This window comes from Mesorhizobium sp. B2-5-4, from assembly GCF_006441095.1.
In the GTDB taxonomy this organism is placed as follows: domain Bacteria; phylum Pseudomonadota; class Alphaproteobacteria; order Rhizobiales; family Rhizobiaceae; genus Mesorhizobium; species Mesorhizobium salmacidum.
In genome coordinates this window covers 1-57,671 of sequence record NZ_VFUR01000012.1, presented here as the reverse complement: position 1 = coordinate 57,671, position 57,671 = coordinate 1, and the positions used below count along the sequence as shown (strand labels likewise).

Here is a 57,671-nt window from a genome sequence, read left to right as displayed (position 1 = left end):
CGAAGGCCACCGAGAAGAAGGCGACCGTAAAGGACTGGCCGATGCCCGCCATCAGGCGGCTGGCGACGTCGCGGCCGAACAGGTCGGTGCCCATCCAGTAGGCGGCGCCGGGCGCGTGCAGCCGGTCGATACGGTATTGCGTGATCGGATTGTGCGGCGTCAGCCCCAGCAGGCCGAGGATGGCGAGCAGCAGATAGACGCACACGATGACGCCGCCGATGCGGCCGCTGCCATGGCCGAAGATGGCACGCAGGATCCGCATCACTGTTCCCCCAGCCGGATGCGCGGATCGAGCGCGACATAGGCGAGGTCGACCAGGAGATTGACGATCATGAAGTTGAAGGCGATGAACAGAACGCTGCCCTGCACCAGCGCGTAGTCGCGCTGCAGGATGGCATCGAGCACCATGCGTCCGAGGCCGGGCAGGGCATAGATTTGCTCGACGATGACGGCGCCGCCCAGGAGGTAGCCGAACTCTATGCCGCTCAGCGTCACCACCGGGATCAGCGCATTGGGCAAAGCGTGCCGCCAGATGACACTGCGCGCCGAAGCGCCCTTGCTGCGGGCCGTGCGGACATAATCGTCGCTCAACACGTCCAGCATCGCCGAGCGCGCGATGCGGGTGACGGACGCCGCGAAGGCGAAGCCGAGCGTGATGGCGGGGAGGATCAGCTGGCTGAGATTGCGCAAGGGATCCTGCCAGAGCGGCGCGAATTCGCCCATCGCCGGCAGCACGCCGAAGCCGGCCGACAGCGTGTAGATGATCAAGAGGCCAAGCACGAAACTCGGCGTCGATTGGCCGATCATGGCGACGATGCGCACCCCAAGGTCGGACGGTTTTTCGTTGTGCGTGGCGGCGTAGATGCCGGCCGGCATGCCGACGAGAAGCGCGATGATCATTGACAGCACTGCCAATTCCAGCGTCAGCGGAAAACGCTCGAGGATGACGTCGAGAACCGGCCTGCCATAGGTGACGGAAATGCCGAAATTGCCGTGCAGGATGCCGCCGATCCAGCGCCAGTATTGAACGAACCAGGGTTGGTCGATGCCGAAGTAGGCGGCGAGCGAATCTCGTTGTGCCGGCGTCAGCAGGCCGGCCTCGGTGCCCAGCATCGCCGTGATCGAATCGCCAGGCACCATCCGGATCGCGACGAAGACCAGGATGGATACGCCAAGCAGGACGAGAGGAAACGTCGCCAGCCGTCGCAAGAGATAGTTCACGCCAGGAAGACCTCTCGTCCCGTTGCCGAATCCGGCGCTATTGGATGGTCACCTTGCTCAGGCTGAACAGCGTGCCGGTCGGCGTCGGCACGAAGCCGGCGATGTTTTTCTGCTGGGCCGTGTAGCTGTAGGAGGTGTAGAGCCAGATCCACGGCGATACCTCGGCGAGGTGCTTCTCGAACGCGGCGAAGATCGCCTTGCGTTTGGCCGGATCGGTCTCGGCGCGGCCCTGCTGCATCAGGCTGTCGAGTGTATCGTCGATATAGTTCGCCACCTTCTGCAGATTGCCAGCCTTGGTCCAGTAGCGGTTGTACATCGTATAGGGGTCGGCCCGGCCGCCATTGAGCGCGATCGCCATGTCGAAATCGCCCTTCAGCCAGGCGTCGACATAGACGTTGAGCTCCATCATCTTGATGTCGAGCTTGACGCCGATCTCGGCGAGCTGCGACTGGATGACCTGGGCTTCCGCCGCCGCCGTCGGCGGCTCGCCGGTGGCGCCGATCACGGTCGCCGAAAAGCCGTCGGCAAAGCCGGCCTCGGCCATCAGCTTCTTGGCTTTTTCGACATCGCGCTTGTAGCAGAACAACTGGCTCGGATCGGTCGCCAGCGCCGGGATGGTCAGCGGCCCGGTGACCTTGCCTTCGCCCAGCGCGGCGGTGTCCAGCACCTCCTGCCGGTCGATGGCGCAGGAGATCGCCTGGCGCACCTTGAGCTCGGTCATCGGCTTGCGCGATGGGTTGAGCTGCAGCACGTTATAGGCAAGCACCGGTACACGGTTCAATTGCAGGTTGGCTTCTTTCGGCACCAGCGTGGCGACGAGCGGGTCGTTGAGCAGGGCGAAATCGATCTGCTTGGTGCGCATGGCGGCGAGGATCGCCGCCTCGTCGGGCAGCACGCTGATCTCGATGCCGTCGACGCCGGTCGCGCCGCCGGCCCAGTCCTTGTTGGCGCTCAGGACTTCCTTGGCGTTTGGGTCCCATTTGTCGAGCTTGAACGGGCCGGAACCGACCGTCTTCGTGCCGATCGATCCGGCCTTGATTTCAGCCGCCGGAACGATGGCCGCGTTGACGTCGCTCATCGCCGTCAGGATTGGCGCGTCGGGCTGCGAGAGGTGGAACACGACGGTCGCCGCATCAGGCGTGTCAATGCTGGCGATCGACAGGAAGTTGGCGCGGGCGGCGGCACCCGTCTTCTCGTCGAGGATGCGCTCGAACGACGCCTTGACGTCGGCGGAGGTTACCGCCGTGCCGTCCTGGAATTTCGCCTTGGGATCGAGCTTGAAGGTCAGCTCCTTGCCGTCTTTCGAGAATTCCCAGGAGGTGGCGATAGCGGGGATGATCTGCAGGCTGGCGTCGAGCCGCACCAGCGGCTCGTAGATGAGCTCCAAAAGCCGCAGCGACGAGAACGCCGTCTGCTTGTGGGGGTCAAGCCCGGTGGCGTCCTGCGACCAGGCCATGTGCAATGTCGCCGCCTGCGCCGAAACCGTGGCGATGCCGAGCATCGCGGCAAGGGTGATGCCCGAAAGCAGCCTTCCTGTAAGATGAACCATTCTCGTCTCCCATTATTGAACTCGATGCCTTGCAGTTTCCGCGGGCCGCTTCCAAGGCACACATGCTTTGGAGTATCGGCCCAGTCTATGCGGCTTGACGCCGTCTTGTCTAAAGCGGCTTCAGCCGTCTTGTCTAAAGCGGCTTTAGCCGTCTTGTCTAAAGCGGCCTCAGGCCGCTTCGTCGCTGATCGCCTTTCGCAGGAACCCTCCGGCCTTGGCCAAAGCGGCCCGCGCCGCTTCGACGTCGAGGCCGGTGATGGTGACCAGGATCGCCAGCTTGACGTCATTGCCGGTCCGGTCGAGCGCCTGCCGCGCCTGCGGCGCGGTGCAGCCGGTCGCCTGCATGACGATCCTGATCGCCCGGACGACCAGCTTCCTGTTCGACGGGTTCAGGTCGACCATCAGGTTCTGGTAGCTCTTGCCGATGCGGATCATCGAAGCCGTGGTCAGCATGTTGAGCACCAGCTTCTGTGCTGTTCCCGATTTCAGCCGCGTCGAGCCGGTGAGCACCTCCGGACCGACGACCGGCGAGATGGCGATCTCGGCGATGCCGGCAATGGCCGAGGCCGGATTGCAGGACAGCGCGACGGTCGTCGCGCCGATCTTCTTGGCATAGGTCAGCCCGCCGATCACATAGGGCGTGCGCCCGCTGACCGCGATGCCGACCACCACGTCGTCAGGTGTGAGCGTGATGTCCTGCAAGGCCTTGGCGCCCATCTTCGGGTCATCCTCGGCGCCTTCCGTTGAGCGCACCAGGGCGTCGGACCCACCGGCGATCAGGCCGACCACCATGCCTTCGGGCACGCCGAATGTGGGCGGGCACTCCGAAGCGTCGAGCACGCCAAGCCTGCCGCTGGTGCCGGCGCCGATATAGACAAGCCGCGCGCCTTTCTGGAAGGCGAGCACGATCCGATCCACCGCGGTGGCGATTTCCGGCAGCACCTTTTCGACGGCCGCCGGGACAAGCCTGTCCTCGTGATTGATCCTGCGCAGCACGTCGATGGTCGGCAGCAAGTCGATGTCGACGGTCCCTGGATTCCGGCCTTCGGAAACCAGCCGGCCCAGCTCAGACATCAACCGTTGCTCGGTCATCCCAATGCTTTCAAAAAATCTGCTGCGCGGTCCGGCATGGCTCGACCGGCAAACGGTGCAACAGACCGTGGTCCGTCACCGCAGGTTCTCCTGTTAACTTTTTAGAATTTGATATTCACATCGTCAATAGAAATTTGGAATATTTTATTCCTACTCTTGCCACCTATCCCTTGCATGCCGATTTCTTGGCAAGAATGATCGCTCCGGACACGGCGTCGCCGTCCGCGGGTTTCAGGCGGCGCCGGACGTCGGGGGAAAGCCAGGGCTCGAGCGGGCTGGCAAGGCCGCCCAGCAGGGTCACGCGCGGCGCACCTTTTTCGAACAGCACCCGCACCAGCGTGTCGATCTGCTCGGCGGCGCTTTGCACGATGCGGCGTCCGGCGGGGTCGCCTTGGTCGGCATGCCGCATCACCATGGGTGCAAGTGCGGCATAGTCCGTGGCGCTGGCGCGGTCCATCCAGGCGACGGCCTCCATCGGGTCGCCGGCGAAGCGCTGCATGAGTTCCGCCAGCAGCGCCGTCCGTTCGTGGCGGCCGTCATGGGCGCGCAGCGCCAGTTGCACGGCTTTCAGTCCGAGGTCGGCGCCGCTGCCCTCGTCGGAGATCGGAAATCCATAGCCGCCGGCGCGCAGGTCGCGGCCCTCGACAAAGCCAAGGCCGATCGAGCCGGTCCCGGCGATGACGATGGCGCCGTCCTGGCCCGAATGCGCGCCAAGGCAGGCGCCGACACCGTCGCTGACGAAGTCGATGCTGGCAAAGGGATGCGCGATTGCCCGCAGCGCCTCCAGCGCGCCTTTGCGGCCGATGCCGGCAAGGCCGATGCCGGCATGGATGCGGACGGTCTCGGCGGGCGCGAAACCTGCTTCATCGATCGCCGCGCCGTAGGCTTTGGCAATGGAGCCCAATGCTGCCTCGATGCCGAGCCGCGTCGTCGCCGGGCCGGACAGGCCTTGTCCCAGCACCATGCCTTGCGCGTCCTCGAGACGGGCGCGGCAACCGGTGCCGCCGCCATCGACGCCGAGAAAATAATCCGTGTCGGTATTCATGCGCCCAGCCGCTCGATGTCGGCGCCGCACAGGCGCAGCTTGCGGTCCAGTTGCTCGTAGCCGCGGTCGAGGTGATAGACCCGGTTGATGATGGTCTCGCCTTCGCTGACCAGCGCCGCCAGCACCAGCGACACCGAAGCGCGCAGGTCGGTGGCCATCACTTGCGCCCCGTGCAGTTTCTCGCCGCCGCGCACCAGCGCCATGGTGCCTTGCAGCTTGATGTTGGCGCCGAGCCGCATCAGTTCGGGTACATGCATGAAGCGGTTCTCGAAGATGGTTTCGCGCAGCAGCGAGGCGCCCTGCGCGCAGCACATCAGCGCCATGAACTGCGCCTGCAGGTCGGTCGGGAACCCCGGATAGGGTTCCGTGGTGAGGTCGGCTGCCTTGAGCGGCCGGTCGCGCGAGACGATCAGTCCCCGGTCGCCCGGCCAGACGCTGACGCCGGTCGCCTCCAGCAATTGCACCACCGAGGCCATGTGTTCGAGCCGGGCATGCGTCAGCTCAAGCTGGCCGCTGGTGATGGCGGCGGCGATGGCATAGGTGCCCGCCTCGATGCGGTCCGGGATGATGTCGTGGCTGGCGGCGCGCCAGTTGGTGTCGCCCGCGATCAGGATGCGGTGCGTGCCTGCGCCCTCGATGCGCGCGCCCATGGCGCTGAGGCAAGCGGCGAGGTCAGCCACTTCCGGTTCGCGCGCCGCGTTCAGGATTTCGGTTTCGCCCTTGGCCGTGGTCGCCGCCATCATGGCGGTTTCCGTCGCCCCGACCGATGGCGACGGGAGCACGATGCGGGTGCCGGTCAATCCGTTCGGCGCCGAGGCGACGATCAGGCCGTTCTCTATGGCGATCCTGGCGCCCAGCGCGGCGAGTGCGGTGACATGCATGTCGACCGGCCGCGCGCCGATCGCGCAGCCGCCTGGCAGCGAAACCCGGGCATGGCCGAACCGCGCCAGCAACGGCGCCAGGACGAGCACCGTCGCCCGCATCTTCCGAACCGTGTCGTAGGACGTCTCCTTGGAAACGGCGGCACTGGTATTAATGATCGCGGCATGGGCGGACCGGGTGATTTCGGCGCCGTGAAGCCGCACCACGCCGAGCATGTTTTGGACCTCGGTCACATCGGGCAGGTTGGTCAGTTCGAGTGGGTAGGGGCTGAGCAGCGCAGCCGCGATCTGCGGCAAAGCGGCATTCTTGGCGCCTGATATGGTGACCGCGCCTTGCAGTCTCTGTCCGCCGACGATCCGCAATCTATCCATGGCTGAAACCTTGAGGGTCACCCCGGCGACCTGCCTGGGAATCCCGGGCGGTGGCCCGGGTCGAGCTGAGAATTAATTCTGCGTTCTTGGCTGTCAATCAAAATTGGAATAATTTATTCCTCGTCTTGCAAGTCTCAAGAGCGAGGGGATTTCCGTGTCTATCTTAAGCAGGATCAATGCCAAGCTCGACGGCATGGCGCCCGGCGATCGCGAGATCGGCCGTTACATCGTCGACAACCCCAACCAGATGCTGCGGCTGTCGACGGCCGCACTTGCGGCCGAGATCGGCCGCAGCCAGTCGAGCGTGGTCAAGTTCAGCCAGAAGCTCGGCTATGCCAGTTATCAGGAACTCAAGCTCGCCGTCAGCGAGGCCAAGGCGCAGGATTGGCAGGTGCCGGCCGGCGTCATCCACGGTTCGATCGAGGTCGGCGATGGCTTTCCGGTCATCTTGAAGAAGCTGATCGGCAGCAAGCTGCTGTCGATGCAGCAGACCGTCGCCGCCAACAGCGAGCGCATCATCTCCAGGACGCTGGAACTGCTGGATGGCGCGCGGCGCATCCATCTGGTTGGCGTCGGCGCTTCCTCGCTGGTGGCGCGCGATTTCTCCTACAAGCTGATGAAGCTCGGCCGCAATGTGCTGCATGACAGCGACAGCCACATCCAGATGGCCAACGCCTCGACGCTCGGGCCTGACGATGTGCTGTTCGCGCTCTCCTATTCCGGCGCCAGCATCGAAACCTTGCGCATCGCCGAGCTTGCAGCCAAGCGCGGCACGACGGTGATCGCCGTCACCGGCCTGCATGAAAATCCGCTGAGCCGGGTCGCCGACATTCGCCTCTACACCATCGCCGACGAGGAGCGCGCGCGCTCCTCCTCCATCACGGCGCGCGACGCGCAACTGACGCTGACCGACCTTTTGTTCATCCTGCTGGTACAGAAGCAGCCGGATGCCAACGACTATGTCCACAACAGCGAGGCGGCGGTCACTGTACTGAAGGCTGAGCGGTCGACGTAAAGGGCCTCAGACGCTTTCGAGATAGGTCTCGATCTCGAAATCGCTGACATTCAGGGCAAACGTATTCAATTCCTGGCGTTTGCAGGCGATGAAGGAGTCGCGCAGGATCGCCGGGAAGATCTCCGCCACATGCGTCCCGCCTTCAAAGGTCGCGATCGCCGACGCCCAGTCCGGTGGCAGCTTGGCCGGGGCAACGCCTTGCCCGTCCTTCCCCGCCGGCTCGCCCGGTGACATGTGCTTCTCGATGCCGATCAGTGCCGCGCCCAGGATGGCGGCAAGCACCAGGTATGGGTTGGCGTCGGCTCCCGAGACGCGATGTTCGATGCGGCGCGCGCCGGTCGGGCCGCCGGGGATGCGGATCGCGACCATGCGGTTCTCGTACCCCCAGGCGACCGCGGTCGGCGCGTAGGATCGTGGGCGCAGCCTCCGGTAGGAATTGAAGTGCGGCGCGAACACCAGCGTGCTTTCGGCCATCGCCGCCAGCAGCCCGCCGACCGCATGACGCACGATGTCGGAGCCCTGGTCGGTGCCGTCGTCGAACACGTTGCGCCCTTCGCCGTCGACCAGGCTGAAATGGACATGGAAGCCGTTGCCGGCGCGGTCGCCATAGGGCTTGGCCATGAAGCAGGCGGCAAAGCCGTGCTTGCGGGCAATGCCCTTTACCGTGCGCTTGAACAACACCGCATCGTCGGCCGCCCGCAAAGCGTCGGCGACATGGTTCAGGTTGATCTCGAACTGGCCGACGCCGTTTTCGGCGATGGCCGTGTCGACGGGAATGCCTTGTGCGCGGCAGGCTTCGTAGATGTCATGGATGAAGGCTTCGAAATCGTCGATCTCGTCGATCGACAGCGCCGCGTCGGAATCGAGACGCCGCCCGGTGACCGGTGAGACTGGTCCGACAGGCCGCTGCGATTGCGGATCGACCAGGTAGAATTCGAGTTCGGTCGCCGCGACCGGAGTGAGGCCGAGCGCCTTGTAGCGATCGAGGATGCGGGCCAGTGCCCGCCGGGGGTCGCCGAGATAGGGTGCACCGCTTTCGTCGGCGAGCCAAAGCGGGACGAGCGCCGTCGGATGCGCCGTCCATTCCACCGGCAGAATGCCGCGTCCCGTCCATTGGCAAAGCCCATCGGCATCGCCGGTCGAGAAGACCAGGCTGTTGCCTTCGATGTCCTCGCCCCAGACATCGAGCCCGATCAGCGAATAGGGCATGCGCAGCTTGCCTTCCAGCGCCTTGCGGGCCTGCTCGACCGGTATGCGCTTTCCCCGCATGATGCCGTTGAGGTCGCACACCGCGGCCCTCAGGCTCTGGATGTCGCTTCGGCTTTCAAGCCAATTCAAAACGTCCGCAATTGCATCGCTCAATTTCCGTTACCTCTGGTTCCCTGCGGGGCCGCGCCTGAGGCGGCCACCCTATTTCACGACAAGACAGCTGATGAGTTCATGAAGGCATCTCCGACATCAGTCGGAAGAGTTTTCTTCATTTTTTCAAATCATTAGCCGGGATGTCGGGAGGCATTTCAGGAACCAATTGCGCGATTTGCGATCGCAACATAGCGACAAGGCAGGGCAAAGCCAAGGGGCATCTGGTGACGGATCCAGGAACGTCGGCCTAGCTCCTCGCTTCCGGGAACATACCCTGCCGCAGGATGTGCGCGGCGCCCTCGTCGATATCGCGAACGATGGCCGCCCGCGCTCGCGCGCAGTCCTGTGCCTCGATCGCCGCGACCGCTTCCTCGTGATAGTCGATGTCCAGAATGGAGGAGAGGTCGTCCTCGAACCCCGTGGCGAGGTTTCTAAGAAACGGGCCGACCTGCATCCATACCGTCTCGATCAGGAAGATCATCTGCTCGTTGCCGCAATGGCGATAGATCGAGAATTTGAAGTCGTGGTTCTTCCTGAGATAGTCGCCGATATCGCCCTTGCGGGCCGCCAGGGTCAATTCGGTGCAATGGCGTCGGATCGCCCGCAGATTGTTGCCGTTGATGAGTTTCGTCGCGAGCTCGGTCGCCGGGCCTTCGAGGAGCGTACGCACGGCGGTCAACTGCGAGAACCGCTCGGCCGAGATCACCGGCACCTCGACGCTGCCGTTCGGCATCGGGCTCAGCGCCCGCAATGCCTGCAGCCGCATGAAGGCACTGCGCACCGGCATGTCGCTGGTGCCGAGTTCCCTGGCGAGCTTGCGCGAGGTCAGCTTCTGGCCGGGCAGGAATTGGCCCGACATCAGGGCCCGCACGAGCTCCAGATAGACCTTCTCATGCAGAGGAACGGTATCGAGGGCGGTCAAACCGAAATGTGTTCTGTCGGCCATTGGCGAGGGCGCTGCTTCATCCGTTCTGAAAATGACCTGACGACACGCGCCGCGGACAAACTTTGGGCTAGGCACGGCGGAAACACCCAGGCCGCCGATTGATCAGGCATGATAGACGCTTCGATCGTTGCGCGGCAAGCCAACTGCTGGAGCCGTCGCGGTGCCGCGGGCGCCTGCCTTTCCGGGGCTATCGATCCGGGGTCTACCGGCTCGTTTTCGCTGCCAGATGCGCCAGCAAATTCTTGGTGATCCGGCCGACGTCGTTCATGGCATCGCCCGCCGGCAAGGCGCCGCACCAGGCGACGGAACTCGCGCAGAAGATCAGGCCGCCCGAAGGCAGATGGCGCAGCGTCATCTCCGCGCAGCGGCGCCCGTCGCGCTCGCTGTCACCTCCTTCATACCAGCGGGTGGCGTCATGGACGAAGCTGTCCGGGAAACCGGTCGCGCGCGCAATGACCATGGTCTCGGGGGATGTGCCCAGATGCGGATCCGTGGCATCGACCTCGTAGCCGGCGGCGCCTCCGAGCACGATGCCATCGTCGCCGAAGGTCTCGCTGGTGACGCCGTCGAACAACCACGCGGCCGAGGGTTGACGGCTTTCCGGCGTGCGCGTGAAAGGCCGCGCGCCGTCGAACCCCATCAGCGAGATGGCGACGCCGGTCAGCGAGAACTCGCCGCGCCCGCTGGCGCGCAGATAGCCGCCCGGCTGGTTGGTGATCGACAGTGACTGTTCGGCGATGGCGCCGTCCCAGGTCCGGCCCGCCTCGAGCGGCGAGCGGCGCAGTTCCATCAGATCGTCGTGGAACGCGACCTTGCTGGCAAAGCCGTTGCCACCGAGATAGGCGATGCTGCCGCCCGCCGCCGCGAACTGGCGCAGCGCATGCTCCATCTCGACCGACATGTATTCGGGATGGCTGCCGGTGATGACCGCCCGGTAGTCTCTGAGGCCGGCAAGGCCCCGCTCATGCAGGTCGCGGTCGGTGATGAGGTCGAAGGCAATGCCATTGCTGTGGCAGAAGCGCAGAAAATGCAGGTCGACCGGCAGATTGTGCGGACAGCCGCACAGCGGATAATTGTAGTCGTCGCGCAGCGTCGCCTTCGGCTTCCTGGTGGAACAGATCGACACGCCGCTGAGGTCGTTGTGGTAGTCGTAGAGCGACTTCAGGTTATTATCGATCGCGAAGCTGTGGCCGCGATCCTCGCACCTCCATTCGTAGAGATGCGCCGGCAGGAATTCATCCGCGTAGGCGAGGTAGGTGGCCGTCGGCACTAGGAACACCAGTGGCGCGCGGCGTGCCGACGAAGTGATGAAGAAGACGATATGCTCCGATCCTTGGTCGTGACCGACCTCGAAGGCATAGACCCCGGGCGGCGCCGCGGCGGGAATCTGCAATTGGCAGGAGGCGGGCCACTGCAACGCGCCCATGTCGTCGTCGTGGCAATGCACGGCGTCATAATGCGACGGCACCAGGCGGGGGTCGAAACTCGACCCATCCCAGCGCCGCGAGGTCATGCAGAAGGCGGGCTGGTTGATCGTTTCCAGGAAGAGGACGCGACCGGTGCCTGTCGAGGCGAGCGGACCGCTCGGCAGCAGGGTCGGAAACGTCCAGGCGACACGACCAGCCGCGGTTTGCAGCGAGATCGCAGAGAACTTCGCGTTGAGCGACCTGACATCATTTGCCATGCTGGTGCCGAAGACCATGTCACCAGGCAGGGGCCGCCACGGCAGGTCGAATCCGTGATCCAGGTGAAACGGCGACAGGAGATCGTCCGAGTCGATCCGCAGCACGGTCGCGCCGTCGTTCGACGAAATCTCGACCTTGAGCCAGGTGTTTGCCGGCAAGGCTACGCCGCTATCGAGCGACTTGCCGTCGAGGCCAGATGTCAGCCGCCCGTCCTGCAAGCCGAGGCGCAGGTTGCCGCTCTCGAACAGCACGCGGGCGCCATCATTGCGGGTCAAGTACACTTCGAAGGCGACGCCTCCGATCTCGGTGGCCTTGGCCAGTTCGGTCGCCGCAACCCGGAGGAAGGATCCATGATCGAAGTCACGATGCGATACGGCACTTCCTGTCGGCTCGACGCGCCAGTTCATCGGCTCGGCCCCGGGTGTGTCGAGCCGCACGATCCTGATGTCGCGTACCTGCCGCGACGACGAGACATGAAGGCCGACCGATGTTCCGGCCGCCGTATGCCAGGGAACGGTATAGCCAGAGACGGCCATGGCGCCGTGATCGACGGGGCGTTTCATCGCCGCAAAAGTCCGTGCCGCGATCCCGGCGGCCGCAATCTCATGGATGGCAAACTGGACAATTCTTTCATACCTTTTTGGTTCTGGAGGGGGTATATACACCATCGGCTTTGATTGGTGGCGAAGTCCGCAGAGATCTCGCCCTGGCGATCGAAGCATCGGCAAAGGCGGGTTCTGCCCAGCCGTCTCCAGGCATCTGTCGTGGTGTCTGATCTGCGACGACACTATCGCGATCACCCAGGACCGGACAGTCGGTCGCGTGGGGTTCGGCCTCTTCATCACAAATCTTGACCTTCCCGCACTTGCACGTCCGGCCGCTCTCTGGCTTTTTGGGGTATCCATCCGAACGGACTGATTCGCGTCATGCCGCTCGATTGCAATGTCTACGGGCAGTCTGCTTGTGGGCCGTGAAGCGCACGCAGTTGGCGAAGGAGAAGCAGGCATGGCCGAGTTCAAGAAGCCGGAAATCTCCGAGATGAGACCCAAGATCACCGTGATCGGCGTCGGCGGCGGTGGCGGCAACGCGATCAACAACATGATCGTCGAACAGCTTCAGGGAACCGAGTTCATTGCCGCCAACACCGATGCCCAGGCGCTGACCATGTCGAAGGCGACGCGGCTGATCCAGCTTGGCGCGCACGTCACGGAAGGACTTGGCGCCGGCTCGTTGCCCGAGATCGGCCGTGCCGCTGCCGAAGAATCGCTCGACGAGATCATGGATCATCTGGCCGGCACCCACATGTGCTTCGTCACTGCCGGCATGGGCGGCGGCACCGGAACCGGTGCGGCCCCGATCATCGCCCAGGCGGCGCGTAAGGCCGGCATCCTGACGGTCGGCGTCGTCACCAAACCGTTCACCTTCGAGGGCCGGCGCCGCATGCAGATGGCCGAAGAGGGCATCGAGCGGCTGCGCGAGGCCGCCGACACCGTGATCGTGATCCCCAACCAGAACCTGTTCCGCATCGCCGACGCCAAGACCACCTTCGCCGATGCCTTCGTCATCGCCGACCGGGTGCTCTATTCCGGCGTCAGCTGCATCACCGACCTCATCGTCAAGGAAGGCCTGATCAATCTTGACTTCGCCGACGTCAAATCGGTGATGCGTGGCATGGGCCGCGCCATGATGGGAACCGGCGAGGCGTCCGGCGACGGCCGGGCGATGAAGGCGGCGGAAGCGGCGATCGCCAACCCGCTGCTCGACGAAATGTCCATGAAGGGTGCCAAGGGCGTGCTGGTCTCGATCTCGGGCGGCAGGGACATGACACTGTTCGAGGTCGACGAGGCGGCCACGCGCATCCGCGAGGAAGTCTACGAGGATGCCGACATCATCGTCGGCGCCATCTTCGACAAGAGCATGGAAGGCCGCTTCAGGGTCTCAGTGGTGGCGACGGGGCTCGATCGTTCGCTCGGCGAGGGTGATGCCGATCCCGGCATCGCGCGCGACCACGCCGGCCAACCGCCACAGCGGACGCTGCAGTAGGGCTTGCTTGATCAGGATTGATTGGGCCCGGGACCAATTTAAGTCGGTCCGGCTGCTTTGCGCGGCCATTCTCAGGCTTGCCGCATGGCGACCGCCTGTAGCTTCGTCTCGACCGTGTCTTGGCTGAAGCCGCGCCATGCAGATGGCGGGTTCGTTCGAATCCGTTTCTAGAGCACGTCCGTCTAATCAGGATCACATTCGCTATGCGTCTGGCAGGCCTCTCATGGCGACGACAACCGGTTGGTTGCCATCAGAATTCGCGTCTGTTTACCTGAGCCAGCTACCGAGGTCCGATATTGTAGGCGATTCGCGGAGGGGAACATCAGTACCGGCAAAAATTCAACATCGACCGGCCATGAAGCGAGTGACGCAAGCTGGCTCGATCTTCATTTCGAGTCATCACGGCCGGAATACGAAGACGCACTTACCCAAGTTGGAATGCAACGTGGCTGGGACGTGCTCGATGCGGGATGCGGGGGCGGAAGCTTCCTTCCGCTCATCTGCGAGCTGATTGGCTCCAACGGGTCCGTGACAGCTCTTGATCTTGCGCCTGAGAATATTCAACGCGCCGAGGACTTGACTAAGGATGTCCCGGACCGGCCGAAGGTGCGCACCCGCGTCGGCAGCATTCTGTCGCTTCCTTTCAACCATGCTTCCTTCGATTGCGTGTGGTCAGCCAATGTTATGCAATATCTCACGCCGGCGGAATTTCAGCAGGCCACGGATGAGGTAAGACGCGTATTGAAGCCCGGCGGCATCCTCGCCGTAAAGGACTTCGATTCGACGCTTCTGCAGATGCTGCCTATGGATCACGGGGTATTTACCCGCTTCATGACGGCGCGATTGCAGACGTTCCGCGACAAGGGAGTGCTTGGCACCGATTGTGGTTCCTCGCTTCCCGGACTTTTGCGGGATGCAGGGATGGAGATCGTCTGGCGCAAAGGCTGGCTCGTTGAACGGTGGGCCCCTGCTGGCGAGCACACGCGCGATTATGTACGCGACTTAATCTCCTATTTCACGACTGCAGCGCCGGATTACGGCCTCCCTGAGAGCGATCAGCATTATTGGAAGGAACTGGCAGCAAATCCAGGGAGTCTGCTTGATCAGCCTGATTTCTGCTATCGCGAATTCTTCGTTCTGACGGTTTGCAGGAACGCGGCAATCTAAGAGTACGTCCGTTTTTTAATCAGGGTCATCTCCTGCAGCTGAAATAGGGAATCCCAATCCCGATTCCGGTCGCCCGACCGCCACGTCGGGCATTACCCAGCCAGCCGTCGCAGGCTTTGCCGTGCGGCGCCTGTTCGACCGCGCCAAGGACAGAAAATTGGCCGCCGAGCGGGCCCGCGCGCTGCTGCCGAAGATCGATGCCTGGCATCGCTGGTTCTACCAAGACCGCGACCCCAAGAGTGAGGGGCTGGTCGCCATCATCCACCCCTGGGAATCCGGTCGCGACAATTCCATCGATTGGGACGATGCCTTCGAGCGCGTGCCGACCGAAGGCGTCGAGCCCTACACTCGTCGTGATACCTTGCATGCCGATCCGGCACATCGCCCGACCAAGGCGCAGTACGATCGTTATCTCTGGCTGGTGCAGCATTTTCGCGGGCTCGGTTGGGACAACGCGAGACTGCACGATGCCTCACCTTTCCAGATTGTCGATCCCGGCTTCAACGCCATCCTGATCCGCGCCGCCACCGACCTTGCCGATCTTGCCGAAGCGCTTGGCGAGACGGCGATCGCCAAGGCCAACCGCGCCCGCGCGCAAAAGGGCCTGGCGGCCATGGAGCGGCTGTGGAGCGACGCGCACGGCCAATACCTCTGTCTCGACCGTGTCGCCGGCACGCTGGTCGACAGCGCTTCGGTTTGTGGCATCCTGCCGGCCTTTGCCGCGATCCCGAAAGACCGCGCCGCTGCAGTCGCCGCGACCGTCGAACGCCTTGCCGGCACCGCGTTTTACGTCGTGCCGTCACATGATCCCGGTGATCCGCGCTTCGACGCCAAGCGTTACTGGCGCGGCCCGGTCTGGCTGGTGGTCAACTACATGATCGCCGACGGCCTTGCCGCCGCCGGCCACGGTCAGGTCGCACAGCGCATCACGCAATCCAGCCTCGACTTGATCCGGGAGAGCGGATTTGCCGAATACTACGACCCGCTGACCGGTGAGTCGCTCGGCGGCGGCCGTTTCACCTGGACGGCGGCGATGGTGATCGAGTTTTTGCGTGATGCGCAAGTGGGTGGTGCCTAAGCATGTCGGGGCGGGAACGCTTCGTCTCTTCAGGACGCCTTTTCGCCGACTAGATCAAATCGCTCGATCTCGCATTCGCGGCTGACCAGCGTCAGGATTTCCGTTGAAGGTTCGGTCGCATCGGACTGTCTCCATTCGAGATTGAACGAGTACACGAAGCGGTCGCGGCTGATGTCATGCTCCATCTTGGCAAGGCGTGCGCCATAGCCGAGCGGCCGCACCATCTCCTGCAGGTCGGGCGGTGAACTTTTTGGCCAGGAAACCGACAGGATCGCATGGTGGTCGCGCGGAACCTTGAGGTCCACCCATTTCAACACCTGAAGCGTCAGCAGCGTCAGCACGGTTGCAATTGCCGCAAGACCGAACTGCCCGCCGCCAAAGGCAAGCCCGATCATCGTCATGATCCACATGGTGGCCGCGGTGGTGACGCCGGTCACGAGGTCGCCGCGCCGCAGGATGGCGCCGCCGCCGATGAAGCCGACGCCGGTCAGCACGCCGAGCGGCAGACGCAGCACGTCCATGCGGGCGAAGAAATCCATTCCCTTGCCCGTCGTATCAAGCAGCAAGTTGGCCTGGATCATCGCAACAGCGGCCGCAAGGCCGACCAGGATGGTCGTCCGAAGCCCGGCGGTGTGGCCGCGCGCTTGCCGGTTGAGGCCAATGAGGAAACCAGCCAGCACCACAAGCAGCAGCCGTGCGACAAGATCGGGCCATGTCGGATGAAGCGGCATATCGCAGCAAAGCGGCTCGAACATCGTTCTGTCAGGCGGCGCCGGCGCTCCGCCTCTCCTGCTTCCCCGGGGGTTCTCGGCACCGCTCGGCGCCGATGTTCCTTGTGGCTCGCCGGCGCGCCGCGACTTCGGGCCGTCGATGTAAGAACCTCTTCACCCTCCCGAAGTTCCCGCTAGCCAACCGCCACGCGATTTGAAAGGTGGCGCTTGACTTCGGTTCCGGCATGTGAAAAATTTTGCAGCAACTGATAAAAATATCACCGGGACGGAAACGTGGTTGGTTTTGGAAACGGCCTTTCGCGGGACGATGATGCCAGCATGGCGGCGCGCGCCGCGTGGCTTCATTACGCCGGCGGCCTGACCCAGTCCGAGGTCGCCAAGCGGCTGGGGCTGACCAGCCTCAAGGCCCACCGCCTCATCACCAAGGCCAACCAGGAAGGGCTGGTGAAGGTCTATATCGACGGCGAAGTGTCGGAATGCGTCGAGCTCGAGGACGAGTTGTCCCGGCGCTACGGCCTCGATTATTGCGAGGTGGTCCCGGATTTCGATTCCGAGGATCTGCCGCTCAAGGCGCTCGGCATTGCCGGGGCGCAGTTCCTCAAGCGCGAGATCGAACGAGGCGAGCAGGCGCTGATCGGCGTCGGCCATGGCCGCACGCTCGCGGCTTGCGTGGAGTACCTGCCGCGCACCACCACCGACCGGATCCGTTTCGTCTCGCTGCTCGGCGGCCTGACACGGAAGTTCTCGGCCAACCCGCATGACGTCATTCACCGTCTCGCCGAGCGCACCGGAGCCGAAGCCTATGTGATGCCCGTGCCGATGTTCGCCAACACGGCGGAGGACCGCATCGTGCTGCTGGGCCAGAAGGGCATCAGCGAGGTCTTCGATCTCGCCAGATCCGCCGACCTGCTGTTGGCCGGCGTCGGTACCGCCGAGCGCGAGGCTTCGCTGGTTGCCACCGGCATGATCGAGAAAGGCGAGATGGAGGAGATCCGCCGCAATGGCGGCGTCGGCGAATTGCTCGGCCATTTCTTCGACGACGCCGGCAAGGCGGTCGCGACCACCGTTTCCAACCGGGCGCTGGCGTTGGCGCGCGAGGATATCGCCAGCCGCCGGATCGTCGCTGTCGCCGGTGGCAAGATCAAGGTTCGCGCCATCAAGTCGGTGCTGGAGGGGCGCTATTTGAAAGGCCTGATAACAGACGAGCGGACGGCGCGATCGCTCGTGGAAGAGACGCCGGTCGGGTAGCCGGCAACGGTTCAGTTGAAACTACCCTGTGGAGGAGAAGACCAAATGCATGAGAAAGAGAAAGACCTCATAGACGCCTTCCTGCGCGGACAAGTCGACCGTCGCGGATTGATCAAGGGCCTTGGGGCGATGGGCCTCGCCGCCGGCACCGCCGGCACGCTGCTCAACCTGGGCCAGACCCGCGCGCTTGCCGCGGACTTCGACTGGCAGGCGCATAAGGGCAAGACCATCAAGCTCTTGCTCAACAAGCATCCATATGCCGACGCCATGATCGCCAATCTTGAGAACTTCAAGAAACTGACCGGCATGAACGTCGTCTACGACGTATTCCCTGAAGACGTCTATTTCGACAAGGTGACGGCCGCATTGTCGGCGAGCTCGCCCGAATATGATGCCTTCATGACCGGCGCGTACATGACCTGGACCTATGGCCCAGCCGGCTGGATCACCGATCTCAACGAATGGATCAAGGATCCGGCCAAGACCAACCCGAACTATGCCTGGGACGACTTCCTGCCAGGCGTCAGGAATTCCTGCGCCTGGAACGGCAAGCCGGGCGGAGCTCTGGGATCGGAAGATGCCAAGCAATGGTGCATTCCGTGGGGGTTCGAGCAGAACAACATCACCTACAACAAGGCGATGTTCGACAAGGCGGGCGTCAAGGTCCCCGGCAATATGGACGAGATGGTGGCCGCTGCCGCCAAGCTCACCAAGGATGTCGGCGGCGGCGTCTACGGCATTGGTGTGCGCGGCTCGCGCTCCTGGGCGACCATCCATCCGGGATTCCTGTCGGCTTACGCCAATTTCGACCAGAAGGACCTGAATGTGTCGGCCGACGGCAAATTGTCGGCCGCCATGAACACCGCCCAGTCCAAGGCTTTCCACAAGCAGTGGGTGCAGATGATCCAGGAGAGCGGCCCGAAGGACTGGTCGACCTACACCTGGTACCAGGTGGGCACCGATCTGGGCGCCGGCGCCTCGGCGATGATCTTCGACGCCGATATCCTCGGCTACTTCATGAATGGCGGCGACAACAAGATGGCCGGCAAGCTTGCCTTCGCCGCCTTCAAGGCGAATCCGGAGGCCAAGGCACCAACGCCGAACATCTGGATCTGGTCGCTGTCGATGTCCAACTTCTCCAAGGACAAGGACGCCACATGGTACTTCATGCAATGGGCCTCCGGACCCGAGCATGCGCTGTTCGGCGCCACCAAGATGGATTTCGTCAACCCGGTCCGGCAGTCGGTCTGGAAGGATGAAGCTTTCCGCGAGAAGCTGAACAAGAGCTATCCGGGCTATGTCGAGATGTTCGACGCCTCGGCACCCGGCGCCTCGATCAAGTTCACGGCGCAGCCGCTTTTCTTCGATCTCACCACCGAATGGGCGGCGACGCTGCAGAAGATGGTGTCCAAGGAAGTGCCGGTCGACGAAGGCCTCGACAAGCTGGCCGAGAGCATCAATGGCCAGCTCAAGGAAGCCGGTCTCGGTTAAGTCGCAACGAGGGCCGGCCTGCTTGGCGGGTCGGCCCTCGTCATACCTTTTCATGTTTGCGATGCGGTGCCGAAAGGTGACCGCTATTTCGCCCGACCGGCCGCCTTGCTCCCTTGGGCGGCCGGCAGGGGCGAAGCGACAGCAATAACGGAGCAGCTCGATGACTGCGGTGGTATCGCAAAGGCTCAAGCCATCCGGCTTCAGGATCAACAAGCGGGTGCTGCCCTATGTGCTCAGCCTGCCGGCCCTGCTGGTCTGCATCGGCATCCTGATCCCGTTCCTGACCTCGGTCGTTTACTCGTTCCAGCGCTACCGGCTGAGCCAGCCCTGGGCGCGGCAGTTCAACTGGGGCGACAACTACATCTCCTTCTTCACCGATCCGAAATTCTGGAACACGCTGAAAGTCTCGCTGCTCTATGCCGGCACCACCGTCGTGCTGGAACTGCTTTTGGGCCTTGCCATCGCCTTGCTTCTGCAGAAGCGCTCGACGCTGAACAACTTCATCTCGATCATGCTCCTGATGCCGCTGATGACGGCGCCGGCGTTGGCAGCGCTGATGTGGAAGCTGATGACCAATCCCGGCTTCGGCGTGCTGAGCTATCTCGCCAGCCTCATCGGGCTGCAGGATTTCCGCTGGGCCTCATCGCCGTCGACGGCGCTGTTAACCGTCGTGCTGGTCGACATCTGGGTCTACACGCCTTTCATCATGATCCTGCTGCTTGCCGGCCTGCGCAGCCTGCCGACTCAGCCCTTCGAGGCGGCGGCACTCGACGGGGTGCCGCGGAGCTTCGTCTTCTTCCGCATCACCCTGCCGATGCTGACACCCTACATCCTGACCGCGACGCTGTTCCGCCTGCTCGATTCCATCCAGCAGTTCGATATCATCTACGCGATGACGCAAGGCGGCCCGGGCGACACGCTGACCGTCTTCCAGGTCGAGGCCTATCTCAACTTCTTCCAGTCGACCAATGTCGGCCGCTCGGCGGCGCTGATGATCATCCTGTGGGCGATCACCTATTTCCTCTCCAACATCTTCATCAAGAACTGGCTCAGGCTGCGCGAACGCGCCCGCGGCCAGGCATAGGAGGCAGGCGATGGAACATACCTCGCTTCTCGAACGCATCCTGCGCGGCGTGGCACTGACGCTGGTGGTGATCTTCTTCATGTTCCCGATCGTCTGGATTTTCATGATGTCGTTCCAGACCAACGAGACCATCCTGCGCATCCCGCCGCAGCTCATCTTCGAACCGACGCTCGCCAATTACACCGCGCTGATCACCGGCAAGCTGATGACCGCCGCCGGCACGCTCGACATCGCCTTCATGCGCAACCTCTGGAATTCGGTGTTCCTGTCGGTGACCTCGGTGGCGGTTTCGCTGCTGCTCGGCGTGCCGGCCGCCTACGCCTTCGCGCGCCACAAATTCCGCGGCTCGGAGGACATCGCCTTCACGCTGCTGTCGTTCAGGTTCGCGCCGGCACTTCTGGTGCTGCTGCCGCTGACCCTCTATTTCCAGAAGCTCGGCCTGGCCAACACCTATATCGGGCTGATCTGGGTCTACCAGTTGATCTGCCTGCCGCTGATCCTGTGGATCGTGCGCGGCTATTTCGAGGATATCCCGGCTGACATCGAATATGCCTACCGCATCGGCGGCCATTCCTGGTTCGCCACCTTCCGCAAGATCGCGCTGCCGCTCGCCGGCCCTGGCATTGCTGCGGCCGGCCTGCTCGCCTTCATCTTCGCCTGGAACAATTTCGTCTTCGCGCTGGTGCTGGCTTCGGCCGACAAGCAGCCGGTGACGGTCGGCGCGCTCGCCTTCATCACCTCATCCGGCATCCAGTACGGCCAGATTTCGGCGGCCATCGTCTTGTCGATCACGCCGACGCTGGCGCTCGCCCTTTACGCACAGCGCTATCTGGTCGAAGGCCTGTCGCTCGGCGCGGTGAAAGGATAGAAATGGCCAGCCTCGAACTCAGAAATCTCGTCAAGCGCTACAAGAGCCAGACCGTCCTCGACAATTTGTCGCTGACCGTCGCGGATGGCGAAACGCTGGTCCTGTTCGGACCCTCGGGCGCCGGCAAGACGGTGCTGCTGCGCCTGGTCGCCGGCGTCATCGATCCGGACGAAGGCAACATCCTTATCGGCGGCGAGGACATGACCGATGTCGACGCGGAATTCCGCGGCGTCGGCATGGCGTTCCAGAATTTCGCGCTGTTTCCGCATATGAGCGCGTTCGACAACATCGCGACGCCGCTCGAGGCCAAGCGCTCGTCGCAGAGCGCGATCAAGGCCGGCGTCGAGAGCGTCGCCAAACTGTTGAAGATCGGCCATGTGCTGAGCCACAAACCACGCGCTCTCTCCAATGGCCAAAAGCAGCGCACGGCCCTTGCCCGCGCTTTGGTCGGTTCACCGCCGCTGCTGCTGCTCGACGATCCCTTGCGCAATGTCGACGCCAAGCTGCGCTTCGAGATGCGGCTCGAACTGCCCAGGCTGCTCGCCGATCGCGGCGCCACCGTCGTCTACGTCACCCAGGATTACAAGGAAGCAATGGCGCTCGGCGACCGTATCGCTGTGATGTCGCAAGGCGTCATCAGGCAGCTCGGCACGCCCGAGCAGATCTATCGCGAGCCGGCCAACATCGAGATCGCGCGGCTGTTCGGCGACCCGACCATCAATCTGCTCGACGTCAAGCCCGCGCGCGATGGCAGGGGGGGCTATGTCGGCCTGTCCAATGTGCAGGTCCATCTCGCCGATGTTCCCGAGATCGCCATCGGTCGCGACTGCATCATCGGGCTGAGGCCGGAGGCACTGCATTTCGTTGGCGAAAACGAGCCCGGCGCCATTCCGGTGACGGTCGAGGCCGAGACGCCGCTCAACGAAAAGATCGTCACCCTGGTGCGCACCGTTCGCGGCCGTGAAATCCTGGTCTCGCGCCCGGCCGGAACGCCGGGCCGCAGCGAAGGCAAGGCCCATATCGTCGTCGACGGCAAGAGCGCCTTGCTGTTCGACAGGGCGAGCGGTGAGCGCATAGGCGCGAAGAACATTGTCAATCTGCGCAGCGGAGAAGCGGCATGAGCGCCAGCGCACTCACCATTTCCGGCGTCGACAAGTTTTATGGCCCGATCGACCGTGGCGTTCACGCCGTCAAGAACCTGACGATGGAAATCGGCAAGGGCGAGATCGTGGCGCTGCTCGGTTCGTCCGGCTGCGGCAAGACCTCGACGCTGCGCATGATCGCCGGTTTCGAGGAGGTCTCGCGCGGCACGATCGCGGTCGCCGGCCGCAAGGTACAGGCCTTGCCGCCGGTCAGGCGCAATGTGGCGATGGCCTTCGAGGGCTACTCGCTCTATCCGCCGCTGACCGTGCGCGAGAACATGGCCTTTGCCCTCAAGGCCGCCCGGCTGCCCAGGAGCGAGGTCGATGCCAAGGTCGCCAGCATCGCCAGACTGCTGGAGATCGAGGACATATTGGAGCGCTATCCCAGCTCCATTTCGGGTGGTCAGCAGCAGCGCGCCAGTCTTGGCCGGGCGTTGATCCGGGAAGCCGACCTGCATCTGCTCGACGAGCCGATGGGGCAACTCGAACCGCAGCTTCGCGCGGTGCTGCGCGGCCGCATCAAGCATTTCATCAAGGAGCGCGGCCTGACCGCGATCCTGGTCACCCACGATCAGACCGAGGCCAACGCGCTTGCCGACCGCATCGCGGTGATGGAAGGCGGCGTGCTGCAGCAGTTTGACACGCCGGACCGGCTCAAGGAGCGTCCGGCCAACCTGTTCACCGGAACCTTCGTCGGCGAACCGCCGATGAACGTCTTCGAGGCCTTTGTCGGGACGGTCGGCGGCCGCATCAATCTGCGGCTGCCCGACGGGCTGTCGCTCGACTATGACAAGGACGCCTTCAGCGCTCCGGTTCGCGACCAGTTGCTCAGCCGCGAGCGAGTCGTCATCGGCATCAGGCCTTACGCGGTCCGACGCTCGAAAGAGGGTGTTCCGGCCAGGGTCTCGGCCAACCAATGGCTCGGCGACCAGACCCACATCGCCGCCGATTTCGCCGGCGGTTCGCTGGTGCTGGTCGAGCATGACCGCACCCGGCTCGACCTTGGCGCGCCCATCAACGTCAGCATCGATCCGAAAAACCTGCACGTCTTCGACCAGGCGAGCGGCATGGCCATCTCGCACGGCATGGAGCTCGCGTGATGCGCGACATACTGATCGGCATCGATGCCGGCACCTCCGTCATCAAGTCCATCGCCTTCGACACGAAAGGCCGCCAGATCGCGGCCGCGGCGACGCCGAACCATTATCTGACGCTGCCGGGCGGCGGCGCCGAACAGGATCTGGCGCGCACCTGGTCCGATGCCGCCACGACCCTGCGCCAGCTCGCCGACAAGGTGCCCGATCTCGCCAGCCGGACCGTCGCCATCGCGGTGACCGGGCAGGGCGACGGCACCTGGCTGATCGATGGCAAGGGCGAGCCGGTGGCCAAGGGCTGGCTTTGGCTCGACGCGCGCGCCGCCGGCGTCGTTGAGGAAATCCGCGCGCGGCCCGACGACCGGCTGCGCTTCGAAAAGACCGGCAGCGGGCTTGCCGCCTGCCAGCAGGGCTCGCAGTTTGTCTTCATGAAGCGCACCATGCCCGAAATGCTCGGCAAGGCTGTCACCGCGTTCCACTGCAAGGACTGGCTCTATTTCAAGCTCACCGGCGAACGCGCCACCGATCCGTCCGAAGGGACCTTCACTTTCGGCGACTTCCGCACCCGCGACTATAGCGGCGACGTGCTCGACGTCCTCGGCGTCGCCGATCTCAGGCACCTGCTGCCGCCGATTGTCGACGGCACGAGGCACAGCACCGGACTGTCGCCGGCGGCTGCCGCCATCACCGGCATGCTTGCCGGGACACCCGTTGTGCTCGGTTATGTCGATGTCGTCTGCACCGCGCTCGGCGCCGGCCTCCTCGATCGCGAGCGCAAGCCCGGCTGCTCGATCATCGGCTCCACCGGCATGCACATGCGGCTGGCCGAGACGCCCGACGATGTGCAGCTGAACGAAGCGGCGACCGGTTATACGATGGCGATGCCGGCGCCGGGCGTCTTCGCGCAGATGCAGTCCAACATGGCGGCGACGCTCAACATCGACTGGGTGCTTGGCCTTGCCTCGGGCATTCTCGCCTCGCAAGGCATAACCCGCAGCAATGGCGAGATGATCGCGCTGGTCGATGCCTGGATCGCGGCCTCGCAGCCGGCCTCGCTGCTCTATCAGCCCTACGTGTCTGAAGCGGGTGAGCGCGGACCGTTCGTCGATGCCAATGCCAGGGCGGGCTTCGTCGGCATTTCGTCGCGCCACGGCTACGCCGATCTGGTGCGCGCCGTCTTCGAAGGCTTGGCCTTCGCGGCGCGCGACTGCTACGCCGCCATGGGCCCGCTGCCACGCGAAATCCGCCTGACCGGCGGCGCCGCCAGAAGCCCGGCGCTGCGCAAGATACTGGGTGCGGCCATCGGCGCCGACACGCGCACCAGCGCGCGCGAGGAGGCCGGCGCCGCCGGTGCGGCGATGATCGCCGCGGTCTGCGTCGGCCAATACGCCTCCATGGACGAATGCGTCGGCGAATGGGTGACGCCGTTGCTCGGCGAGGCCGAACCGAGCGACCCGGACCTCGCCGCGATCTACGACAGGATGGCCCCCTCCTACATGCTGGCGCATCAGGCCTTGCGGCCGGTCTGGCGTGCCATGGCGACATCGCAGGAAAATTGAGAAGTCGAGTATGCCCAGGAAAATAGCGATCATTGGCGACAACTTCATGCTGCCGGAGGTGTTTCGCGCCAAAATCGAGAAGGTTGTCAGTGGCGACCTCGACATCAGGACCTTGCAGACGGCTTGGCCCGACGAGCCGATGGAGTTCGGCAATCCGGCGCTCGGCCTCGACAAGGTCAAGGAATATTTCGGCCATCCCGACGAGGTCGTCGACTTCATCGGCGACGCCGAAATCCTCGTCACCCAGCTTGCGCCCCTGTCGGAAGGCATGATGCGGCGCCTGCCATCGCTCAAGCTGGTCGCGGTGTCGCGCGGCGGCCCGATCAACATCGACATGGCTGCCGCCAAGGCGCACGGCATCACCGTGGTCAACGTGCCCGGCCGTAACGCCACTGCCGTGGCCGAGTTCACCATCGGCGCCATCCTTGCCGAGACGCGGCTGATCCGGGTCGGCCACGAAGCCCTGCGCAAGGGGGAATGGCGCGGCGATCTCTACCGCGCCGACCGCACCGGCCGCGAACTCGGTGAAATGACCGTGGGCGTCGTCGGCTACGGCAATATCGGCACGAAAGTGGTGCGTCTGCTGCGCGCCTTCGGCTGCCATGTCCTGGTCAGCGATCCCTATGTGCAGTTGAGCGCCGAGGATCGCAACGCCGGCGTCGAACTGGTTGCGCTCGACGATCTCCTGTCGCGCGCCGACGTGGTCACGCTGCATTCGCGGGTGACCGGGGAAACACGCGGCCTGATCGGCAAGGAGACCATCGCGCGGATGAAGCCGGGGGTGATCTTCGTCAACACGGCGCGTGGCCCATTGGTCGACTATGACGCGCTTTACGAGGCGCTGGTTTCGGGGCAGATCGCCAGCGCCATGCTGGAGACCTTCGCGGTCGAGCCGGTGCCCTCTGACTGGCCGCTGCTGCAGCTGCCCAACGTGACGCTGACGCCGCATATCGCCGGCGCCTCGGTGCGCACCGTGACCTATGCCGCCGAGCAGGCCGCCGAGGAGGTACGCCGTTACCTGGCCGGCCTGCCTTCGGTCAATCCGTGCTGAGAGCGATGGCCATGATGCGAAAATCGGGCAGCGGGGCGACGGCAAGATGAGCGTCGGCCCCGACATCGTCGATCTCTTCGTCATCGGCGGCGGCGTCAACGGCGCCGGCATCGCGCGCGACGCCGCCGGCCGCGGGCTTTCCGTCATCCTGTGCGAAAAGGACGATCTCGCCGAAGGCACCAGTTCGCGCTCGGGCAAGCTCGTCCATGGCGGTCTGCGCTACCTCGAGTATTATGAGTTCCGCCTGGTACGCGAGGCGCTGATCGAGCGCGAGGTGCTGCTGGAATCGGCGCCGCACATCATCTGGCCGATGCGCTTCGTGCTGCCGCACAGCCCTGACGACCGGCCGGCATGGCTGGTGCGGCTCGGCCTGTTCCTCTACGACCATCTCGGCGGTCGCAAGCGGCTGCCGGCCACCCGGACGCTTGACCTGCGCAACGCGCCCGAGGGAGCGCCGATCAAGGACAGTTTCAAGCGCGGCTTCGAATATTCCGATTGTTGGGTCGACGATGCCCGCCTCGTCGTCATCAATGCGCTCGACGCCGCCGAACGGGGAGCGAAGGTCTTCACCCGCACTGCCTGCACCGCCGCCCGCCGCGAGGGCGGCCTCTGGGTCGTCGAGATGCGTGACGTCAGGACCGGCATCAAGACCAGTGTGCGGGCCCGCGCGCTGATCAATGCCGCCGGTCCCTGGGTGAATGACATCGTCAATCGCGTTGCCGGCCAGAATTCCAGGCGTAATGTCCGCCTCGTCAAGGGCAGCCATATCGTCGTGCCCAAGTTCTGGGAGGGAAGGCAAGCCTATCTCGTCCAGAACAGCGACAAGCGCGTCATCTTCATCAATCCCTACCAGAACGATCTCGCGCTGATCGGAACCACCGACATTCCCTACGAAGGCCGGCCGGAGGATGTGACCGCGGATGAGAGCGAGATCGACTACCTCATCAAAGTAGTCAACCGCTATTTCAAGCGCGGCCTTGCGCGCAACGATGTGGTCTATTCCTTCTCCGGCGTCAGGCCGCTCTATGACGACAACGCCGACAATCCGAGCGCGGTGACCCGCGACTATATTTTCGAACTCGACGCGCCGGACGCGCAGGCGCCGCTGCTCTCCGTCTTCGGCGGCAAGATCACCACCTTCCGCAAACTGGCCGAGCACGCGCTGGACAGGATCGCGCCATTCTTTCCCCGCATGGGCAAAGCCTGGACCGCAAAGGCGCATTTGCCCGGCGGCGATATCGCCAATGCCGATTTCGAACAGTTCCTCGGCGACCTCGCGAATGAGTATCCATGGATGCCGGCATCGCTGCTCAAGCATTACGGCCGGCTCTACGGCACCAGGACGCGGTCCGTGGTCGGCGGCGCCCGTTCGCTCGCCGCACTGGGGCGGTGCTTCGGCAAGGATTTCTTCGAGCGCGAGGCGAACTACCTCTTTGAACAGGAATGGGCGGAAGACGCGGCCGACATTCTCGAACGGCGCACCAAGCATGGCCTGCATCTGTCCGCCGAGGAGAAGTCGGCCTTCGAGCATTGGTGCGCGACCCGGCAGGCGAGGGCAGGCTGATGGCGCTCACTGCCCCCTATTCGGCGACAGCGTTGAAGGGATAGCGACCTTGGCCTTCACGCTCTCCCTCAACACCAATCCGCTGGTCAACCGCTTCGCGGAGCCCGACGATCTGATCGACACCATCGCCTATGGCATCGGCATCAGGGACGTTCAACTCACGCACGAATTCGTCAATCCGGGCTGGCCCGCGGCGACGATCGTCAAATTCGTCCGCCTGTTCCGCAACGCCTTGAACCGCACCGGCGTGCGCGTCACCTCCGGCATGACTGGTCCCTACGGCCGGCTCAACCATTTCGGCCATCCCGATGCCGATGTGCGCCGCTACTATGTCGACTGGTTCAAGACCTTTGCCGATATCTCGGCCGAGCTTGGCGCTAGCGGCATGGGCACGCAGTTCGCCATTTTCACGCATCGCGACTTCGACGACGCCGCCCGCCGCGCGCGTCTGTTCGACATCGCGCTGGACTGCTGGCGCGAGGTCGCCGAACACGCCCGGGCGGCAGGCCTGAGCTACCTGTTCTGGGAGCCGATGTCGGTCGGCCGCGAATTCGGCCACACGATCGAGAATTGCCGGATGCTGCAGGATGCGATCGATGCCGCCGGCATGGCCATTCCGCTGGAGATGATGGTCGACATCGACCATGGCGACGTGACCTCCTCCAACCCGGCCGACATCGATCCCTATGCCTGGGCCGAAGCCTTTCCTCTGAAGTCACCGATCATCCACGTCAAGCAGTCGTCGATGAACAAGGGCGGCCACTGGCCGTTCACGTCAGCCCACAACAAGGACGGCCGCATCACGCCTGAGAAGCTGCTGGAGACGGTGCGTCGCGGCGGCGGCTCCGACAACGAGATCTGCCTCGAACTGTCGTTCCGCGAGCGCGAGCCGGTCGACCATCAGGTGGTCGCCATGATCCGCGAGTCGGTCGACTATTGGGCGCCCTTCATCGAGACCGGCAGGCCTGGCCTGCTGCCGAAAGCCGGATAGAAATCGGACAGGAGCCGATGCGGCTCCTGTCCATGAAATGCAAACCGGATCGAACTCAGGCGAATTTCGGATCGAGGCTGCCCGACTTGTAGCGCTTGGCCATTTCCGAGACCGGGATCGGCTTGATCTTCGGCGCATTGCCGGCGGTGCCGAATTGCTCGAAGCGCTCCTTGCAGAGCTTCCTCATCGCCGCCATGGCCGGCGTCAGGTATTTGCGCGGATCGAACTCGCTTGGGTTTTCGGTCAGCACCTTGCGGATCGCGCCGGTCAACGCCATGCGGTTGTCGGTGTCGATGTTGATCTTGCGCACACCATGCTTGATGCCGCGCTGGATCTCTTCCACCGGCACGCCCCAGGTCGGCTTCATCTGGCCGCCATATTTGTTGATGATCTCCTGCAGGTCCTCCGGCACCGAGGATGAGCCGTGCATGACCAGGTGCATGTTCGGCAGCCGGCGGTGGATCTCCTCGATGACATTCATGGCCAGAACCGCGCCGTCGGGCTTGCGCGAGAATTTATAGGCGCCGTGGCTGGTGCCCATGGCCACCGCCAGCGCATCGACATGAGTGTCGCGCACGAACTGCTCGGCCTGCACCGGATCGGTCAAGAGCTGGTCGTGGCTGATCGCGCCTTCGACACCGTGGCCGTCTTCCTGTTCGCCGCCGCCGCTCTCGAGCGAGCCCAGCACGCCGATCTCGCCTTCCACCGACACGCCACCCCAATGCGCCATGTCGACCACACGCCGTGTGATACCGGAATTATAGGCATAGTCGGCCGGCGACTTGCCGTCTTCCTTCAGCGAACCGTCCATCATCACCGAGGTGAAGCCGTACTGGATCGCGGTGACGCAGGTGGCTTCGTTGTTGCCGTGGTCGAGATGCATGCAGACCGGGATGTCGGGATGGATTTCGACCAGGGCGTCGATCAGCTTGGCCAGCACCACGTCATTGGCGTAGGCGCGCGCACCGCGGCTCGCCTGCAGGATGACAGGCGACTTGGTCTCCTCCGCGGCCTCCATGATGGCCAGGCCCTGTTCCATGTTGTTCATGTTGAAGGCCGGCACGCCATAGCCGTATTCGGCGGCGTGATCGAGCAATTGTCTCAGTGTGATGCGAGCCAACGATTAGTCTCCCGTATCTGGTTTCAAACCTGTGGTTGCGGGCTGTCCGCGCATCGTTCAGCCCACCGATGCTTCTGGCCGGAATTCCGCGCAACCGCAACCGTGACAGACCGTCCCGGCAGCAATTCTTGTTACAGCGGTGCGATAAAAGCCGGCGAAATATCTCAGTGAAATATCTCATTATCACAAAAATTATGGTACATGCGCGGCAATGTCTGTTATGTCTGAGTTCGATCAAGGAGCCAGGCTTCTGCGTTGGCGGGTCGGCGAGAATGAAGAGCGACAACAGACGGCAAGGCATCATGGACTTCCTGGTGGACGCCGGCGCGGCCAGCGTCGACGACCTCGCCTCGCGTTTTGGCGTCTCCAGGATGACCGTGCACCGCGACTTGGACGAGCTCGAAGAGAGTGGCTTTCTGCGCAAGGTGCGCGGCGGCGCCTCGATACAGCCGAGCAGCCTCTTCGAAAGCGATTTCCGCTACCGGCAGAAGCAGGCGACTGGGGAAAAGCAGCGCCTTGCGGCGGCGGCCGCGGCCATGATCGAACCCGGCCAGACGGTCATCGTCGACGACGGCTCGACGGCGGGCGGTATCGCGCGACATCTCGCGGAACTCAGGCCGCTGACGGTGATCACCAACAATCTCGCCGCCATCCAGGATCTGGCCGGTGCCGGAGGCATCAACCTGATCGCGCTCGGCGGCCAATACTCGAAGAAATTCCATGGCTTCTTCGGCCTGCTTGCCGAGGCTTCGCTGCGATCGCTGCGCGCCGATGTCGCCTTCCTGTCCTCATCCGCCATCCACGGCGCCTCCGCCTTCCATCAGGACCAGGAAGTGGTGCAGGCCAAGCGGCTGATGATGGCTGCGGCGACCCGCAAATACCTGCTGGTCGATCACGGCAAGTTTGGCCGTGGCGCGCTGCATTTCCTGACCGATCTCAAGGCATTCGAGGCCGTCTTCACCGGACGCGAGCCGGAGCCCGGGATGCGCGCGACGCTGGATGCGGCCGGGGTTTCGCTGACGGTGGTCGCCGACAAGGATTGAGGATCAAGGAGAGTACGCGTGGTTTACTGGGTCGGTACAAGCTGGAAGATGAACAAGACGCTCGCCGAGGCGCTTGATTTTGCCGGGGCGCTGGCCGGCTTCGTGCCGGGTTTCGACGATCGCATCCAGCCTTTCGTTATTCCGCCTTTCACGGCGGTGCGCGAAGTCAGGCAGGCGCTGTCGGCGACGCGCATCAAGGTCGGCGCGCAGAACATGCATTGGGCCGATGCCGGCGCCTGGACCGGCGAGATCTCGCCGGTGATGCTGAACGATTGCGGCCTCGACCTGGTCGAACTCGGCCATAGCGAGCGGCGCGAGCATTTCGGCGAGACCGATCGCACGGTCGGGCTGAAGACGGCGGCGGCGGTCAAGCATGGATTGGTACCGCTGATCTGCGTCGGCGAGACGCTGGCCGAGCGCGAAAGCGGCAAGGCCGATGCGGTGCTCACCAATCAGGTCGAGGGTGCATTGCAATTCCTCGAAGGCGAGGCGAAGGGGGCAAAAATCCTGTTCGCCTACGAGCCGGTCTGGGCGATCGGCGACAAGGGCATTCCAGCCAGTTCCGACTATGCCGACAAGCAGCAGGCGCTGATCAAGAAGGTCGCCGCCGGTCTGCTGCCGTCCGCGCCGCCGGTGCTCTATGGCGGCAGCGTCAACCCTGGCAATGCCGCGGAACTGATCGACCGGCCCAACATCGATGGCCTGTTCATCGGCCGCTCCGCCTGGCAGGCCGAAGGCTACATCGACATCCTGCGCCGCGCATCAGCCGCGATCTGAATCAATCGAACTGGAAAGGACAAAAAATGAAAATAGCCATTGGAGCCGATAGCGCCGGCAAGCCGCTGCTCGACGTCATCGCCGCGCATCTGGCAACCAAGCCCGGCCTCACCGTCAGTGATCTCAGCCAGGCCGGTTATTATGCCGACCTGTCGCAGAAACTTGCCCAGACGATCGTCGACGGCGAAAACGACCGTGGCATCCTGTTCTGCGGCACCGGCATCGGCGTCTCGATCTCGGCCAACAAGGTGCCGGGGATCCGCGCGGCACTTACCCACGACACCTACTCGGCCGAACGCGCGGCGAAATCCAACAACGCCCAGATCATCACCATGGGCGCCCGTGTTATCGGTCCGGAACTGGCCAAGGCCATTGTCGACACGTGGCTGGCCTCGGAGTTCGATGAGAAGGGTCCCTCGGCCGGCAACGTCCAGGCGATCAACAGGCTCGACGCGGCAAAGGGCTAAGAGAGACTGTCGCGCATGGCCCTGATGATGGTGACGGCCGAGGCCGCGCCTGGGTCCATATGCCCGAGCGACCGCTCGCCAAGCCGTGACGAGCGGCCCTTGGCGGCGATCATGTCCTTGGTCGATTCCGCGCCGCGCTCGGCGGCGGCAAGGGCTGCCTGCAGGCTTTCAGCAAGGTCTTTTCCTGCTGCATTGCTGGCGCCGGCCGCTTCCGCTGCCGGTTGCCAGGCATCGACCATTGTCTTCTCGCCGATCTCGGCCTTGCCGCGATCCTTGATGCCTTGCGCCATGGCCTGCAGCAGCGCGACGAACTCGGCATCCGCCAGCGTCGCCTTGCCCTTGACGGCGACGGCGGCGCGCATGAAGGCGGTGGCATAGAGCGGACCGCAGGACGCGCCGACGGCATTGAGGAACGATTTCGCCGCCGTGTTGAGGAGCGCGGTCGGCTCGGTCGCCGCAAGGTCGAGCAATGCCAGCGCATCGCGAACGGCGTTGAACCCGAGCGCCATCGCAATGCCGTGGTCGGCGTCGCCGATGACGCCGTCGAGCTGGCAAAGCCGGTCCCTGTCGGCTTCGATCGCCACCGCGATGACATCTAACATTCTTTTCAGGTCGGAGGCGGCGATGGTCATGGAGCGCTCCTCAGCCGGCACGGAACATGGCGCAGTCGCAGGGATGGTCGAGCATCGTCTGCAACTCTTCGTCGAGATGGAAAAGCGTCACCGAGGCGCCGGCCATTTCCAGCGACGTGCAATAATTGCCGACCCAGGTCGCGTGGACGGAAACGCCGATTGCATCGAGCCGCTGCTTGACCCGACGGTTCATGATGTAGAGCTCCATCAGCGGCGTCGATCCCAGCGAGTTGACCAGCACCGCGACCTTGTCGCCCCGCTTCGGCGCCATCTCGGCGAAAATCCTGTCGAGCATCTCGTCGGCAATCTCATCGGCGGTCCCGAGCTTGCCGCGCGCGATGCCGGGTTCGCCATGGATGCCCATGCCGATTTCCATCTCGTCGGCGCCGATGTCGAAATTCGGCCGCCGCGTCTGCGGCAGCGAGCAGGGCGACAGCGCCACGCCCATGGTGAATGTGTGGTCGTTGGCCTTGCGCGCGATGCGTTCGCATTCGTCGAGCGAGAGCATGAGGTCGCAGGCCGCACCGGCGGCCTTGAATATGAAGAAATTGCCGGCGACACCACGCCGCTTCCGCCGCTGGTCACGCGGCGCCGAGGCGACGTCGTCGGTGGTCAGCACGGTTCGCACCTCGACGTCGTCCATCCCGGCCATCTCGGCCGCCATGTCGAAATTCATCACATCGCCGGCATAGTTGCCGTACATGAACAGGACGCCGGCACCGCCGCTGACCGCCTTGGCGCATTCCAGGATCGGATCCGGTGGTGGCGAGGCAAAGACGTTGCCGATCGCCGCCGCGTCCGCCAGCCCCTTGCCGACAAAGCCGAGAAAGGTCGGCTCGTGGCCGGAGCCGCCGCCGATCACCAGCCCGACCTTGCCGGGCCGTGCGCCGTCGCGGGCGATGATCGAGCGCGGGCTGCCGTCAACGCTTGTGAGATGGCGAGGATGCGCGGCCAGGATCCCTTCGAGCATTTCGTCGACGGCGCGGTTGCCGTCGTTGATGATCTTCTTGGTCTGCACCGGCATCCTCCCGAACTCAGTATTTTCCGAGATACTACAGCCCGTTACCGGGATTTCCACCCCGGCTTCAGTGCTTCAGGCCGCGATCTTTTCCCGCGCGGCGAGGATCTGCACACAGGCGTTGGCCGCCTCTTTGCCCTTGACCGTGAAATGCTCGAAGAAGAAGCGGTGATGCTCGGCGCTGTCGTGAAAATTGTGCGGCGTGAGCACCGCCGACAGGACCGGCACGCCGGTCGACAGCTGCACGTTCATCATGCCGTCGATGACTGCACCGGCGACGAAGTCGTGCCGGTAGATGCCGCCATTGACGACGAACGCCGTGCCGAGGATCGCGGCGTAGCGGCCGGTCCCGGCAAGCGTCTTGGCATGCAGCGGAATCTCGTAGGCGCCGGGCACGTCGAAGACGTCGACGGCAAAGCGTCCGCCGCCGATCTCGGCCAGCTCCGCCTCGAAGGCTTGCACGCACTGGTCGACGATGTCGGCATGCCAGCGCGCCCTGATGACGGCGACGCGGGTTGTTTCATAGTCTTTGTGGGAATGCTGATTCATGGGTCCATCCTTCCGTTTCGAACCAGAATCAGGACGCACGATACGAAATCCGGCCCGCCGAGGCGGTCCGTTTTCCGTTTCGTTCTCTTTCATCCGGACTCTAACCGTCGGCTCCGGAATCACACCGGATCTGCTGACCTTTCCGATCCCGGAAAGCGCTCGCGGGCTTCGGCCGAAGCCGTTACCGCCGGTGGGGACTTTCACCCCGCCCTGAGAACATTAACGCGCTCTGTATGAAGAGCAGGGGTGCCGCTGTCAACCGCGCGACAGGCCGCTGGCCAATCACGTTCTGTCGGCTGGAGCAATGCGATGATGGCTCTACCGGGTGCGCCACGCTGCAGCCGAGGCGGCAACCAGCATCAGCACCGCCGCGACCATCGCGCATGCGGCAAAGCCGAAGCCGGAATAGAGCGGCCCGAAGCCTGTGGTGCCGACGAACACCGCGAGGTAGGTTACCGCGCTGTTCAGGCCCATGATCGTACCCCGCCGTGACGGATCGAGCGCCGACAGGCGCATCACCAGCACGTTCAGGCCGAAATGATTGGCAAGCCCCCAGACGGCCATCATGGCGAGCGTCAGGCCATAGCTGTCGCTGGTCGTGGCGATCGCCACGTAGATCATGGCGACGAGAAGGTAGGCGAAAGGCATGACGCGCCTCGCGCCAAGGCGATCGATGATGCCGTCGAAGAGCACCGCCGTGCCGAACCCCGTGCCATAGGCGAGGGCCGCCAGACCGTTGGCGCTGACCGCCTGTCCCAGTCCGCTGTGAAGATGATCGCCGAGATAGCCATAAACACCGTAGAAGGCGGTCATGAAGGCGCCGCAGGCGACCAGCAGTGGCACGATGCCGGGAATGCCGAACGCCTCGAACGGCGAGGGCGCCGGCCCGGTCTTCCTGACATCCGGGAGCGACGATGCGCTGAGACCGCCGAGTGCCAGGGTGGCAAGCAGCGCCACGGCGGCGAAGACGGCGCGCCAGTGCACGAGATCGGCAAGCACCGCCGACAGCGAAACGCCGGCCACCATGCTGAGTGTCCATCCGGTCAGCACCACGCCGATCGTGCCGCTTTCGCGGCCGGGCGGAGCGATAGCCGCGGCACTGGCGTAGATTGCCGGCATCGCGACGCCGGCGGCAATGCCGGCGACAAGCTGCGCGGCAACCAGCGCGGCCACCGTGGGCGCGGCGGCGCTGGCGACCAGGGCCAATGCCAGCAGCAGCAAGGCCGCCTGCAGCATCCGGCGCGCGCCGACCCGGTCGATATGGCGTGCCAGGAACAGGGCGCTCGCCGATGTGCCGAGGCCGAAGGCGGCCGCCGCCGTCATCACCGTGGGAACGCTGGTCGCGAACGATACGGCCACCGCCGGAGCGATCGGGCCCAGCACCAGCGAATTCGAGCCGATCACGGCGATGCATCCGGTCAGGAGATAGGCAAGGGCAGGAATGGGCGGCCTGGTGTCCGCGTTCAAGGTTGCAGCTTGATCATTGTTCGACATATCATCATAATGGCCGTATTAAATTCCGTGACAATCGGGAATATCGGCATGGATGCAGAAACAGATGGCATTCAGCGGAACAGGCCGGCGGCCCGGGATGTCGACGCGACCGACCGAAAGATATTAGGCGTTCTGGTCGACGACGCGACCGTCAGTTACGCCGAGCTCGGCGAACGTGTCGGCCTGTCGCCGCCGGCAGCGCATGAGCGCGTCAAGCGGCTTCGGCGCAGCGGCGCCATCCGCAACACGGCCGCCATCATTGATCCCAACGCGGTGAGAAAGCCGCTGCTCACCTTCGTCCACATCGACACCAGCGGCTGGGGCAAGACCCCGGAACTGATGGCGATCTCCGAATATCCCGAGGTCGAGGAGATCCACACCGTCGCCGGCGACACATGTGTCCTGCTCAAGGTGCGTACCGAGGACACCAAGGCGCTCGAAGGACTGCTGTTGCGTCTCTACGAGACACCCGGCGTCACCTCGACGCGCAGCTACGTGGTTCTGGCGACCTACCTCGAACGGCCGGTGCAGCCCGGCATCACGGCGCAATGGCCGACGCCGAAGCACATGGGCAAGCCGCTCTACTGAAGCAATTCCAGGAAAAACTGTGCTGCGGTTTCCGTTGGGGATTGCGTGAAAACAGAGAGTTGGAGCGGCCGGCGATTCCAGCTGGACCGCTCTAACGGATGACGCAGCTCGGTTCTGATTATCCCCGCTCGGGGAACATCGCCTTCAGCCCTTCGCGCGATGCCTTGGCGATGCCGCGCTCGGTGATCAGTCCGGTCACCAGCCGTGCCGGCGTCACGTCGAATGCGGGGTTCCTTGCCGGCGTCGCTTCGGGCGAGACACGCACTTGGGCGATCTCGCCCGTGGCGGTCTTGCCCCAGACCAGCGATACCTCGTCGCCCGAGCGCTCCTCGATCGGGATTTCGGCGAGGCCGTCGCCCACCGTCCAGTCGATGGTGGGAGAGGGAAGCGCGACGTAGAACGGCACGTCGTTGTCGGCTGCGGCGAGCGCCTTCAGATAGGTGCCGATCTTGTTGCAGACATCGCCGTCGGCTGTCGTGCGGTCGGTGCCGACGATGACAATGTCGATCGCGCCGCGCTGCATCAGATGGCCGCCGGCATTGTCGACGATCAGCGTGTGCGGCACGCCATGGCCGGCCATTTCCCAGGCGGTCAGTTGGGCGCCCTGGTTGCGCGGGCGTGTTTCATCCACATAGACATGGACCGGAATGCCCGCTTCCACAGCGAGATAGATCGGTGAGGTGGCTGTGCCGTAGTCGACAGTCGCCAGCCAGCCGGCATTGCAGTGGGTGAGGATATTGACCGGCTCGCCCGGCTGCTTGCGGGCCGCGATGTCCTTGATGATGGCGAGACCGTTCTCGCCGATGGCGCGGTTGAGCCCGACATCCTCGTCGGCGATTTCACTGGCGCGCCGATAGGCGGCAGCGGCGCGTTGTCCGGCCGGCAACGGCCGCAGGAAACGCCGCATCTCGTCCAGCGCCCAGCGCAGGTTGATCGCCGTCGGTCGTGTCTCGTGCAGTGTTTCCCACACGCTGTCGAGCGCTTCGTCGGACGGATCGTGCGCCATTTGCATGGCGACACCGTAGGCCGCGGTGACCCCGATCAACGGTGCGCCGCGTACCCACATGTCGCGGATCGCGGTGGCGATGCCGGCGACCGTGCCAAGCTTCTCGATGCGGAATTCATGCGGCAGCCAGCGCTGGTCGATGATCTCCACCGAGCGGCCGTCGTCGCTGAGCCAGATGGTCCGATAGTGGCGGTCGCCGACGTTCAAATGCTGTTCTCCTGTTCGATCAGCGCGGCCAGATTGTTGACCTCGTCGATGCTGTGAATCTGGCGCCGGTTGACGGCGATGTGGCGGCCGAATTTCAGTGCCTTCGCCTCACAACTGGCGCGCAGATCTTCATCGGCAATGGTCTCGAAGTCGGCATTATGGGCGAGGCCGAGGATGCGCCTGTGCACCTCGATGCCGGCAAAGCCGAGCAGATCGGTCCAGATCTGGTGCAGCACATGATCGAGCGCCTGCTCGGCGCCCAGCCTGTCGCCCTGATCCTCGAACAGGCTCTTCTGGTAGAGCATGCCGGTGCGCTCGGTGCGCCACAGATGCGAGAACTCGGTGCGGAACACCGCCCATGTCTCGACCACGACATCGAGCAGATAGGCACGCATGGCGTCGCGCATGCCCTTCTGCTCATGCCCGCGTTGCGAGAAGAACGACATCCAGAAATTGGCGAGCAGCATGCCGACGTCGAACGCCATCGGACCGTAGAAGGCGAATTCCGGATCGATCATCCGCGTTTCCTGATCGGTGACCATGATCGAGCCGGAATGCAGGTCGCCATGCAGCAGCGTCTCGGCATTGGCGGTGAAGAGATGCTTCAGCCGCTGCGCCTCCACCTTGAGGTCGCGATCGGCCCGCAGTTCGGCCACCAGACCGTCGAGCTGCGGACTGGTGTGGCGGTTCATCTTGGCGTCGAAATACGGGTCTGAGAACACCAGGTTCTCGGTGATGTCGCAAAGCTCGACATTGTCCGCGAACAGCGCCAGGTCCGCCTTGCGCTCCTTGGTCACCATCGACAGGTCGGACCCGCGGAACAGGGTGCGCGCCATGAACAGGCCGATATCCCGGGCAATGTTCGGCAACTGCCGGCCTTCGATCAGCGCCCGCCGCAGGATGATGTGCGGCGACAGATATTCCATGATGATCAACGCCTGGACCTCGTCGAAGTAGTAGATCGCCGGCACCGAGCCCGGCGCGCGCGCCTCCTGCCGGGTCAGTGCGTGGTATTCGAAGAAGGAGCGCTTCAAGGGGAGCGGCCAGCTGTCGCCGACGAGCCGGACATAGGGCAGGGCTTGCTTGACGATGGCGCCGCCGCTGGCGCCTTCGACGATGAACACCAGGTTCAGATTGCCGTCCCCGACCTCGCGGACCTTCCAGGCGCTCGCATCCTTGCCGATCTTCGCGCACAGCGCTTCGTTCGTGCTGAGACGTGTTGCGAGCGTCTCCACCGACAATGCTTCGAACGGCAATTTCCCAGTCATCCTTGTCCCTCCCGCCTGTGTGCTCCCATCATAAGGGAGCCTTGACGGCGAGGCCAAGCTAGGAAGCCGTCTGGCAATTGTCAATCGTGTTGACAATTGCCGATATTGACCATAGCGTCATGGTCAGGGAGGAACGCATGGTCGGCAATGCCGTGTTCCGCGTAGAGGGACTGAGGAAATCCTTTGGCCGCAACGAGGTGCTTGGCGGCATCGCGCTGGACCTCCATGCCGGTGAAGTGACCGTGCTGATGGGCGCCAACGGCGCCGGTAAATCCACCCTCGTCAAGATCGTCAGCGGCGTCTACGAGCGTGGCGGCGGCACGATGACGCTTGCCGGGCAGGATTTTGCGCCGAACACGCCGGCGGAAGCGATCCGCGCGGGTGTCGTCACCGTGCACCAGAACATCAATGATGGTGTCGTCGCCGATCTCGACGTCGCCACCAATCTCACCCTCGACAGGCTGAGCGGCAAAGGCGCGCCGACCCTGTTCAATCCCGCTCGCGTGCGCCGCGAAGCCAAGGCGGTCGCCGACCGCATGGGACTGGATATCGATTTGAAGGCGCGCGTCAGTGACCTTTCGCTCGCCGATCGCCAGATGGTGGCGATTGCCCGGGCGCTGGCGCACCAGCCGAAAGTGCTGATCCTCGATGAGCCGACCTCGTCGCTCTCCAGCGCCGAAGCCGACAGGCTGTTCGCGCTGGTCGACCGGCTGCGCGAGCAAGGCGTGGCGATCCTCTATATCTCGCACCGCATGTCGGACATCAGGCAGCTTGCGGACCGCATCGTCTCGATGCGCGACGGTGTCGTCTCGGGCACCTTTGACACCAAGCCGCTCGACTATGAGGGCGCGGTCAACGCCATGCTCGGCCGCAAGATCCATCTCGACCGTGTCGTCGCCAGGAGTTCCGCCAGGGCGGTCCTGACGATCGAAGGCCTGCGGATCGCGCAGGGCGCCCGGCCGATCTCGCTGACGCTTGGCGATGGCGAGGTCGTCGCCGTCACCGGTCTCGTCGGCGTCGGCAAGACCGCTCTTGCCGAGACGCTGTTCGGCGTGCGCCGACCACTCGCCGGCACCATGACGATGAACGGCAAGCCTTACGCGCCGCGCTCGGCGGGCGACGCGATCGCGGCCGGCGTGTTCCTCGTCGCCAAGGATCGCGCCACCAGCGGCATTGTCGACGGCTTCAACATCGAGCGCAATGTCAGCTTGCCTTTCCTGAAGCGTATGTCGAATTTCAGCGTGCTCAAGCGCCGCCTCGAACGCGCCACCGCGCGCCGGCAGATCGAGCAGCTCGGCATCGTCTGCCGCTCCGAGAAGGATGAGATGTCGGCATTGTCTGGCGGCAACCAGCAGAAGGTGATGGTCGCCCGCTGGATGACCCAGAATGCCGCACTGTTCATCCTCGACGAGCCGTTCCAGGGCGTCGACATTTCGGCCCGGCGCGACATCGCGGCCAAGCTGAGGGCAAGCGCCAATGGCCGCGCCACGCTTTTGTTCGTCACCGAACTCGACGAAGCGCTGGAGACTGCCGACCGCATCCTGGTGATGTCGGAGCACACAATCGTCGGCGAACACCGCAACGCCGATGTCGATCTAGATCGCCTGCTGGCCGAGGTCGCGGGCGGACCGCTGCACAGCGCTGCCTGAGCGTGGCGGCCGATGGAATTGGATTGGAGAAACCATGGATTGGAGTTGGGTAAAAACCGCGGTGGCGCCGGGGTGCGCGGAATGACACTGCGCGACCACGCCATCCGCTATGGATTCATCGTGCTATTGTTCGGATTGGTCGCCTATTTCGCGATCGCCGCCGACGGGTTCGTCTCGCCGCAAAGTGCCGTCTTCATCTTCCAGTCGGTCGCCATCACCGGCGTGCTGGCGCTTGGTGTTACTGCCACCCTGGTGGTCGGCGGCTTCGACCTGTCGATCGGTTCGGTCGCGACCTCGGCCATGATGGCGGCGGCCTATGTCATGGTGGTGCTGGAGCAGAACGCGTTCGTGGCGGTCATCGTATGCCTATTGATCGGCGCCATCGTCGGCCTGATCAATGGCTGGCTGATCGTCTACATGCGCGTGCCGGACCTGCTGGCGACGCTCGGCATGATGTTCCTGCTGGTCGGCCTGCAGCGCATCCCGACAGAAGGCCGCTCGATCGCCACCGGCATGACCATGCCCGACGGCTCGGTCGCCAACGGCAAGTTCTCCGATGCCTTCCTGGCGCTTGGCCGCCACCGCTTCGATTTCTTCATCCCGAACCTCATTCCGGTGTCGGTCGTCGTGCTTCTGGTGCTGGCCGTGCTGATCTGGTTCTTCCTCGAATACACCCGCTTCGGCCGCATGATGTACGCCGTCGGCTCCAATGAGCGCGCCGCCGAACTCGCCGGCGCGCCTGTCAAGGCATACAAGATCTGGGCCTACGTTATTTCAGGAGTTTTTGCCTCGATCGGCGGCATTTTGCTCGCCGCCCGGCTTGGACGCGGCGACATCGCCTCGGGTAATAATCTGCTGCTCGATGCGGTTGCCGCGGCGCTGATCGGCTACGCGGTGCTTGGCGCCGCGAAGCCGAACGCCTTCGGCACCGCCATCGGCGCGCTGTTCGTCGGCATCTTGCTGCAGGGCCTGACGATGATGAACGCGCCCTACTACACGCAGGATTTCGTCAAGGGCGTGGTTCTGGTCGTCGCCCTTGTCTTCACCTTTGCCCTTTCGGGCAGGGGCAGGAGCTAGCATTCGGCCGGATAGGATTTTGGGTTCAACAAAAGTGGAGGAAAACAAGGTGAACATCACAAGAAGACTTCTGGGGAAAGTGGCGCTCGGGCTGGCCGGCGCAACCATGCTGATGCAGGTCCCGGCATTGGCCGCCGATAAGCCGGCGCCGTTCGACAAGCCCGGCGTCAAGATCGCGCTGGTGCGCTATCTCTCGACCGGCGACTTCTTTCAGGCCTATCTGTCGGGCGTCGAGGCGCAGTCGAAGGCGCTCGGCATCGACCTGCGCGTGCTCGACAGCCGCCAGGACGCCGCCCTTCAGGCCGACATGGTCGATCAGGCCATTGCGCTCGGCGTGCAGGGCATCATCATCCAGCACGGCCTGACGGAATCGATGAAGGACGCCGCCCAGCGTGCCGTCGACGCCGGCATCAAGGTGGTCGCCTTCGACGTCAATGTCGAAAACCCCAAGATCCCGCAAATCGAACAGTCGGACAAAGACCTGGCACGGCTGGCGCTCGAACAGGCAGTCAAGGACAATGGCGAAAGCTGGAACGCCGGCTATGTCTATGTCGCCGGCATCGCGCCGCTCGACCGCCGCAACGAGACCTGGGTCGACGTGAAGAAGAAATATGCCGGCATCAAGGAAGCCGCCATGTTCGGCACGCTCGACAATCCGATCGCCAACTCCGTCGCCAACCAGGCACGCTCGGTGCTGTCGGCGCACCCCGACATCAACGTGATGTTCGCCCCTTATGACGAATTCGCCAAGGGCGTGAAGATCGCCGTCGACGAAGCCGGCCTGAACAAGAAGATCAAGATCTATTCGGCCGACATTTCGACGTCCGACATCGCGGCGATGCGCGAGCCCGATAGTGCCTGGGCGGCGACCGCCGCGACCAACCCGGCCGTCGTCGGCCAGGTCTCGGTGCGCGCCCTGGCGCAGTTGCTCGCCGGCGAAGATCCCGGCCACAACGTCATCGTGCCGCCGACGCTGATTACCCAGAAAGAGCTGATCGACAAGGACATCAAGAACATGGAAGGCCTGTCGGCCAAGCTGCCGCAGTTCGCCCACGCCGACGTCGCCATGCCTGCCTGGATGCCGAACCCCAACGCGAAGTAGCGTTCGGCACAGATTCTCACTGATTATCGAGTTGAGACGAAATGAAAGCCGCCCTGCAGCAAATCGCTGCGGGCGGCTTTTTCGATGACGTTCACTCGTTGAACAGGTCGGAATGAGAACCGGTACGGGCAAGCTGCAATTCGTCGCCGACAACGCGGTAGATCAGGAGCCAGTCTGGTTCGATATGCGCGTCACGAAAGCCTTTCCAGTCCCCTTTCAGGGGATGATCCTTGTACGCCACCGGCAGTTCTTGTCCGGCGATGAGCCTAACAGATCGCGCAACTTGCCCAGGTCCTTGCCACGCCTTTCCACACGCTTCACATCCCGGCGAAATTGCCCGGAGCGAATGGGGACTGGCACGCTTAGATCCCCAAATCCTTGAACAACTCATCAGCCGAGGCAAGGCGTTTGCCTTTGATTGCTGCGATCGTTCAGCAGCAAGCCTACCGCAGCGCCGCGGCAATGTTGCCGCCGTCGACTGTCGTCACATCCGCGGTCGTCCGGTCGGCCAGGGCGTGATGCAGGAAGGCCTGCGCCACATCCTGCGCCGTCACTTCCTGGCCGAGCAGATTGCCGGACATGTAGTCCTTCTCCGACACGCCGCGCGCGCCCGAGCGGCTGGCGATCATCGCGTCCGTCAAAAGACCCGAGCGGATGCGGTCGGCGTTGACAGCATTCGAACGGATGCCATGGGCGCCGTAGTCGAGCGCGTATTGCCTGGACAGGAACAGCGTCGCGGCTTTCGGCACGCCATAGGCGCCGAACTTCGGGCCGGGGTTGACCGCCTGCTTGGAGGTGTTGAACAAGAGAGCGCCGCCGGTGCCCTGTTCGAGCATGATGCGCACGGCGTTCTGCGCCGCCGACTGGTGGGCGAAGAAATTGAGCTCGAAGCTCTTGCGCAGCAGCGCATCGTCAAGCTCGCCGATGCGGCCCTCCCATGCGGCGCCCGCGTTGGACACCAATATGTCGACGCCGCCGAACACGGCGATCGCCTTGTCGAATGCGGCGCGCATCTGGTCCGGGTCGGTGATGTCGGCGCCAACGCCGATCGAATTGTTGCCGGCTTTCCCAGCGGCATCAGCGGCCTTTTCGGCGTCGAGATCGACGACGACGGCATGAGCGCCATTGTCGGCGAAAAGTTTTGCGGTCGCCGCACCAATCGCACCGGCGCCACCGGTGATCAGCACCACCTGTCCGGTGAGTGGCTTCGGCTTGTTGGAGGCAAGCTTGGCCTGTTCCAGCGACCAGTATTCGAGCGGGAACAGCTCGGCCTTGGACAATGGGTGGAAACGCCCGACCGCCTCGGCGCCGCGCACGGCCTCGATCCACATCTCGCCGACGTCCGATGCGATCCTGGCGTCCTTCAATGTGCGGCCATGACCGAACATGCCGAGCCCCGGCACCAGCGTCAGCCGCGGCATGGGATCGAGCATGGTGCGCTTGACGTCGTCGAGCGCGTCATTGGTCTCGAAATAGGCACGATAATCCTTGGCGAAGGCATCGACATGGCTCTTGATCACCGCCTTGTAGTCACCGACCTTGTCGGCGTCGGGCGCCGGCACCGCCATCGGTCCGGTCTTGATGCGGATCGACAGATCCGGCGTCGACACGCCACGTTGTGCATAGTCGGCGATCTCTGCCGAATTGATGAAATCGACGATCGCGTCCGAGGTACGGAAATCGCTGATCATGCGGTCGAAGCGGCCTTCGCCGCGTGGCGCCGCGACAGCGCCGCGCAGCATGGGCGCGACCACCGCCGGTGACGCGAGCCTGGCCGGCAATGCCGCCTTGGCCGGCTGCGGCTTGGCGTGCTTGGCCACATAGTCCTCGGCGACGTTCACATAGTGGATCATCCGGTCATAGGCCTGCCTGGCATCGTCGCCGAAAGTGAAGATGCCATGCTTGTCGAGGATCAGGCCTTCTACCGCAGGGTCGGCGTCGAAGACGTCGGCCGCCGCCTTGGCGAGGTCGAAGCCTGGCATGATGTAGGGCACGTAGCCCATCTTTGCTCCGAACACCTTTGCCACCAGCGGTTTGCTGTCTTCCTGATCGACAATGGCCAGGATGGCGGTCGAATGGGTGTGGTCGACGAATTTGTGCGGCAGGAAGGCATGCAGCAGGGTCTCGACCGATGGGTTGGGCGAGGCGGGGTCGATCAGGTTTGCCCGCTGCAGGGCGACCATGTCCTCGTCGGAAAGCCTGTCCAGCTTGCGCGCCTTGAGCAGGGCGCCCATCTTGACGGCGGGCAGGCCCTGCGGCTCGATGACGGCCATGTCCCAGCCGCTGCCCTTGACGCACAGCACGTCCCACTCGTCGCCGACGAGGTCGGTCGCCTTGATCTTGCAGGAGGTGTTGCCGCCGCCATGCAGGACCAGCTGTGGCACGCCGCCCAGAAGCCGCGTCGTGTAGACACGCAAGGCCAGGTCGTGGCCGACGCCCTTCTTCGCATAGTCGGCAACGAGTTTTTCAGCCGCGTCGTCGTTCCACAGGTTCTTCATGTTCGCTTCGTCCAGTTGCTGTTTTTGATGGTGAAACAGGAATGCCGCGACGCCTTGATGACAATGCGTCGGCAAAGGGTTGGTTTTCAGGATGCCTTTTCTGCTGACGCTCCGGCATGATCGAGCAGCCGCTGCGCCATATGCGCGCCGACCACCAGATGCGTGCAGAGGCCGCCGGCGATTGCTGCGAGCAGCGGCTCGAACTTGCTGTCTTCCTGCACGACCATCAGCCGCTTCCCGATGACGCGCAGTGAAGCAAGCCCCGCCGAGATGACCCGCCGGTTGTAGCTGCAGTCGAGCAACTCGCCACCGGCATCGATGATCTGCCCGGCAATGACACCGGCGGCACCTTCCTTGCGCAGTGCCGCCATCTCGGCTGCCGTCAGCGCACCGCACTTCACCAGGTGGCTGTCGGCATCGACCGCGCCGATGGAGTAGAGCGCAAGATCGCAGTCGCTGATCCCGGCAAGCTGATCACGGATCACGGGCTCGGCGCGCAGGCCTTGCGCCAGTTCCTCGGTCGACAGCACCAGAGGCGCGTAGAAATTGAGGCCCTTGGCATTGAGCCGCCGCGCGATTTCCATGGTGCACTGGTCGGGCCGGTAGGAATAGGGCGCGCCGAGATTGCCACAGAGCTGCACCACGGTGACGTCCTGCAGGTCGGCATAGGACATGATGTCGGCGATGGTGTAGACGGTGCGGCCCCAGGCGACGCCGATGCGGTCGCCCTTCCTGACGAGTTCCAGGAAGACGCTTGCCGCCAGCACCGCGATATCGGTCGAGGGATCGGCGAGGTAGGCGTTTTCCGGCGCGATCCAGACGGCGTCGAGCTTCAGGGCATCTTCCAGCCTGCGCGCCATGATGTCGTCGGTGAAGAGCTGCGTCGAGGTCGAGATGTTGACGATGCCTGTCTCGCGCGCCTTGCGCAGATACATGGCGACGGAAGCGCGCGAAATGTTGAGCTGATTGGCCACTTCGTCTTGGCGAAGCCCATGGGCATAGTAAAGCCAGGCCGCCTTGTGGATGAGCTGTTCTGCCGGTCGGATCGCCATGCCGCCTCCTTGGCTGACATTAGTCACGGCTCTCGACAAAAGTCAAATCTGGATGAGCAGGGAGGGATCTTCTGCCGGCGCGGCGCAATCGAGATCACCGTTCCAGCAAGTCGGCGCAGTATAGCATTCTCAGCCCTTCTGGGGGATAGCGTGACGACGAGCCTAAGGTTAGAAAGCTCGAAAAGACTTTGGGGAGAACGGGATGGCCAGTCCCTACGAACAGGATCTCGACAGGAACGCCGCCAACCACCAGCCGCTGACGCCGCTCACCTATCTGGAGCGCGCTGCAAAGACTTATCCCGACCACGTCGCCATCATCCATGGCGGCCAGCGCATCAGCTATCGTGATTTCTGGCGCCGCTCGCTGAAGCTCGCTTCGGCGCTGCACAAGCACGGCATCGGCAAGGGCGATACGGTGACGGTCATGCTGTCGAACACGCCGCCGATGCTGGAGGCGCATTTCGGCGTGCCGATGACCAAAGCGGTTCTGCACTCGCTCAATACGCGCCTCGACGCCGCGGTCATCGCCTTCCAGCTCGATCATGCCGAGACCAAGGTGCTGATCGTCGATCGCGAGTTCTCCGGAGTCGTGCGAGAGGCGCTCGATCTGGCCAAGGTCAAGCCGCTGGTCATCGACTACGACGATCCCGATTACGCCGCTGATGCGCCCTATCCGAAAGGCGAGCGGGTCGGCACGGTGGACTATGAGGCCTTCGTCGCCAATGGCGACGAGGAATTCGCCTGGTCGATGCCGGACGACGAATGGGACGCGATCTCGCTCAACTACACGTCGGGCACGACAGGCAATCCCAAGGGCGTCGTCTACCATCACCGTGGTGCCGCGCTGATGGCCTACACCAACACCATCCATGCCGGCATGGCCAAGCACGCGGTCTATCTCTGGACGCTGCCGATGTTCCATTGCAATGGCTGGTGTTTTCCCTGGACGGTCGCGGTCCAGGCCGGCACGCATGTCTGCCTGCGCTGGGTGCGGCCGAAGCCGATCTATGACGCCATCGCGGACCACGGCGTCACGCATCTGTGCGGGGCGCCGGTCGTCATGTCGGTGCTGATCAATGCCAGGGAGGAGGACAAGCGCGCATTTGCGCAGACCGTCACCTTCAACACGGCTGCCGCGCCGCCGCCCGAAGCCGTGCTGTCGGGGATGGCCGATGCCGGCTTTGCCGTCACCCATCTCTACGGATTGACCGAAACGTATGGTCCGGCTGTCGTCAACGAATGGCATAATGGCTGGGACGCGCTCGACAAAGGGGCGAGGGCGGGCAAGAAGGCACGGCAGGGCGTGCGCTACGCCGCGCTCGAAGGCCTGACGGTGATGGACCCAGAGACCATGGCCGAGACGCCCGCCGACGGCGAGACCATCGGCGAGGTCATGTTCCGGGGCAACATCGTCATGAAGGGCTATCTGAAGAACCGCAAGGCGACCGACGAGGCTTTCGCCGGCGGCTGGTTCCACTCCGGTGATCTCGGCGTCATGCACCCCGACGGCTATATCCAGCTCAAGGACCGCTCCAAGGACATCATCATCTCCGGTGGCGAGAACATTTCCTCGATCGAGGTCGAGGACGCGCTCTACAAGCATCCCGCCGTCGCCTCCTGCGGCGTCGTGGCGCGCCATGACGACAAATGGGGCGAGGTGCCTGTCGCCTATGTCGAGCTGAAACCGGGCAAGGTGGCGAGCGAGGCAGAGATCATCGAGCACTGCCGGACGCTGCTTGCCCGCTTCAAAGTGCCGAAAGCGGTGATCTTCGCCGAGATACCGAAGACCTCGACCGGCAAGATCCAGAAATTCCGGCTGCGGGAAATGGCCAAGGTCGCCTGAAGCCCTCCGGCGGCCTTTCGAGAGAATTATTTTCAGTGGCCCGCATCCTGAGGGCGCCTTGTGACGTCTATGGGATGTCACCATCTGTCACCAATCGTACGCGTACATCGAATCCGCGTTGACACAGCGCTCTTTTCGATTTACGAGTGATGAAAATCGAAATTCGTCACTCGTTATTTGACAGAGAGCTATGTCCGAAGCCGCCAACATCGTCGCCGACGTCGCCCGACAGGAAAATGTGACGCGCATTCTCGATTGCGCCGAGCGCCTGTTCCGCCACTATGGCTACGGCAAGACCAATGTCGCCGACATTGCCCGCGAACTCGGCATGTCGCCAGCCAACATCTACCGTTTCTTTGCCTCCAAAGTCGAAATCCACCAGGCCGTCTGTGGCCGGATGCTCGGCGCCAGCTACAAGATGGCCTACGAGATCATGCACCTGCCGGCCAGCGCCGAGGAGCGGCTGCGGCGTTACGTGCATGCGCAGTACAAGATGACAATGGAGGTCATGCTCGACGACCAGAAGGTCCACGAGATGGTCATCGTCGCCCTCGAGCGCGACTGGGGCGTCATCGACAAGCATGTCGACAGCATCCACGATCTCTTCGCCGAGGTGATCCGCGAGGGCATCGAGGCCGGCGAGTTCAGGAAACAGGACCCGGTGACCGCGTCGCGCTGTTTCGGTGCCGCCACCGTCATCCTGTGCCATCCGCAGATGGTGGCGCAGTGCCTCGCCAAGACCAATCGGGCGATGCCCGACGAACTCATCGATTACGCAATCAGAGCCTTGAAATAGCCGCCGCCAGCCGGTGCCGGTGTCGACAGTCCGTCTCCAGTCGGGAGTATCAAGATGTTTTTGCCCAGTTCCATCCTTCGCAAGCTGCCAGCTGCCGGCCTGATCGTCGCATCGCTTGGGCTCGCCGGCTGCTCGCAGGAAAAAGCGGAGGTGAAGGACATCATTCGCCCGGTCAAGGTCGTCGAGATCGCCCAGGCCCATGACACCCGCACGCTGTCCTATTCCGGATCGGTGCGCGCCCGCACCGAGAGCACGCTGGGTTTCCGGGTCAACGGCAAGATCACCGAGCGTCTCGTCGACATCGGCCAGCGCGTGGTGCCTGGCGATGTGCTGGCCCGCATCGATCCCTCCGACTATGACCTGTCGGTCAAGAGCGCGCAGGCCGCGCTGGATGCCTCCGAACGGCAGGTCGAGACCGTCGAACTCGCACGCAAGCGCGCCGAGCAGCTTTTCGCCAAGAACTTCGCGCCGAAATCGCAGCTCGAACAGGCAACGCTGACCTATGACCAGGCCGTCGCCACGCGCGACTCTGCCCGTTCGACGCTTGCCCAGGCCAGGAACCAGGTCGGCTATACCGACCTCAAGGCCGACAGGGACGGCATCGTCACGGCGGTCAACGCCGATGTCGGCCAGGTGGTCGGGTCGGGCACGCCGGTGGTCACCGTCGCGGTCGATGGCGAAAAGGAAGTGCTGATCGCGGTTCCCGAAATGGAGATCGCGCAGTTCAAGCCGGGCAAGGACGTCAAGGCGGGCTTCTGGTCCGATGCCGCTCTGGCGCTCGACGGCAAGGTTCGCGAGGTCGCCGGCAGCGCCGATCCGCAGTCGCGCACCTTTGCCGTCCGCGTCAGCCTGCCCAACGACCCGCGCGTGCTGCTCGGCATGACCGCCAATATCGAGGCGTCGGCGGCTAATGAAAAGCAGCTCGTGTCCATCCCGCTGAGCGCGCTCGCCGAGAAAGACAGCCAGTCGATCGTCTGGACGGTCGATCGTGGCGCCGACACGGTTCATGCCCGTCCGGTCAAGGTCGCCAAGTTCGCCGCCGATGGCGTGCGTGTCGCGGAGGGATTGAAACCGGGCGATATCGTGGTCGCCGCCGGTACGCAGTTCATGACCGAGGACCTGAAGGTGAAACTCGCCGGCGGCATCACACAGCAGTCCGCCTCGGCCGAGGGCGGGGACGCCAGCCAGCTGCGCTGACGACAGACAGGTCGGCCGCGCGTTCCCGCGGCCGCAGGTTTCCGGGCGGCGTGCCCGAAAGGTCGAGACGTCAAGGCCGATGTACCCCCGCATCGACCCTCGCGTCCCACCGCGATGAGTGTCTCTCCGCTCGAAGAGCGACGCCGCCCGGAAACCAGTATCGAACGCAGATGATTTCGTTTCGCGCGCCGCGCTTCTTCGTAGCACCTTCCTCGAAGCACCAGGGCGCCGGCAACCAAGCAAAGTGGACCACCACCGATGACGACCTCCACTGAAGAAAAGCGGCCCTTCAATCTCTCTCGTTGGGCAATCGGCCATCCTTCGATCGCGCGCTTCCTGTTCGGGCTGATCATCATCGCCGGCGCGCTCGGCCTGATGCGCATGGGCCAGAAGGAAGATCCCGACTTCACCTTCCGCGTCATGGTCGTGCAGGCGATTTGGCCGGGCTCCTCGATCCAGGAGATGGAAGACCAGGTCGTCAACAAGATCGAGCGCAAGCTGCAGGAGACGCCGCATCTCGACTTCGTGCGTTCCTTCACCCGCGCCGGCAGCGCCATCATCACCGTCCAGATCAAGGGTGACGCCAACGCCGCCGAAGTGACCGATGCTTTCTATCAGGTGCGCAAGAAGGTCGGCGACATATCGGGCGACCTGCCGCAGGGTCTGCTCGGCCCCTATTTCAACGACGAATTCGGTGACACCTTCATCACGCTGCATTCGATCAGCGGCGACGGCTTCTCCTATCCCGAGCTGAAGAAGTTCGCCATCCAGGCGCGTGATATGCTGTTGACGACGCCCGGCGTCGAAAAGGCGGTCATCATCGGCGACCAGCCGGAAAAGCTCTACATCGATGTCTCGTCCAAGGCGCTGGCCGAACGCGGCCTGACGCTGACCGACGTGCAGAACGCGATCAAGGGCCAGAACAATGTCGACCCTGCTGGTTCCGTCGACACCGGCGTAAATTCGGTGCGCATTTCGGTCGAAGGCGATGTCGCCAAGGCCGCCGACATCCGTGAACTGCGCCTGCGTGCCGGCGGCCAGGTCACCCGGCTTGGCGACATCGCCACCGTCACTTCGGGGCTGGAAGACCCCTTCCAGCGCAAATACCGCTTCAATGGTCACGACAGCGTGCAGCTTGGCGTCGTCATGGCCAAGGGTTTTAAAGTCACCGACGTCGGCAAGGATGTCGAGGCGACCTACAAGCACTTCGAGGAAGCGCTGCCCTATGGCGTTTCGGTCGACCAGATTTCCGACCAGCCGGGCGTCGTCACGGACGCGGTAGCCGAATTCATGCATGCGCTCGGCGAAGCGCTGCTGATCGTGCTCGTCGTCTCGTTCCTGTCGATCGGCTGGCGCTCGGGCCTGGTGATCGCCATCGCCATACCGCTGGTGCTCGCCGCCACCTTCGCCATCATGTACGAGATCGGCATCGACCTGCAGCGCATTTCGCTGGGCGCGCTGATCATCGCGCTCGGCCTGCTCGTCGACGACGCCATGATCGTCGTCGAGATGATGGAGCGCAAGCTCGAGGAGGGGCTGGTCAAGATCGAGGCGGCGAGCTTCGCCTATTCCTCGACCGCCTTCCCGATGCTGACCGGCACGCTGATCACCACCGCCGGCTTCATCCCTGTCGGCTTTGCCGCTTCGACGGCTGGCGAATATGTGCGCACCCTGTTCTATGTCGTCGGCATCGCGCTGATCGTGTCGTGGTTCGTGGCGGTCTATTTCACGCCGTGGCTCGGCTATATGATCCTCAAGCAGCGCAAGCATGCCGGCAGCCATCACGACGCCTTCGACACGAGCTTCTATCGTCGGCTGCGTGCCACGGTCGGTTGGGCCGTGCGCCATCGCATCATCGTCCTGGTGATGACGCTGGTGACTTTCGGCACCAGCCTGTGGGCGTTCCAGTTCATCCCGCAGAATTTCTTCCCGCAATCGTCGCGGCCGGAAATCCTCGTCGACCTCTGGCTGCCGGAAGGCACCAGCATCAAGGAGGTCGAGACGCAGGCCAAGGCCCTGGAAGCCAAGATGATGGACGACAAGGACAAGCGTTTCATCGCCACCTATATCGGCGAGGGCGCCCCGCGCTTCTTCCTGCCGCTCGACCAGCAACTGCGCAACCCGAACTTCGCCCAGTTGCTTGTCATGGCCAATGACGAGCCGGCGCGCGAGCGGCTGATCGTCAAGCTGCGCACGGTTCTGGCGCAGGATTTCCCATCGATTCGTGCCAAGGTCGATCGCCTGTTCCTCGGACCGCCAACCGGCTGGCCGGTGCAGATGCGTGTCATGGGTCCGGACCGCCAGGAGGTGCGCCGCATCGCCGACCAGGTGAAGGCGAAGTTCCGGCAGGATCCGCTGCTCGGCGCCGTCCATGACGACTGGCTGGAGCCCGTTCCGGCGATGAAACTGGTCATCGACCAGGATCGCGCCCGTGCGCTCGGCGTCACCTCGCAGCGCATCCGCCAAATGCTGCAGGCCGCGATGTCCGGCGCGCCGCTCGACGATTTCCGCGACGGCGAGGAGACGGTATCCATCGTCGCCCGCGAGCCGGATGCCAGCCGCAGCCTGCTGTCCTCGGTCGACTCGGTCTATATCCCGACCGACTTCGGCGGCTTCGTGCCGCTGTCGCAGGTCGCCAAGGTGGTGCCTGTGCTGGAGCAAGGCATAGAGTGGCGCCGCGACCGCCTGCCGACGATCAGCGTGCGCGCCACACTACCCGACGGCGTGCAGTCCAACGACGTCGTCACCAAGATGTACAAAGACATGCAGGGCCTGCGCGACGGCCTGGCGCCCGGCTACAAGATCGAGATCCAGGGCGGGGCCGAGGATTCGGCCGAAAGCCAGGCTTCCATCGCCGCCAAGGCGCCGATCATGCTGGCCGTCATCGTCGTGCTCCTGATGATCCAGCTGCAGAATTTCGGCAAGGCGATGCTGGTGCTGGCGACCGGCCCGCTCGGTATCATCGGTGCGGCCGCCGCTTTGCTGATCAGCGGTGCGCCGTTCGGCTTCGTCGCCATCCTCGGCGTCATCGCGCTGCTCGGCATCATCATGCGCAACTCGATCATCCTGGTCGACCAAATCGACCAGGACATCGCCAGGGGCATGGACCGTTCCGAAGCGATCATCGGCTCGGCGGTGCGCCGCTTCAGGCCGATCGTGCTGACGGCGATGACGGCTGTGCTGGCACTGATTCCGATCTCGCGCGGCGTGTTCTGGGGCCCGCTCGCCTATGCCATGATGGGCGGCATTCTCGTCGCCACTGTGCTGACCATCCTGGTGCTGCCGGCGGGGTATGCGCTCTTCTTTGGACGGGAGCCCAAGAAAGCCAGGACCGACGAGCAGGCGCCAGCAGAGATCGAAGGCGTCGAACGACCGCAACTGGCGTTGGCGGCCGAATAAGAAAAACCGGCCGGTCGATTTGCGACTGGCCGGTTTTCCCTTGATGCAACAGTGGCTTGGGCCGTTTGGCGGTCAGACCATCAGATGACGAATACCCAATTGGCGATGAGCATGACCGCCACGCCGGCGACCAGCGTCAGATAGGGCAGCATGCCCGCCTTCCTGACCTTTAGATCGGCCGAGCTCATGCCGAGATCGGCCAGCATGTGGTCGGGGAATTTGCCCTTGTCCTGGATGTAGTGGCGGAAGCAGAACACCGGGATGATCAGCGCGGCGGTGATCAAGCCAGCCCACAGAGCCATCGGGTTCCAAACCTTGGCGCCTGCGCCCATGAAGATGGCGTTGACATAGGCGAAGATCGCCCCAATCCCCAACAGCCAGCTAGGCGCTTTCCATGGCCGTGCGATATGGCCGTTGTCGATGCGGTGGATCCAGCCGGCATTGAGGTTGAGGAAGTTGAAGATGATGTAGCCGCAGTTCGACACGGCGAGGATGAAGAAGAAGCTCGTCGCGTCGGCCGAGGCGATAGCCAGCACGATCAGGTTGAAGCAGAGGTCGGTCCACATGGCCCGCGTCGGCGCACCGTGCTCGTTGACGTGGCTGAGATAACGCGGCAGCCAGCCGTCGACCGAGCCTTGGTAGAGCGTGCGCGAGGAGCCGGCCATCGCCGTCATGATGCACAGCACCAGCGCCAGGATCATCAGCATCACCAGAAGGCTGTGAATGATCTTGCCGCCGCCGACCATGCCGGCGAGTGCATCCGCCACGCCGGAGCCGTCGACGATCGGCGTTGCCAGCATGCCGTTCAGGCCCAGCACCCCCTGAAAAGTGAAGGGCACCAGGATGAACAAAAGCATGCAGAGCAGGCCGGAATAGAAGATGGCCTTGAACGTATCAGTGCCGGGGTTCTTGAACTCCGACGTGTAGCAGACGGCCGTTTCGAAGCCATAGGTCGACCACGCGGCGATGAACATGCCGCCGAGCGCCAATGTCCAGCCGGCGATGTTCCAAGAGCCGGGTTCGGGCGCGTAGGCGGCGGCCAGCGGCACCAGCGGCGAAAAGTTCGACCAGTCGATCTGGCCGGTGAAGATCGGCACCACGCCGACGATCAGCATCGGGATGATGACCAGCAGGCCGATATATTTCTGCACGCTGGCGGTGCCCAGGATGCCGCGATGCTGGATCGAGAAGATGATCAGCATCAGCACCGCGCCAATGAAGAAGGTGGCGTTGAGCGTGAACGAGACCGGTCCCAGCGTATGGCTCCACAGCGTCCAGTTACGGATCGCTGGTGTCGCGGCGGCCGTCACCGCGGTGATGGCGTCGGCGGGAACCGTTCCGGTATGCGCGGCGATGTAGGCGACGACATCGGGCGAAGTTTCGGTGAACAGCGGCACCGGCGCCAGCGCGTTAAGGATATAGGCGGCGGCGATCGAGCAGCCGAGCGACAGCACCGGCGACCAGGCGAACCAGTTGCACCACACCGACAGCGGCGCGATAAACTTGGAATAGCGCAGCCAGGCGGTGGCGCCATAGATCGAGGCGCCGCCGGATTTGTTCGGGAACAGGCCGGCGATCTCCGCATAGGTGAAGGACTGCAGGAAGCCCATGATCATGGACACCGTCCAGATCAGGAAAGCCAGCTTTCCTGTCGTGCCGGCAATGCCGCCGATCGAGAACAGCACCAGCGCCGGAACGCCGCTCGCCACCCAGAAGGCGCCGCGCCAGTCGATATGCCTGAGCAGCTTGCTTTCGGCAGGCTGGTCCAGGACCGTACTTATTGTGCTCATGTCGATGAGTTCCCCTTTTTCGATGTTCCCCGCCAGCGATGCCTCGGCTACGCGAAGCTTGCTCCCCGGCAAATGATCGTTCCGGCCGCAGTGTTTCCACTCAGTCGTATTTTTTTCTTAACAGTGAAGATTGATCCGGCGCGCTTTCACGTCAAGCGATTTGTGAAACCATGCACATCACGCTTGCGCGCGCGGATGAAAAAGCGTCCGGTGGGGTGGCCGGCGGGCGCTTTGAGAGCCCAAAAAGGGCAGTCGTCAGGAACGTGGTTTGGTCTTTTGCGGATCGTAGTGGGCAAAGGCGACGACCCGGGCCGGCAGCCGCTTGGCATGACCATCGAGCTTGCCGATCTCGACCTCCGTGCCGATTGCCGCGTGGGTGACGTCGAGCCGCGCCAGCGCGATGTTTTTGTTCAGCACCGGCGAGCGCATGCCCGACGTGACGACGCCGATCTGGGCGCGGCCGATATGGACGCAGTCGCCATGGCCGACGGCGACATTGCTGTCTATGTCGAGGCCGACCAGCTTCGTCTGAGGATGGTCCTTGCGCCGGATCAGCGCCTCGCGGCCGATGAAATCGTCGGTCTTGGTCTTCAGCGGCACGGTAAAGCCGATGCCCGCCTCGAACGGATCGGTCTGGTCGGAAAACTCGTAACCGGCGAAGATGAGCCCGGCCTCGATGCGCACCATGTCGAGCGCCTGTAGTCCCATCGGCTTCAGCCCATGCGGCTGGCCGGCTTCCCAGATGGCGTCGAACACCTTTTCGGCGTCGCGCGGATGGCACCAGATCTCGTACCCGAGTTCGCCGGTATAGCCGGTGCGCGAGACGACGATGGGAATGCCATTGCCGCCGCCGATCCTGGCGACCGCGAAGCGGAACCATTCGAGTTCCTCGATCGAGGGCTGCAGCGGGGAGGTCCAGATCACCTGTTTCAGGATGTCGCGGCTCTTTGGCCCTTGTACGGCGATGTTGTGCATCTGGTCGGTGGACGAGCGCACCAACACGTTGAGGCCGAGCTTTGTTGCCGTCTCGCGCAGCCATTCGCCGGAGAGATCGTCGCCGCCGATCCAGCGGAAATTGTCCTTGCCGAGCCTGAGCAGCGTGCCGTCGTCGATCATGCCGCCATGCTCGTAGCACATGGCGGAGTAGACGACTTGGCCGACGCCGAGCTTCTTGACGTCACGCGTCAGCGTGTATTGCAGCAGCGCTTCGGCATCCGGACCGGTGACCTCGAATTTGCGAAGCGGCGACAGGTCCATGATCACCGCATCCTGCCGGCAGGCCCAGTATTCGGCGATAGGCCCTTCTTTGGCGAACGAGTTGGCCAGCCAATAGCCCCTGTACTCGACGAAGTCGCGCGTGTGTTTGGCAAAGCTCGAATGAAAAGCTGTCTCGCGGGTCATTTTGGGTTCCGAATCGGGCGTCATGCGTCTGGCGATCGCTCGCGAGAATCTATGCTGGCCGGAATAGGTCCGCACATGGATGTCGGTCAGGTCCCAGCCATTGGCCGGCGTCGTGTCGTCAGGACATGCGGAGGAGACGCAGACGATGTCGGTGAGCGCCCTGAGCAGAACATAGTCGCCGGCTCGCGACCATGGCTCGTCCGACACCATGACGCCATGAGCGTCGATCGCCGTGTTGAAGAAAAAGTTGATCGCCATCCAGCCGGCGCGGGGATTGACGCCCTTGCCGGTGAGCGCGCGGTTGAAATTCTCCGAGCAGTTGGTGTGGCCGGGATAGCCGATGTCGTCGTAATACTTCGCCGCACAGGCGAGCGCGAAGGCGTCGTGCCGGCCGCACGTGTCCTGCACCACCTCGACCAGCGGCTCCATGTCCTGGTCGTAGTATTTCGAATGCAGGCCGGGCATCGGATAGCTCGCGCCCATCAGCGTGCGCGTCGTCGTGACGTCGAGCGGATGGTCGAGCCCCTTGTCCAGCTTGCGCGCCGAAAAACACTGGAAGTCGGTGCACTGGCGCCCGTCGACATCGATGATCTGCAGATAGTCGCCCGCCTTGACGAAATAGGACTCCGCCGTCGCCGAATGGACGCGCAGATCGAGCACCGGATCGGCCAGTGGATCGGCAAGCCGGGATTCTGTTTTCAGGCGGATTGTGTTGCGCCGCACGATGACGCTGAGCGGCGTCGCCGTGTCATGGCCGTCGACCAGCATCGGCCCGCCGGGCGCGGCAATCAGCATCGCACCATCGCGCGCTATCGCGAATGCCTGCTCGGCACCGGCCGGAGTGGTGCCGCCAAATACGCGCACAGCCTTGGCCTTGTCGAGCTGAACCTGACGGCGTTCGAGGCCGCGGCGCACAGCCGAAAGACTGTCGTCGTCTTCGGTGAGCAGTGCCTTGATGCCGGCGGCACTACTATTGGATTTGTCACCGAGAATGTCGGGGTCGGTGACGCCCGACTTGTCCCAGGCCAGCAACTCGCAGGCCTGGCCGCCCTCGACATTGCGTACCGTGATCGTATCGCCGGCCTCGACCTCGATCAGCACCGCACCATTGCCCTGTACGGTATAGCGCTCCATGCCGGCCGGCAGCGCGATCTGGCCCGGCCTCAGGATGAGGCTTGGCCTGGGCGGTCCGGCTGTCACGGCGGGGTAGGGCGACTGGCTCATTTCAGCCTTGCGGTTCGAGAAACAAGTTTGCCTGTGCGTGAAATTATTTTAGCAGCAAGAATAGCAGCGGAGCGGAGTTTGGCAAGGCGGAGGGTGGCGCTTCTTCCTTCTCCCGCAAGGGGCCCGTTGCGCAATATTGCGGGAGGCTTGTTGTGAGGATTGAGGGCGGCCATTTTCGTTGCTTTGGAGGCTTTT

General features: G+C 63.8%; 48 protein-coding genes and 1 riboswitch (1 of these 49 running past the window's edge). Of the genes, 25 read left to right on the top strand and 23 right to left on the bottom strand.

The window, feature by feature from the left end; all coding sequences use genetic code 11:
* From FJ492_RS16765 to murA, 6 genes are all read right to left on the bottom strand, one after another.
* On the bottom strand, positions 1 to 262 hold the 5' end (the start) of the coding sequence (locus FJ492_RS16765) for an ABC transporter permease (RefSeq protein ID WP_140770997.1). It extends 578 nt beyond the left edge of the window; only the first 262 of its 840 coding nucleotides appear in the window; it begins with the start codon at positions 260 to 262; its stop codon lies beyond the left edge, outside the window.
* Positions 262 to 1,221 carry an ABC transporter permease gene (locus FJ492_RS16760; RefSeq protein WP_140505609.1) on the bottom strand — a complete coding sequence of 320 codons (960 nt, stop codon included), beginning with the start codon at positions 1,219 to 1,221 and terminating at the stop codon, positions 262 to 264. Before FJ492_RS16760 ends, FJ492_RS16765 begins: the two co-directional genes overlap by 1 nt.
* A gap of 37 nt (positions 1,222 to 1,258) precedes the next feature.
* Positions 1,259 to 2,770, bottom strand: a complete 1,512-nt coding sequence (locus tag FJ492_RS16755) for an ABC transporter substrate-binding protein (protein ID WP_140505607.1) — start codon at positions 2,768 to 2,770, stop codon at positions 1,259 to 1,261.
* A gap of 168 nt (positions 2,771 to 2,938) precedes the next feature.
* Complete coding sequence (murQ, locus tag FJ492_RS16750) at positions 2,939 to 3,862, bottom strand: N-acetylmuramic acid 6-phosphate etherase (RefSeq protein WP_140745845.1); 924 nt, start codon at positions 3,860 to 3,862, stop codon at positions 2,939 to 2,941.
* Between the two features lie 163 nt (positions 3,863 to 4,025).
* Positions 4,026 to 4,907: an N-acetylglucosamine kinase gene (locus FJ492_RS16745; protein WP_140770995.1), complete on the bottom strand. Its 882-nt coding sequence runs from the start codon at positions 4,905 to 4,907 to the stop codon at positions 4,026 to 4,028.
* Complete coding sequence (gene murA, locus FJ492_RS16740) at positions 4,904 to 6,160, bottom strand: UDP-N-acetylglucosamine 1-carboxyvinyltransferase (RefSeq protein WP_140770993.1); 1,257 nt, start codon at positions 6,158 to 6,160, stop codon at positions 4,904 to 4,906. The genes FJ492_RS16745 and murA overlap by 4 nt, the downstream gene beginning before the upstream one ends.
* A 154-nt stretch (positions 6,161 to 6,314) precedes the next feature.
* Here murA and FJ492_RS16735 point away from each other — a divergent pair, with 154 nt between their 5' ends.
* Positions 6,315 to 7,175, top strand: coding sequence for a MurR/RpiR family transcriptional regulator (locus FJ492_RS16735; protein WP_140505598.1), 861 nt, complete (start codon positions 6,315 to 6,317; stop codon positions 7,173 to 7,175).
* 6 nt (positions 7,176 to 7,181) lie between these two features.
* On the opposite strand, the gene FJ492_RS16730 is transcribed toward FJ492_RS16735, so the two are convergent.
* The 3 genes from FJ492_RS16730 to FJ492_RS16720 all read right to left on the bottom strand — a co-directional run bounded on the left by FJ492_RS16730 (position 7,182) and on the right by FJ492_RS16720 (position 11,731).
* Entirely contained in the window at positions 7,182 to 8,537 is a 1,356-nt protein-coding gene (locus tag FJ492_RS16730) for a glutamine synthetase family protein (protein WP_140770991.1), read from the bottom strand.
* A 247-nt stretch (positions 8,538 to 8,784) separates the two neighbouring features.
* A complete protein-coding gene (locus FJ492_RS16725) occupies positions 8,785 to 9,483 on the bottom strand; it encodes a GntR family transcriptional regulator (RefSeq protein WP_140714732.1) in 699 nt (232 codons plus the stop codon).
* A gap of 202 nt (positions 9,484 to 9,685) precedes the next feature.
* Positions 9,686 to 11,731 carry a N,N-dimethylformamidase beta subunit family domain-containing protein gene (locus tag FJ492_RS16720; protein ID WP_140770989.1) on the bottom strand — a complete coding sequence of 682 codons (2,046 nt, stop codon included), beginning with the start codon at positions 11,729 to 11,731 and terminating at the stop codon, positions 9,686 to 9,688.
* Positions 11,732 to 12,173: 442 nt separating this feature from the next.
* Here FJ492_RS16720 and ftsZ point away from each other — a divergent pair, with 442 nt between their 5' ends.
* From ftsZ to FJ492_RS16705, 3 genes are all read left to right on the top strand, one after another.
* The gene (gene ftsZ / locus FJ492_RS16715) at positions 12,174 to 13,211 is read left to right on the top strand and encodes a cell division protein FtsZ (RefSeq protein ID WP_027142209.1); all 1,038 of its coding nucleotides are present in this window, start codon (positions 12,174 to 12,176) and stop codon (positions 13,209 to 13,211) included.
* Positions 13,212 to 13,451: 240 nt separating this feature from the next.
* The gene (locus tag FJ492_RS16710; RefSeq protein WP_246676042.1) at positions 13,452 to 14,378 is read left to right on the top strand and encodes a class I SAM-dependent methyltransferase; all 927 of its coding nucleotides are present in this window, start codon (positions 13,452 to 13,454) and stop codon (positions 14,376 to 14,378) included.
* A gap of 121 nt (positions 14,379 to 14,499) precedes the next feature.
* Complete coding sequence (locus FJ492_RS16705; RefSeq protein WP_246676041.1) at positions 14,500 to 15,456, top strand: alpha,alpha-trehalase; 957 nt, start codon at positions 14,500 to 14,502, stop codon at positions 15,454 to 15,456.
* 29 nt (positions 15,457 to 15,485) lie between these two features.
* On the opposite strand, the gene FJ492_RS16700 is transcribed toward FJ492_RS16705, so the two are convergent.
* Positions 15,486 to 16,211, bottom strand: a complete 726-nt coding sequence (locus FJ492_RS16700) for an MgtC/SapB family protein (RefSeq protein ID WP_140770987.1) — start codon at positions 16,209 to 16,211, stop codon at positions 15,486 to 15,488.
* A 249-nt stretch (positions 16,212 to 16,460) separates the two neighbouring features.
* Here FJ492_RS16700 and FJ492_RS16695 point away from each other — a divergent pair, with 249 nt between their 5' ends.
* The 10 genes from FJ492_RS16695 to FJ492_RS16650 all read left to right on the top strand — a co-directional run bounded on the left by FJ492_RS16695 (position 16,461) and on the right by FJ492_RS16650 (position 28,279).
* Positions 16,461 to 17,435 (top strand): sugar-binding transcriptional regulator, encoded by a 975-nt coding sequence (locus FJ492_RS16695; protein WP_027142217.1) that lies wholly within the window; start codon positions 16,461 to 16,463, stop codon positions 17,433 to 17,435.
* Positions 17,436 to 17,480: 45 nt separating this feature from the next.
* A complete protein-coding gene (locus tag FJ492_RS16690; protein WP_027142218.1) occupies positions 17,481 to 18,926 on the top strand; it encodes an extracellular solute-binding protein in 1,446 nt (481 codons plus the stop codon).
* 160 nt (positions 18,927 to 19,086) lie between these two features.
* Positions 19,087 to 20,010, top strand: a complete 924-nt coding sequence (locus FJ492_RS16685) for a sugar ABC transporter permease (RefSeq protein WP_140770985.1) — start codon at positions 19,087 to 19,089, stop codon at positions 20,008 to 20,010.
* Positions 20,011 to 20,020: 10 nt separating this feature from the next.
* Positions 20,021 to 20,878 (top strand): carbohydrate ABC transporter permease, encoded by an 858-nt coding sequence (locus tag FJ492_RS16680; RefSeq protein ID WP_027142220.1) that lies wholly within the window; start codon positions 20,021 to 20,023, stop codon positions 20,876 to 20,878.
* A gap of 2 nt (positions 20,879 to 20,880) precedes the next feature.
* The gene (locus FJ492_RS16675) at positions 20,881 to 21,999 is read left to right on the top strand and encodes an ABC transporter ATP-binding protein (protein WP_140505584.1); all 1,119 of its coding nucleotides are present in this window, start codon (positions 20,881 to 20,883) and stop codon (positions 21,997 to 21,999) included.
* Positions 21,996 to 23,120: an ABC transporter ATP-binding protein gene (locus FJ492_RS16670; RefSeq protein WP_140770982.1), complete on the top strand. Its 1,125-nt coding sequence runs from the start codon at positions 21,996 to 21,998 to the stop codon at positions 23,118 to 23,120. The genes FJ492_RS16675 and FJ492_RS16670 overlap by 4 nt, the downstream gene beginning before the upstream one ends.
* A complete protein-coding gene (locus FJ492_RS16665; protein WP_140770980.1) occupies positions 23,120 to 24,673 on the top strand; it encodes an FGGY-family carbohydrate kinase in 1,554 nt (517 codons plus the stop codon). Before FJ492_RS16670 ends, FJ492_RS16665 begins: the two co-directional genes overlap by 1 nt.
* A gap of 10 nt (positions 24,674 to 24,683) precedes the next feature.
* Positions 24,684 to 25,724: a 2-hydroxyacid dehydrogenase gene (locus FJ492_RS16660; RefSeq protein ID WP_140770978.1), complete on the top strand. Its 1,041-nt coding sequence runs from the start codon at positions 24,684 to 24,686 to the stop codon at positions 25,722 to 25,724.
* Positions 25,725 to 25,770: 46 nt separating this feature from the next.
* Positions 25,771 to 27,288: a glycerol-3-phosphate dehydrogenase gene (locus FJ492_RS16655; RefSeq protein ID WP_140770976.1), complete on the top strand. Its 1,518-nt coding sequence runs from the start codon at positions 25,771 to 25,773 to the stop codon at positions 27,286 to 27,288.
* A 49-nt stretch (positions 27,289 to 27,337) separates the two neighbouring features.
* Positions 27,338 to 28,279, top strand: coding sequence for a TIM barrel protein (locus FJ492_RS16650; protein ID WP_140770974.1), 942 nt, complete (start codon positions 27,338 to 27,340; stop codon positions 28,277 to 28,279).
* Between the two features lie 55 nt (positions 28,280 to 28,334).
* On the opposite strand, the gene fba is transcribed toward FJ492_RS16650, so the two are convergent.
* Positions 28,335 to 29,399, bottom strand: coding sequence for a class II fructose-bisphosphate aldolase (gene fba, locus FJ492_RS16645; protein WP_140714707.1), 1,065 nt, complete (start codon positions 29,397 to 29,399; stop codon positions 28,335 to 28,337).
* A 272-nt stretch (positions 29,400 to 29,671) separates the two neighbouring features.
* Here fba and FJ492_RS16640 point away from each other — a divergent pair, with 272 nt between their 5' ends.
* The 3 genes from FJ492_RS16640 to FJ492_RS16630 are packed head-to-tail and all read left to right on the top strand — an operon-like array spanning position 29,672 to position 31,686.
* Positions 29,672 to 30,442: a DeoR/GlpR family DNA-binding transcription regulator gene (locus tag FJ492_RS16640; RefSeq protein WP_140770971.1), complete on the top strand. Its 771-nt coding sequence runs from the start codon at positions 29,672 to 29,674 to the stop codon at positions 30,440 to 30,442.
* An 18-nt stretch (positions 30,443 to 30,460) separates the two neighbouring features.
* A complete protein-coding gene (locus FJ492_RS16635) occupies positions 30,461 to 31,219 on the top strand; it encodes a triose-phosphate isomerase (RefSeq protein ID WP_140770969.1) in 759 nt (252 codons plus the stop codon).
* A 26-nt stretch (positions 31,220 to 31,245) separates the two neighbouring features.
* On the top strand, positions 31,246 to 31,686 hold the full coding sequence (locus FJ492_RS16630; RefSeq protein ID WP_140505568.1) for an RpiB/LacA/LacB family sugar-phosphate isomerase: 441 nt from the start codon (positions 31,246 to 31,248) through the stop codon (positions 31,684 to 31,686).
* On the opposite strand, the gene dhaL is transcribed toward FJ492_RS16630, so the two are convergent.
* The 4 genes from dhaL to FJ492_RS16610 all read right to left on the bottom strand — a co-directional run bounded on the left by dhaL (position 31,683) and on the right by FJ492_RS16610 (position 35,379).
* The gene (gene dhaL / locus FJ492_RS16625; protein WP_140770967.1) at positions 31,683 to 32,318 is read right to left on the bottom strand and encodes a dihydroxyacetone kinase subunit DhaL; all 636 of its coding nucleotides are present in this window, start codon (positions 32,316 to 32,318) and stop codon (positions 31,683 to 31,685) included. The two genes, FJ492_RS16630 and dhaL, sit on opposite strands and share 4 nt — an antisense overlap.
* 10 nt (positions 32,319 to 32,328) lie before the next feature.
* A complete protein-coding gene (locus FJ492_RS16620; protein WP_181166669.1) occupies positions 32,329 to 33,342 on the bottom strand; it encodes a dihydroxyacetone kinase subunit DhaK in 1,014 nt (337 codons plus the stop codon).
* 69 nt (positions 33,343 to 33,411) lie between these two features.
* Positions 33,412 to 33,885: a 6,7-dimethyl-8-ribityllumazine synthase gene (locus FJ492_RS16615; protein WP_027142233.1), complete on the bottom strand. Its 474-nt coding sequence runs from the start codon at positions 33,883 to 33,885 to the stop codon at positions 33,412 to 33,414.
* Positions 33,886 to 33,962: 77 nt separating this feature from the next.
* Positions 33,963 to 34,107, bottom strand: a riboswitch (FMN riboswitch).
* Between the two features lie 96 nt (positions 34,108 to 34,203).
* Entirely contained in the window at positions 34,204 to 35,379 is a 1,176-nt protein-coding gene (locus FJ492_RS16610) for an MFS transporter (RefSeq protein ID WP_140770963.1), read from the bottom strand.
* A gap of 48 nt (positions 35,380 to 35,427) precedes the next feature.
* On the opposite strand from FJ492_RS16610, the gene FJ492_RS16605 reads away from it, so the two are divergent.
* Complete coding sequence (locus tag FJ492_RS16605; RefSeq protein WP_140745810.1) at positions 35,428 to 35,967, top strand: Lrp/AsnC family transcriptional regulator; 540 nt, start codon at positions 35,428 to 35,430, stop codon at positions 35,965 to 35,967.
* Positions 35,968 to 36,085: 118 nt separating this feature from the next.
* Here the strand turns inward: FJ492_RS16605 and mtnA are convergent, their stop codons facing one another.
* Positions 36,086 to 37,180 (bottom strand): S-methyl-5-thioribose-1-phosphate isomerase, encoded by a 1,095-nt coding sequence (gene mtnA, locus FJ492_RS16600; protein WP_140770961.1) that lies wholly within the window; start codon positions 37,178 to 37,180, stop codon positions 36,086 to 36,088.
* Positions 37,177 to 38,448, bottom strand: coding sequence for an S-methyl-5-thioribose kinase (gene mtnK / locus FJ492_RS16595; RefSeq protein WP_140770959.1), 1,272 nt, complete (start codon positions 38,446 to 38,448; stop codon positions 37,177 to 37,179). Before mtnK ends, mtnA begins: the two co-directional genes overlap by 4 nt.
* Positions 38,449 to 38,585: 137 nt before the next feature.
* Here mtnK and FJ492_RS16590 point away from each other — a divergent pair, with 137 nt between their 5' ends.
* The 3 genes from FJ492_RS16590 to FJ492_RS16580 all read left to right on the top strand — a co-directional run bounded on the left by FJ492_RS16590 (position 38,586) and on the right by FJ492_RS16580 (position 42,276).
* On the top strand, positions 38,586 to 40,097 hold the full coding sequence (locus FJ492_RS16590; protein ID WP_140770957.1) for a sugar ABC transporter ATP-binding protein: 1,512 nt from the start codon (positions 38,586 to 38,588) through the stop codon (positions 40,095 to 40,097).
* A gap of 81 nt (positions 40,098 to 40,178) precedes the next feature.
* Positions 40,179 to 41,174, top strand: coding sequence for an ABC transporter permease (locus tag FJ492_RS16585; protein ID WP_140770955.1), 996 nt, complete (start codon positions 40,179 to 40,181; stop codon positions 41,172 to 41,174).
* A gap of 49 nt (positions 41,175 to 41,223) precedes the next feature.
* Positions 41,224 to 42,276 carry a substrate-binding domain-containing protein gene (locus FJ492_RS16580; protein WP_140770953.1) on the top strand — a complete coding sequence of 351 codons (1,053 nt, stop codon included), beginning with the start codon at positions 41,224 to 41,226 and terminating at the stop codon, positions 42,274 to 42,276.
* 91 nt (positions 42,277 to 42,367) lie between these two features.
* Here the strand turns inward: FJ492_RS16580 and FJ492_RS29585 are convergent, their stop codons facing one another.
* The 3 genes from FJ492_RS29585 to FJ492_RS16565 form a co-directional block, all read right to left on the bottom strand.
* Complete coding sequence (locus tag FJ492_RS29585; protein ID WP_348640742.1) at positions 42,368 to 42,517, bottom strand: type II toxin-antitoxin system YafQ family toxin; 150 nt, start codon at positions 42,515 to 42,517, stop codon at positions 42,368 to 42,370.
* 202 nt (positions 42,518 to 42,719) lie between these two features.
* Entirely contained in the window at positions 42,720 to 44,774 is a 2,055-nt protein-coding gene (locus FJ492_RS16570; RefSeq protein ID WP_140770951.1) for a bifunctional aldolase/short-chain dehydrogenase, read from the bottom strand.
* Positions 44,775 to 44,860: 86 nt separating this feature from the next.
* Positions 44,861 to 45,826, bottom strand: coding sequence for a sugar-binding transcriptional regulator (locus tag FJ492_RS16565; RefSeq protein ID WP_140714682.1), 966 nt, complete (start codon positions 45,824 to 45,826; stop codon positions 44,861 to 44,863).
* Between the two features lie 202 nt (positions 45,827 to 46,028).
* Here FJ492_RS16565 and FJ492_RS16560 point away from each other — a divergent pair, with 202 nt between their 5' ends.
* The 4 genes from FJ492_RS16560 to FJ492_RS16545 all read left to right on the top strand — a co-directional run bounded on the left by FJ492_RS16560 (position 46,029) and on the right by FJ492_RS16545 (position 53,061).
* Positions 46,029 to 47,669, top strand: coding sequence for an acyl-CoA synthetase (locus FJ492_RS16560; RefSeq protein WP_140770949.1), 1,641 nt, complete (start codon positions 46,029 to 46,031; stop codon positions 47,667 to 47,669).
* A gap of 190 nt (positions 47,670 to 47,859) precedes the next feature.
* The gene (locus FJ492_RS16555) at positions 47,860 to 48,465 is read left to right on the top strand and encodes a TetR family transcriptional regulator (RefSeq protein ID WP_140505548.1); all 606 of its coding nucleotides are present in this window, start codon (positions 47,860 to 47,862) and stop codon (positions 48,463 to 48,465) included.
* Positions 48,466 to 48,519: 54 nt separating this feature from the next.
* Complete coding sequence (locus tag FJ492_RS16550) at positions 48,520 to 49,662, top strand: efflux RND transporter periplasmic adaptor subunit (protein WP_140770947.1); 1,143 nt, start codon at positions 48,520 to 48,522, stop codon at positions 49,660 to 49,662.
* A 258-nt stretch (positions 49,663 to 49,920) separates the two neighbouring features.
* The gene (locus FJ492_RS16545) at positions 49,921 to 53,061 is read left to right on the top strand and encodes an efflux RND transporter permease subunit (RefSeq protein ID WP_140505544.1); all 3,141 of its coding nucleotides are present in this window, start codon (positions 49,921 to 49,923) and stop codon (positions 53,059 to 53,061) included.
* 80 nt (positions 53,062 to 53,141) lie between these two features.
* Here FJ492_RS16545 and FJ492_RS16540 read toward each other — a convergent pair whose 3' ends face one another.
* The 3 genes from FJ492_RS16540 to FJ492_RS28970 all read right to left on the bottom strand — a co-directional run.
* Complete coding sequence (locus FJ492_RS16540; RefSeq protein WP_140505542.1) at positions 53,142 to 54,851, bottom strand: APC family permease; 1,710 nt, start codon at positions 54,849 to 54,851, stop codon at positions 53,142 to 53,144.
* Positions 54,852 to 55,106: 255 nt separating this feature from the next.
* Positions 55,107 to 57,476, bottom strand: coding sequence for an aminomethyltransferase family protein (locus FJ492_RS16535; RefSeq protein WP_140770945.1), 2,370 nt, complete (start codon positions 57,474 to 57,476; stop codon positions 55,107 to 55,109).
* The coding region (locus FJ492_RS28970) for a hypothetical protein (protein ID WP_210241540.1) at positions 57,473 to 57,671 on the bottom strand (199 nt) is incomplete at its 5' end. The genes FJ492_RS28970 and FJ492_RS16535, both read right to left, overlap by 4 nt.

Excerpts from the sequence above, each read along its gene's own strand:
- FJ492_RS16640 (WP_140770971.1), top strand. The coding sequence starts at position 29,672 with ATGAAGAGCGACAACAGACGGCAAGGCATCATGGACTTCCTGGTGGAC.
- FJ492_RS16605 (WP_140745810.1), top strand. The coding sequence starts at position 35,428 with ATGGATGCAGAAACAGATGGCATTCAGCGGAACAGGCCGGCGGCCCGG.
- FJ492_RS16680 (WP_027142220.1), top strand. The coding sequence starts at position 20,021 with ATGGAACATACCTCGCTTCTCGAACGCATCCTGCGCGGCGTGGCACTG.
- FJ492_RS16610 (WP_140770963.1), bottom strand. The coding sequence starts at position 35,379 with ATGTCGAACAATGATCAAGCTGCAACCTTGAACGCGGACACCAGGCCG.
- murQ (WP_140745845.1), bottom strand. The coding sequence starts at position 3,862 with ATGACCGAGCAACGGTTGATGTCTGAGCTGGGCCGGCTGGTTTCCGAA.
- FJ492_RS16755 (WP_140505607.1), bottom strand. The coding sequence starts at position 2,770 with ATGGTTCATCTTACAGGAAGGCTGCTTTCGGGCATCACCCTTGCCGCG.
- FJ492_RS16545 (WP_140505544.1), top strand. The coding sequence starts at position 49,921 with ATGACGACCTCCACTGAAGAAAAGCGGCCCTTCAATCTCTCTCGTTGG.
- FJ492_RS16585 (WP_140770955.1), top strand. The coding sequence starts at position 40,179 with ATGACACTGCGCGACCACGCCATCCGCTATGGATTCATCGTGCTATTG.
- FJ492_RS16690 (WP_027142218.1), top strand. The coding sequence starts at position 17,481 with ATGCATGAGAAAGAGAAAGACCTCATAGACGCCTTCCTGCGCGGACAA.
- FJ492_RS16565 (WP_140714682.1), bottom strand. The coding sequence starts at position 45,826 with ATGGCGATCCGACCGGCAGAACAGCTCATCCACAAGGCGGCCTGGCTT.
- FJ492_RS16590 (WP_140770957.1), top strand. The coding sequence starts at position 38,586 with ATGGTCGGCAATGCCGTGTTCCGCGTAGAGGGACTGAGGAAATCCTTT.
- FJ492_RS16570 (WP_140770951.1), bottom strand. The coding sequence starts at position 44,774 with ATGAAGAACCTGTGGAACGACGACGCGGCTGAAAAACTCGTTGCCGAC.
- ftsZ (WP_027142209.1), top strand. The coding sequence starts at position 12,174 with ATGGCCGAGTTCAAGAAGCCGGAAATCTCCGAGATGAGACCCAAGATC.
- FJ492_RS16660 (WP_140770978.1), top strand. The coding sequence starts at position 24,684 with ATGCCCAGGAAAATAGCGATCATTGGCGACAACTTCATGCTGCCGGAG.
- FJ492_RS16555 (WP_140505548.1), top strand. The coding sequence starts at position 47,860 with ATGTCCGAAGCCGCCAACATCGTCGCCGACGTCGCCCGACAGGAAAAT.
- mtnK (WP_140770959.1), bottom strand. The coding sequence starts at position 38,448 with ATGACTGGGAAATTGCCGTTCGAAGCATTGTCGGTGGAGACGCTCGCA.
- FJ492_RS16700 (WP_140770987.1), bottom strand. The coding sequence starts at position 16,211 with ATGTTCGAGCCGCTTTGCTGCGATATGCCGCTTCATCCGACATGGCCC.
- FJ492_RS16620 (WP_181166669.1), bottom strand. The coding sequence starts at position 33,342 with ATGCCGGTGCAGACCAAGAAGATCATCAACGACGGCAACCGCGCCGTC.
- FJ492_RS16535 (WP_140770945.1), bottom strand. The coding sequence starts at position 57,476 with ATGAGCCAGTCGCCCTACCCCGCCGTGACAGCCGGACCGCCCAGGCCA.
- dhaL (WP_140770967.1), bottom strand. The coding sequence starts at position 32,318 with ATGACCATCGCCGCCTCCGACCTGAAAAGAATGTTAGATGTCATCGCG.
- FJ492_RS16550 (WP_140770947.1), top strand. The coding sequence starts at position 48,520 with ATGTTTTTGCCCAGTTCCATCCTTCGCAAGCTGCCAGCTGCCGGCCTG.
- FJ492_RS16670 (WP_140770982.1), top strand. The coding sequence starts at position 21,996 with ATGAGCGCCAGCGCACTCACCATTTCCGGCGTCGACAAGTTTTATGGC.
- FJ492_RS16720 (WP_140770989.1), bottom strand. The coding sequence starts at position 11,731 with ATGAAACGCCCCGTCGATCACGGCGCCATGGCCGTCTCTGGCTATACC.
- FJ492_RS16725 (WP_140714732.1), bottom strand. The coding sequence starts at position 9,483 with ATGGCCGACAGAACACATTTCGGTTTGACCGCCCTCGATACCGTTCCT.
- FJ492_RS16685 (WP_140770985.1), top strand. The coding sequence starts at position 19,087 with ATGACTGCGGTGGTATCGCAAAGGCTCAAGCCATCCGGCTTCAGGATC.
- FJ492_RS16630 (WP_140505568.1), top strand. The coding sequence starts at position 31,246 with ATGAAAATAGCCATTGGAGCCGATAGCGCCGGCAAGCCGCTGCTCGAC.
- FJ492_RS16675 (WP_140505584.1), top strand. The coding sequence starts at position 20,881 with ATGGCCAGCCTCGAACTCAGAAATCTCGTCAAGCGCTACAAGAGCCAG.
- FJ492_RS16655 (WP_140770976.1), top strand. The coding sequence starts at position 25,771 with ATGAGCGTCGGCCCCGACATCGTCGATCTCTTCGTCATCGGCGGCGGC.
- FJ492_RS16540 (WP_140505542.1), bottom strand. The coding sequence starts at position 54,851 with ATGAGCACAATAAGTACGGTCCTGGACCAGCCTGCCGAAAGCAAGCTG.
- FJ492_RS16560 (WP_140770949.1), top strand. The coding sequence starts at position 46,029 with ATGGCCAGTCCCTACGAACAGGATCTCGACAGGAACGCCGCCAACCAC.
- FJ492_RS16665 (WP_140770980.1), top strand. The coding sequence starts at position 23,120 with ATGCGCGACATACTGATCGGCATCGATGCCGGCACCTCCGTCATCAAG.
- FJ492_RS16615 (WP_027142233.1), bottom strand. The coding sequence starts at position 33,885 with ATGAATCAGCATTCCCACAAAGACTATGAAACAACCCGCGTCGCCGTC.
- murA (WP_140770993.1), bottom strand. The coding sequence starts at position 6,160 with ATGGATAGATTGCGGATCGTCGGCGGACAGAGACTGCAAGGCGCGGTC.
- FJ492_RS16745 (WP_140770995.1), bottom strand. The coding sequence starts at position 4,907 with ATGAATACCGACACGGATTATTTTCTCGGCGTCGATGGCGGCGGCACC.